The organism is Streptomyces sp. NBC_01551 (assembly GCF_026339935.1).
Lineage (GTDB): Bacteria > Actinomycetota > Actinomycetes > Streptomycetales > Streptomycetaceae > Streptomyces.
Window position 1 is genome coordinate 1 of sequence record NZ_JAPEPX010000003.1, and the last position, 56813, is coordinate 56813.

The window sequence follows — 56813 nt, forward strand, 5'->3', positions numbered from 1 at the left end:
TGAAGCGGACCCGCCGAGGTGCAACAACCCGACAGGACTAGCCGGCACATGGCAGGCGTGACAGCCTCACGCCTCTGACCGACCGGTCTCGACATCGCCCGAAGCCGAGTCCCTGGACACGTCGTCCAGGGGCTCGGCTTTCGACGTCAGGATGCGTACCGCACAGCACTCACGGGTCCGGCCGGGACGGCGTGCGGGCGTCTGGGCCAAATTCCTTGCCGACGTACGCCTTGTTGGCTTCGTCGATGAAATTCCGGGTACCGTCCGGGCTCAGCCCCTGAGCCTGCAGGTGCGCATACATATCGCCGTAGAGCCTGACGTCGGATCGTTTCTCCAGATAGAGATCGCTGGTGAACCTTTCCAAATACACCAAGCTCGCGTCGGCGGCGTCGGCGAACTCGAGCAGCGCGAACTGCCCCGAGACGCCAGGGTGCGCCCCCACATCGTGGGGGAGAACCTGCACGGTGATGTGCGGCTGGGATCCGATGTGGATCAGATGGTCCAACTGCTCGCGCATGACCTCGCGGCTGCCTACGACGCGCCGCAGCGACGATTCGTCCAGTACGGCCCATAAGACCGTGTCCTATGTGGTGAGGCGGCGGAGGCGTTTGTAGCAGCAGAGGGCTGCGGCGAGTCCGAGGAAGGCCAGGTAGTTGCGCGGGTTGCGTTCGTAGCGGTGGTTGAGTCGGCGGTAGCCGGTCAGCCAGGACATGGTCCGTTCGATCACCCACCGCCGACGCCCTACTGAGGATTTCGGGTTGTCATCGGGTAGTGACGGTTCATGATCCCTGCGGTATGCCGTTGGTATGCGTTATCCGGAGGGTGGGGGCCTGACCGCTGAGCGTCGGGCTTTTCGTGAGGGGATCCGGCTTCAGGCCGGCGAGCGGTTCGCGGCGGGCGAGAAGACCGCGGTCATCGCGAAAGAGCTGCGGGTGAGTGTCAGGTCGGTGGAACGCTGGCGTCGTGCCTGGCGCGAGGGCGGCATGGAGGGCTTGCGCTCGGCGGGCCCGGCGAACTCGCCGACTATCACCGATGCCCAGTTCGCCGTGCTCGAGGCGGAACTCGGCAAGGGACCGTCGGCGCACGGCTTCGAGGACGAACACTGGACCCTGGCCCGGGTCCAGACGCTGATCCGCCGGCATCTTCGGGTGAGCCTGTCGGTGGCGACGGTCTGGCGGCTGCTGAAACGGCACGGCTGGTCCTGGCAGGCACCCGCCCGCAGAGCACTCGAGCGTGACGAGCACGCGGTGGAGCTGTGGAAGAAGGAGGTGTGGCCGCGGGTAAAAGCCTCGCGGCGGCGTCCGGGGCATGGCTCGTCTTCGAGGACGAAGCCGGCTTCTCGATGACGCCGCCGGTCGCCCGCACCTGGGGACGGCGCGGGCAGACCCCCGTCATCCGCGTCCGTGGCAGGTCCCGCCGCCGGACCTCGGTCGCCGCGCTGTGCTGCTACAAACCCGGCGAGAAGAGCCGCCTCATCCACCGCCCCCGCACCCATCTCCTCCTCAAGGGCGCACGCAAGAGCTTCTCCTGGAAGGACTACCGCGACCTGCTGGTCCGCGCTCACATCCAGCTCGACGGACCGATCGTGGTGGTCTGGGACAATCTCAACACCCACCTGGCCGCCGGCCTGAAACAGTACGAGGCCGAACACGACTGGCTCACCACCGTCCGCCTCCCCGCGTATGCGCCAGACCTGAACCCTGTTGAAGCGGTCTGGTCACTCCTGCGCAGGGCCACGGCCAACACTGCCTTCGACACCCCCGACGACCTCGACCGCAAGCTCCGCCGCGAGTTACGCAGAATCCAACTCCGGCCCCACGTGATCGACGGCTGCCTCACCGCCACCGGCCTGACCATCAACCCACCGACCCCACCCTGAAAACCTCAGTAATCGTTCGCTCGACTCGATGCCCTTGCGGGCGATGCGGACGCCGATCCGTTTGCCGCGGAGCCATTTCCGCAGTTCAGGTATGCCGTAAGCCTTGTCAGCGTGCAGGCGCTGGGGCTTGAAGTGGCGGCCGCGATGGGGGTCGTGTCTCGTTTGGTGACCGAGCACCATGGGCTTCAGGGCCTGGCTGTCGTGGGTGTTGGCGGCCGAGAGGCCGACGAGGAGGGGCAGTCCGGCCGCGTCCGACAGGACGTGCATCTTGGAACCCGGCTTCCCCCGGTCCACGGGGCTCGGACCTGTGAGTTCGCCCCCTTTTTGGCCCGCACGTGGGCGGAGTCGAGGACGGCGCGGGAGAGATCGAGGAGCCCGGCGTCGTGGAGCCGGTGCAGGATCTCCTCGTGCAGCCGGCCCCACACTCCAGCTCTCGACCAGATCAGGAACCGGCGGTGAGCCGTCGACTTCGATACGCCGAAGCAGGGTGGCAGGGCTCGCCAGGCACACCCGCTGACCAGCACGTAAATGATCGCCGCGAACAGCGTCTCATCAGGCGTGTCCTGCGTTCCGCCACCCTGCGGCCGCACCTTCGACGGCGGGATCAGTGGCTTGGCTATCTCCCACAGCCCCTCCGGAACAATCCAACTCCACGTACCCCGCCCCATGGACTACCCAACGACCGCCTCACCACATAGGACACGGTCTTACAGCCCCTAACGAAATGATCTTCGGGCTGGTTGGATGGCCCTGAAGAGCCTTGATCTGGGGGTGCAGGATGGCTCGGCGGAAGCCGTGGGAAGTAGACGATGAGCTTTGGGTGGTGATCGAGCCGCTCCTGCCGAGGGTGGAGCGTCGGGCTCGTCATCCTGGTCGGAAGCGGCATCCGGACCGGCTGGTGTGCCAGGGCATCCTGTTCGTCCTGCACACCGGGATCGCATGGGAACACCTCCCGCAGGAACTGGGCTTCGGGTCGGGCATGACGTGCTGGCGACGCCTGGCCGAGTGGACCGAGGCTGGCGTCTGGCCACGACTACACGAAACCCTTCTGGCCCGGCTTCGTGGAGCGGATGCCCTGGACTCCTCACGGGCCGTGGTCGACGGCTCCCACATACGCGCGTTAAAGGGGGCCCCAAGACAGGGCGAAGCCCCGTTGACCGGGGCAGGAATGGCAGCAAGCACCACCTGATCACCGACGCCACCGGCATTCCGCTTGCTGCCACCCTGACCGGCGGCAACCGCAACGACGTCACCCAGTTCATCCCCCTTCTCCAAGCCGTCCCACCGGTCCGCGGCAAGCGCGGCCGACCGCGTCAGCGGCCCGACACCGTGCTCGGGGACCGCGGCTACGACCACGACAAGTACCGGCGTCTGGCCTGGGCCCTGGGCGTGAAACCCGTCATCGCCCGACGCGGCGTCCCACACGGATCCGGCCTCGGCACCGACCGCTGGGTCGTCGAGCGGACCTTCGCCCACCTGCACTGGTTCCGCCGGCTACGGATCCGCTGGGAAGTACGCGACGACATCCACGAGGCATTCCTCAGCCTCGCTTGCTCACTCATCTGCTGGCGGCGCCTGAAGTCATTCCGATAGCAGTTCTTAGCCCCTGTTTCCGGCGGCTTGTTTGGGAGGAGCGTGTCTGAAAGATCGTGTAAGTCCGTGATGTGGAAGCCTGGCCCGGGGCTCGGCCTCGGGCCTGTGGGTCGGGCGGATCGGACGAGTGATGGCAGACAAAGAAGAAGCGGCCACGTCCGTGGCCGGCGACGCGATGGTCGACGAGGTGGTCGAGCGGCTGCTCGACAAAGCGGACGCCTCAGGGGCGGCTCTGCTCGGTGAGGGCGGGCTGTTGACGGAGATCACCCGGGCCGTTCTGGAGCGGGCCCTGGAAGCCGAGATGAGCGAGCACCTCGGCTATGAGCGTGGAGATCTGGCAGGTCATGGGTCGGGGAACTCCCGCAACGGGACCTCGCCCAAGACGGTTCTGACCGATGCCGGAGCGGTCACGCTTGCGGTGCCGCGGGATCGCAACGGCGACTTCGAACCGCGTCTGGTCCCGAAGAACGCCCGCCGGCTCGCCGGCTTCAACGACCGGATCCTCTCCCTCTACGCCCGCGGGATGAGCGTGCGCGACATCCGCTCCCACCTCGCGCAGATCTATGGGGTCGAGGTCAGCCCCGACCTGATCAGCAAGGTCACCGACGCGGTGATTGACGAGCTCGTGACCTGGCAGAACCGGCCCCTCGACCCGGTCTGGCTGATCATCTACATCGACGCATTGTGGGTGAAGATCCGCTCCGGTTCGGTGACCTCGAAGCCGGTCTATCTGGCCGTCGGCGTCGACATGGACGGCCGCAAAGACGTCCTCGGTCTGTGGGTCGGCTCCGAGGGCGAAGGCGCCACCACGTGGATGGCAGTGCTGTCCGAGCTGCGGAACCGGGGCATCGAGGACGTTTGCATCGTGGTCTGCGACGGCTTGAAGGGCCTGCCTGACGCGGTCACCGTGACCTGGCCCAAGGCCACCGTCCAGACCTGCGTGATCCACCTGACCAGAGCCTCGCTCAGGCTGTCGTCGGTGCGTGACCACCCGAAGCTGGTGCCGGCCCTCAAGGCCATCTACACGGCCCTGACCGAGCAGGCGGCAGAACAGGCCCTCGACCTGTTCGCGGCCTCTGAGCTGGGTGAACGCTACCCGGCGATCGTGCGGACCTGGCGGTCGGCCTGGCCGGAGTTCACGCCCTACCTGGCGTTCCCGCCGGCCATAAGGACGGTGGTCTACTCCACGAACATGGTCGAATCGATGAACGCCCGCCTCCGCAAGGCCACCCGGAATCGCGGTCACTTCCCCTCGGAACAGGCCGCGTTGAAGGTCCTCTACCTCGCAGTCCGCGAACAGATCAACCCCAAAGCGCGCGACGCAAACCACGTCGCCCCACACTGGAAAGAGGCACTGAACCAGTTCTCACTGTTCTTCGAGGACCGGCTCAGCATCCAATGACACCACCCGACTTACACAAGATCGCTGACACGCCCTTCGCCCACGCCCATCCAGGCACGTCCGGGGCAGGTGGAGGTGGGGGCTTCAGGAGGTGCTGTCGGTGTCACCAGCGCAGGAGCATCACCGCGCCGCTGGCGCCGCTGGCGAGTCCGAAGAGCGCGACCGTGTCGCCCGGCGCCAGTCGGCGGTGGCCGACGGCGTGGGCTAGTTGGAGGGGCAGGGTCGCGGCGGCGGCGTTCCCGGTGTGCGGGAAAGTAGGGATGATCTGCGCGGTGTCGATGCCCATGCGGGTGCGGAAGGCGTCCACGAAGGGCACGGACGGCTGGTGGACGCAGACGAGATCGAGATCGCGGACATCGACGTGCTGTTCCTTGAGCCACTGGGCCCCCTGGACATCAAGGTCGACGAAGGAGCCCAGCAGGGCCTCGGAGTCGACGTGAAGGCCCTGAGGGTGGTCGGGAGCGTGGTGGGGGTCGTAGAGGGTGGCGGCGGGCCATCCCCCGGAGTTGGCGAGGAACACCGAGCCGGTGATGCCGGGCACGGGTGAGGACTCCACCAGAAGGGCGGCACCCAAGTCGGCGCCGGTCAGGGAGGTCAGTCCGGTGCGCAGTTGATCGCGGGTGAGGTTCCATCGGGAGAGGCGGGTGAGGGTTTCCCCGCAGGTGATCAGGACGCGGCGGTGCTGGCCGGTGCGGATGAGGGCGTCGGCGACCTGGAGGGCGTTGATGACTCCGTTGCAGGCGTTGCCGATGTCGAAGGCCGGGCAGGTCATGCCCGTCTTCGCCGCGACGATGTGGGCATTGGCCGGTTCGCGGACGTCGGCGCTGACGGCGGCGAAGAGCAGCAGGTCGATGTCGGCCGGTGAGAGGCGGGCGGTGTGTAAGAGGCGGTTGGCGGCCCGGGCTGCGAGGTCGGAGGGCAGGTCGCCGGGATCGGCGACTGTGCGCTGGTTCAGGCCGAAGGTGCGCTGCAGGAGGCCTGCGGGGAGTTTGAGGGCGGGGCTGTGGCGGTGCAGGCGTTGTTCGATCTCGGTCACGTGCTGGCGTCGGGCGGGCAGATGGATTGCAGTGTGGGTGATGCGGCTGTGGGTGCTCACGCGGTCTCCTTCACGGGGCCGGACCTTTCGCCGGCGGGTCGCTGGCCTGGCGGCCGGGCTGCCGCAGCGGGGGTGCGGGGCAGGCCGGTGACCGCGTGCTTGATGCGGTCGGTCAGGCTCAGCGGCAGCATCGTGTGGAGGGGGACGAGGAAGCGGGCTTCCCGGCCGACGACGTAGCGGGGACGCGGCCGGCGGGCCGTCAGGCATGTCTCGACGGTGCGTGCCACCGGTTCGGGGCCGGGCACCCGGCGGTCCACGGCAGTGAACAGGCGTGTGGTGCTCTCGTATCCTGGGTTCGCCGGATCGCGGAGGGTGTCGAGGTCGGTCAGGGCACGGCCGAGCATGGGGGTGGCGAACGCGCCGGGTTCCACCAGGCTGACGCGGACGCCCAGGTGGGCGGCCTCTACGCGCAGGCAGTGGGTGAGGGCCGAGAGGGCGTGCTTGCCGGCGCTGTACCAGGCGCCCATCGGCCAGGGGACCCGGCCCAGGCCCGAGGAGATGTTGACGATCCGGCCGCCGCCGCAGGCGGCCATCGCCGGCAGGACGAGCCGGCACAGCCGGGCCGGACCCAGCAGGTTCACCTCCAGCAGGCGACGGGCGTGCTCGTCGTCCACGTCGGCGACCGCGCCTGCCTGCGGGATGCCGGCATTGTTGACCAGCGCCCACGGGCCGCCGCCTCCGGTCATCTCGACGCACTCCTGCAGCGCCTGGCGGCAGGATGCCTCGCACGCCACGTCCAGCTGAACGGTGCGCAGGGCAAGGCCCCGCTCGGCGGCATCCGCCACGAGGTCCCGCGCCTTGTCCCGGTCACGTGCTCCGGCGATCACGTCCCAGCCCGCGGTGGCGAGACGGAACACAATCACCCGGCCGAAACCTCCCGTCGCCCCCGTCACCAGCACACTCCGGCCGCCCGACGGCATCACCAATGCCCCCACGCCCTTCCCAGCCCGACAGCGATGCCGCGGCCGGCCGGCCGCGCCCCTCACGGGGACAACGACGAGACCCCGGCAAGGTAGTGGCCCTCGCGGCCGGGCCCGTCCGCGGCCGCCAGCAGTCCTCCCGGTCCGGCAGCTCGGCCACCCCGACAGCTACCACCGCTCCCTGCGACAGCTCCCCTGGCTGCCCTCCCTCGTCGTCGAAGGGCACGCTCAGCCCGCTCATGAGACGGCCAGCCGACCAACTGCGCGCCATCGCTGACCGGGAGCTCGGATCGCCATGAGCGGTCCCTTTGGAGGACCGCTCATGGCCGTGCATGAATTACAGGTTGCCGAAGAGCCAGTTTCCGGGGGCCGTGGGGTCTTCGCTGGTGTAGTACTCCTCGGTGGCGCGGCGGATCTCTTCCCGTCCCAGGGTGCCGTCGCCGTCGGTGTCGAGCTTGGCGAAGGCGACCTTCAGGTCGGCGGGCGAGGCGCCCAGCGACTTGATGTACATGGTCTGGAACTCGTCCTCGTCGATGAGGCCGTTGCCGTCGGTGTCACAGATGTCCATCCACGCGTCCACCATGACGCTCAGGCGCTGCAGGAGCCCTTCGCGGTCGTTGGCGGCGGCCTTGCGCATGCCGGAGATGAACTCGGAGCGGTCCAGCTGCCCGTCGCGGTCGGCGTCCATGGTGGACAGGTCGTGGGCCCACAGCCGGGTGAAGGACTCCCGCAGGCGCGTGATCTTCGTGGCGTCACCGCTCATGCCGAACGCGGCCGCGAGGCGGTTGCTGAGCGCGAGGAGGTCCTCCTCGCGCAGGTTGCCGTCCCCGTCCGCGTCCAGCATGGCGAAGGCACGGGCGAGCTTCTTGTCCAGAACGCCGGTAGCAGCTTCCATCGGTCTTCTCCTCTATATCCGCCCAGCAGGCACAAAGATCACCCGATGGTGATCACACCGGAGGAAACGATCGCCCATCTGCTTTGATACGGCTCTCCCGCGAATTTGACGGCCCGTCGGCAAGAGGTCTCCACGCGTCATGACAGTCAGCCCCACGGTCGCCCCGTGTCTTCCCGCCCTGTTCCGTGCAGGGCTTGAGCGTCACGCCCGGCGGGTCCGCGAAGACTGGGACGGCCGCCACCCCCTGCACGGAATGAAACCGCCCCCGGGCGCAGTCATGGTCAACAGCAACGACTACCTCGCTCTGGCCCGCCACCCGCGCATCGTCAAAGCCATGGCCGAGACGCTCACCGCGGACGGCAACGACACCCTGATGTCCGGCGTCTTCCTCAGCGGTGACCACCCGCAGCTGCGCCTGGAAGCGGACCTGGCCAGGCACATGGGTGCGCCGGCCGGAATCTTGTGCCAGTCGGGGTGGGCAGCCAACACCGGCCTTCTTCAAGCCCTGGCCGAGCCGGGTACGCCGGTGTACATCGACATGCTGGCGCACATGTCGCTGTGGGAAGGCGCCCGGATCTCCGGCGCCGCCCTGCACCGGTTCCGCCACAACGACACTGCCCACCTGCGCCGGCGTATCGCCGACCACGGGCCCGGCATCATCCTCGTCGACTCGATCTACAGCACCGACGGAAGCCTCTGCCCCCTCGCCCGGGTGGCGGACCTCGCAGACGAGTACGCGTGCGTGCTGGTAGTCGATGAATCGCACTCCCTGGGCACCCACGGCGACCTGGGTGAGGGCATGACCGGCGCCGCCGGGCTCAACGGCCGAGTGCATTTCCAAACGGCTTCCCTCTCCAAGGCCTTCGCCGGCCGCGCCGGATTCATCGCCGTCTGTGAGGAAGCGTTCACCGGCTACTTCAAGATGCGCTCCCACCCCGCCGTCTTCAGTTCCACGCTCCTGCCCCATGACATCGCCGGCCTCACCGAAACCCTCGCCGTCGTCCGGGCCGACACTTGGCGCCGTGCCCGACTGGCCGAGATCGCCACCCGTGTACGGCACGAACTCACCGACGCCGGCGTCGATCTTCACAGCTCCGGCAGTCACATCCTCTCCCTGGTAGGCGGGGACGAACGCCACACCATGACCCTGCGCGACGGACTCGAACAGGCCGGCGTCTTCGGATCGGTGTTCTGCCCGCCCGCCACCCCACGGACCCGGTCCCTGGTCCGCTTCTCCCTCCACGCCGACCTGAGCGACACCCAGGTCGACCACCTCATCAGCTCCAGCCTGGCCTGCTACCGGCCCTGACAAAACGCGGAGCCGTATCCCAGCGGCGGGCGTTCTCGCGCCCGGGCATCGGATTTCACCACCCGAGCGCAGCAGTGTGGGATGTCACCCGACGAAGGGCGACGGCCCGCACACGACGTTGCCTCCGGTCGCCATCACCCCACCACGCCCGGTCGCCGGGCTCCGGCTGTCAGTCCGGCTGGCGGCACGGAGCGTGGATCTGATGGTGCTGGCGGGCGGTCAGAGTGCCCCCATCTCGGTCCGCCCAACTCTGCCTCACCACCGTTTCAAACCAGCCGCTGACAGGGGCAGGAACGAGGAGCGGTGGCGGGGTCTGCGTGGGAGAGCCGGCTATCGGCTGAGCCACCGGGTGCTGGGGTATGCCGCTGCGCGCGCCCTGGACTACTCGAGCCGGTCGGTGGGGGGCGGTGGGGCGCCATCGGCGGAGCTGTCGCTCGCTGCTGCGGGAGCACTTCGGGATGGACCCGGGCTTCGACTTGGCGTGTGAGGCGTTCTCGGCGATGGTGACGCTCATGCTGCTGCCCCCGGGCAAAGATGGCACGGGCAGGGAGCTGGCGGCGCGGCTGGCCTGCCAGACCGGGGCAGGCCGATGGCGGCAGCGGTACCGGATCTTCCCTCGCGGCAACGGCTTTCCCGCGGAGACCGACTGCACCGGCATTGCGGCCGGGGCCCTGCACGGGCACGGGCTGCTCCCGGCCCCAGACCTCGAGGCCTGCGTGCGTGACCTGCTGCGGGGCGCCGCACCGGCCGGTATGGTCCCCGGCCCGTACCGTCGCGGTGACGACACCGCCCTCCGCCAGAGACAGCCCAGATCAGCGTCTGACAACGTCAAGTGAGACGACTAGGCATCGGCATCTCACCCGACTTTGCATCTCCGCAGGTCAGGTCGCCGCTGGGCGGCAAGATCGAATGAGACGGGACAGGCAGTCGCCCGTCGTCGCGGTGACCTTGGCGGATGAAGATCGTTGGCGTGTCATGAGCATCAAGCGTGTACTCACTGTCCTGGCTTCGGGTGCTGTCGCACTCGCCGGCACCCTGGCCTCCCCCGCTAACCCGGCCGTTGCAGCCAGCTGCCGCCCCGTCACGGGGCACATCGTCTTCGACTGCGGCAGCCCGACGGACGTTTTCCGGATTCGCACGGTCAGCATCAACCCCGATACGCCGAGGAAGGGACACAAAGCCACGCTTACTGCGCAGGGCGATCTCCGCGAAGACATCCCAGCCGGAACCAACATGCACGTCACAGCCAGGCTGGGCATCCTCACCGTCGTGGACAAGGACTACGACTTCCTTTCCAACGTCACGATCGACCAGCAGGACAAGCAAGCCACCATCACCAAGGAAACGAGCATCCCCGGGACTCTTCCCAGCGGCAACTACCTCGTCGACGTAGTCATCACCACCCCCGCCCGCAAGCAGGTGGCCCGTCTGCAAATCAAACTCAAGCTCTAGCGATCTCCCGCGGGTTGCGCCCGTCGTTTCGGACTCTGCCCTTACGACGGTCGGCCGGGGGCGAGCGCGTCGCCCCGTGTCCGGTGCGGGGGCGTGCTCATGGGCAGGTAGAGGGTTTTGTCGGGGGTGAGGATGACGATGGCATCGGTCAGGCCGTTCCAGGTGTGGCCGCGGCCGTTGTAGCGGGGGGTGAGGTAGGACCATTCGAGGTTTCCGGCGATCATCGCCTCCAGCGCGTCCAGGTAGGCGCGCAGGCCGCTGTCCCGGCCTGCCACGCCAGCTCGCAGCATGGCCGTGAGCCCATCGAATTCGATTTCGACTCGGTGGACGGTCGCGGCGATGCGGTCCACGGCTGCCTGGAGGTCGCCGCCGTTCTCGGCGAGCGCGAGCTGGATCTCGTTCATGGTGTCGCCGCTGTAGAGCTCCTTGCGGTAGGAGAAGACGTCATTGACGCCGATCCAGTGGCGTGCCACCAGCATGTTGAGGCGCCTCAGTTCGGGCAGCTTCTCCAGGCGGTCGCTCAGGTCGATGCCGAGGCCGAATTCGAGGAGGGGGAAGCAGCATTCCCCGATCGAGCTGTTGCGATACTTCTCGTAGGTGGGCAGGTCCAGTGATGCGAGGTCCCGCGTGAGGTCACGTTCGGCGTGGCAGGCCTCCAAGAACTCATGCAGGGTTCGCGCGTAGCGCTGCCACACCCGGTGGGGTGCGAGGGGAAAGGTCTGGTCCCGCAGCTGCTCGAAGGCCCGGGTGAAGGCGGTCTCCACGACGGGCGGTCTGCCGTCGAGGACGGCAGGCAGCTCGAGGATGCCCAGCTGCCGGATCCGGGACGGCGGTGCCTGGGCGAAGACGTCGTCGATGCTGAACAGGACGTCGATCCAGGCGCAGACCAGGTCGATGCGGTCCTCGCGTGCGTCGGCATAGGTGAGCAGGTTCCACAGGCTGGTGCGGTGTTCCAAGAACGTCTCCAGCTCCTCCTGGCTGTCGTAGGCGTCGCGCAGGAGCGCGGCGAGGCGGGCTGCGCAGCGCTGTTCCAATGCAGCGAGTCCGGGGCGGCGCCGGGCGGGCGTGAACCGGGGGAAGAGCGGCATCCGAAACCGGGGGTGTCCTTCAGGCGACCTGACTATGCCGCCTGCGGGGGCGGCGCCTTCTGCAGGGACTGAGGTTCTCTTCACGGCCGGCCTCCGCCGGTCCGGCTCCCGTCGGCCGCAGCCGTGCGGCGGGTCGCGATCAGAGGGCCGGCCTTGGGGGTGAGAAGGAAACGCGGCAGCGGCCGCAAGGGGGTGGCACCGGTCTTGCGCAGCTGCCAGCGGCTGCTGATCGTGGCGAGGGCGAGGACGGTCTCCGTGATGCCATAGTGCTCGCCCAGGCACTTGCGGCGCCCGCCGCCGAAGGCCGTGAACGCCTGGCGCTGGGCGGGGGTGACGCGGTCGGGCAGCCACCGGTCCGGGTCCAGGCGCTCCGGGTCGGGGAAGACGGCGGGGTCGCGTTGCAGGGCGTAGGGGGAGACGATCACCTCCGCGCCCGCGGGAACGGTGAAGTCGGCGAGCACGGTCTCCTGCAGGGTGATGCGGCTGAGCATCCAGGTCGGGGGCCACAGCCGCAGCACCTCGATGAGGACCTGCCGGGTGTAGGGCAGGCGCTCGATGTCGGCGAGGGTGGGAGTGTTTCCGGCGAGCTCGCGGTCCAGCTCGGCCCACAGCCGGCTCTCCACGTCCGGGTGGTCGGCCAGGGCGTGGAGGGTCCAGGCGAGCAGGGATGCGGTGGTCTCTATGCCCGCGGCCAGCACCGACAGGATCTGATCACGCACCTGAGTGTCGTCGAGCGGGCGGCCGTCGTCGGCGGCGGCGGCCATCACCAGGGACAGCAAGTCATGCCCTGGTGCCCCGCCGGCCCGGTACTGTGCGATCACCTCACGAGCGGCCCGCTCCAGACGGGCCTGTGCCTGACGGAAACGGCGGTTGGCCGGCAGCGGAAGACGGTGGAGCAGCGGCCAGGGAACCAGCATCTGGCGGAACATGCCCTCCAGCAGCACCGGCAGGGCCGCGGCCATGGTGTCCGCTGCCTTACGGCCCGCCGGGGCTGCGATCAGGGTGCGCGCCACCACCTGGGCCGCCAGTGCGTACATCCGGGGCTTCACATCGATCCGCTCCCCCTCCCGCCACCCGTCGATCGCCTGCGCGATGCAGTGGCTCATCACCGGGGCATACCGGGCCACCTGGTCCCGGTGGAACGCAGGCCGCATCACCGGCTGCTGACGCTGGTGATCGGCGTTGCTGCAGGTGATCACACCATTGCCGACCAGGACCCGCGCCGAGTCCATGAACAGGCCGCCCTTGTCGAACACCGACGACACCAGCACCTGGTGCGCCGCCTCCACCGTGTTGACCACATACACCGAACGTCTGGCGAGCTGCATCCTCACCACCGCCGGCCCTCCCCGCAGAGAACTGAGAAAAGCGAGGGGATCACCCACCAGCCTGACCACGTGACCCCACCACGACACACCACCCCCGACCCGCTGAACCCCCACCACGCCCCCTCCCTCCGATGCCTGTCCGGCAGCACACCGACCGACAACCACCCGCCCACCCCGCGCGAGACGCAGAATCGTTTTCTCTTCCCTCACGGGCCCCAGCCGTATCGCCAGCCGCCTCCTGTGAGGATGTGCCCACCAGCCATCCGCTCATCCGGGTACGCGGGGGCGCACGACAGCACACGCGCGGCGCACGTTCGCCCCACACCCACATCGGCGCGAGCACCGAGCCAGGCGTCCCTTGCGCGAGGTCAGCTCCTCGGGAGTGCCAGTCGCTACGCCTCGTCAAGCAGGGCTGCCCCCAAGTCGAACCTTGATCGTGCGCCACCCAACTTTGAGCGGCACACGTCACTGTCACGCTGCACGCGGAGCCCATGGCTCCAACGGCCACTGGGGAATCAGCCATGGGCCCAGATCGTGATCGCGGGGCGGGACCGCGCGGTCGGCCCTGCACGCTCCCACCCCGTGTCTCACTCGGTCGTGGTCCAGGTGACGATGACAGCTCCGTTGTGGCCGGCCGTACCGGAGCCTCCGGACTGGCTGCGGTGGCCGTAGCCGCCCTCGTCGCCGGGCATGCAGCTCAGGCCGCCGCCGAAGCTCGGCTTGTAGCAGCCGCCGTGGCCGCCGTAGGCGCCCGAGCCACCCGCGCCGCCCGCCCCGCCGTCCCCGCCGGCACCGTAGGACTTGCCGCCGAAGATGACGGCGGCGCCGCCCTTGCCTGGCTGCCCACCTGTCCCGGGGCGGCCGCCGTCGCCGCCGCTCACTGTGCCGTTCTGAATGCCTTTACCGCTCTTGCCGGCACTTCCCGCGCTGCCGGCCGTGCCAGCGGTGCCGTTGGTGCCCGTGCCGCCCGGGGTCGCCGTGTGGGGCAGCTCGAAGAAGCCCTGCTTGCAGGTGCCGCCGGAGCCGGTCTTCCCGCCGTCGCCCTGGGCACCCGGTTCGCTCGCGCCGGCTCCTCCCGTACCTGGGGCACCCCCGCCGAACGTTCCGTCGTAGCCTCCACCGCCGCCGGAACCTGCGCCGCCGGCCTGCCCCGCTGCACCGCCGCCTCCACCGGCGGCACTGGCATACGTCTGGTCGAAGGGATCGACGGGCCCAAGGCGGACCCCAAGGACGGTCGTGTCGCCCTTGGAGGCGCTGCCGCTGCGACCGGCGTGGCCGGTCCATCCCCTTGCGCCGTCGGAGCCCCCGAAGGTAGTGCCGCCCCCACCTCCCGGATCGGTGTCGCCCCTGCCCGATCCACCCGAGCCCCCGGGGCCGCCTTCACCGACCTTGATCATCAGCCCGTCGGCCACCCAGAAGGTACAGGTGACGAACTGTCCGGCACCGCCGCCTCCTCCTGCGCCGCCACCTGCCCCACCCCCACCACCGCCACCACCGCCACCGGCGTTCGCGGCCAGGCCCCCGCCAGAGCCGCCACCACCACCGGTGCCGCCGGTGGCGCCCCCGCCACCACCACCCGCGCCCCAGAGCCAGACCGTGACCTCCCCCGATCCGCGCCACGACCATTCGCCAGGCTTGTCGAACACCTTCTCGTGCACCTTCTCGTGTACGACCTCGGCCGCGTGGGCCGGGCCGGCCACGCCAAGCGGCACCAGTGAGCCGGTGACGGCCATGGCCACGGCGACGGCCCGAGCCGTCCGGCACCCGGGACGTTCAGCGTTGAAACCGGCCGAGGTGAACGGCTTCACGGCCGCGGCCAGCACAGTGGCCGGCATGGAAAGGATCTTCATGCCGGACTAACGGCCTGCGCAGGAACCAGGGCACGCCGTCGCGAAGGTCAGTTCACCGTCCCGGCAGACGGCCTTGCGGTCCTGCCACTGCGTCCGATTGCTTCCCCTCCGGCCGACGCCCAGGCGCACCGCGGCCTGGTCCGGGCCGAGGGGGACGTGCCGGTCGAGCAGGGCCAGCAGGTCCCGGCGGCGGCCCAGGGCGGCCACCTGGTCCGGATGGACGTCGGGGAACTGCACCTCCCCGCCGAGCGGACCAGGAGACCGGCCTTCACGAGGTGGCCGACCGCCGCAGCGGTCACCCTCGGCCGGAGAATCGGCAACGGCTCCCCGAGGGCCTGCGTCAGCCGGTCCGCCGCCACCCCGGCACCGATCGGGCCCCGCAGCGCCGCGCGTACCTGCTCCGGGTCGGCGGCCTCCACCACCGCCCGCGACCACAACCCCGGACCGGCATCCGCCAGCGGGACCAGACCCGAACCCGCCGCCCACCGCCCCGCCACCGGCACCGGCACCGGCACCCGCAGCCGGCCCGCCGCCTGGTTCTCGTCGTACTGCTCCCGCACCGAACGCGCCACGAACCGCACTCCGATCACCCATCGGCGGCCCGACCACCGGGTCGCGCCGGAAACATGCCGAAAAATCCCGTTTGCTGCCAATAGCCATGATTCTTGGGCGAGTTGTGAGCACACCGCATAAGCCGCCTACGCGTACGCGAGGGAAAAATTCACCCCTGCGGAGGACTGCGAACCGGTGCCACGCAGACAGAAAGCGGTGGCCGCCGCGACCACCGCCACTCCCCCGACTGCCGGCACGGGTCGGAGCGAGCACCGCGTCAACTGACGGCCCATGGAGGACCCCCCGTCCTGGTGAAAACCCGCGCGGCGGGGCCGGGCACGCGGCGGCGCGGGCCGCTGGTGGCAGCGGCCCGCGCTGGGTCCGTCATCTGCTGCGCCGCAGATCTTGTGCCGGAGGGCGGGGGCGCTGTGTGCGGCGCCCCCGTCGGGGTGTGGCAGGGCCGTCAACGCCGGCGGAGGTAGACCTCGATCAGGACGGCGACCAGCGGGGCGGCCACGGTCGCGGCGGCGATGACCGGGTTCGCCAGCCTCGGGTGAACGGCGACCACGTACACGGTGGCGCCCAGAATCCCGGCGACGACGAAAGCCGCCAGGAGCATGAGCACGGCCGGATCGGCGCCCGGGTTCCCCGCAGGCGGCCGCTGGGCTCGAGTCTCGGGCTGGGGCTGGGGCTGGGGCTGCGGCTGGGGCTGGGCCGGGGGCTGCGGCTGCGGCTGCGGCTGCGGCTGCGGCTGCGGCTGCGGGGCATCGAAGGACATCGGAGTTCCCTCCCGTCAGGGCCCGCGGGCGGTCCGCGGGCTACGGCGCGCAGCTGGTTCGGCGCGCCGGTTTTCAGCCTCGGGGAGCCGGTGATCTTGCGGGAGAGGGAACGGATGTTACCCGGTAATTGTCAATGCTCCGGACGTCGTTGGGCGGTGTTCCGGGGGGTGTCAACGCCTGCGTGAGAATCGGAAACGGCGCTGGTGGGGCGCGTTTTCCGGATGAGGGGGCGAGGCGATGGAACGACCTGTGGGACCGGCCGCGGCCGCGTACGCGGGCAAGCTGCGCTGGGCCGTGAAGCGCCACACCGCCACCGGCGGCACCCAGAGCAAGATGGCAGAAAGCATTCACATAGCCGCGTCCACCCTCTCGCGGTACATGAGCGGGAATCGGCTCGCCCCGCACGAGTCGCTGCACGCCATCAGGGCCTACATCGAGGCGCAATCCCCGCTCCTCTCCTTCCCCGAGGGGTTCTGGGAGGAGCTGGACGTGCTGTGCGACGCGGCACACCGCGCCAGCGAAGCCCCCACCGTCAAGAAGGTGGCCTATCTGACGGAAGAGCTGAGGCGGGCCGAGGAGCGGCTGCGTGATCTGGAACGTCAGGCGGGCGACCTCGCCGGAGAGCGGGACCAGGCTCTGGCCCGGGCGCAGGGTGCGCAGGGTGCGGAGAGGGCGCGCTTGTTCCTGCAGAGCCGTGTCACCGAGCAGGACCAGAGCTTGCGCACGGCCCGGGACTACATCCGCCGCATCGAGGCCGAACTCGCCGAGTACAGGGAACGGGCCGACCTGCTCCAGCAGGAAGTCGATGTCCTGCGCGAACAAAACCGTCGGCTCATCGAGGCCGAACCCGCCGTTCCCGCCCCGTCAACGCAGGTCAGCCAGCCGGGCCACGTCTACGCGCCCGAGCACGCCCACCCGGCTCCCCAGCCCGGCTCCGCGCCGGTGCCGGGCGGGGCGGAAGGCGCCGAAGAGGGTCCTGCCCAGTGGCAGGCTCCCCCACCGGTACCGCCCAGCCCCTGGGTGGTGGAAGAGGGATACGGGCAAGGGAGCCGTGACGACTTCACGTATGGCGAAGCGTTTCGGTACTCCGAGGCGGCCGCCCAGATCGCGCAGATCGCCCGGCTCGGGCTCGCCCAGCCCGGCTACCAAGACACCGTCCCAAACCCCTGCGTGGACGCATGGGCTGCTGACACCCCACACAACGCATGCGGCTACGGCGAGGGCAAGATGGCCGGCCCTCTCCACGCTCCGGCTGCCAAGGAACCGCCCCCGACCACCACGCCCGCACCCCCCGCACCCCAGAAGGAGGAGGACGAGGAGGACGAGGAAGTACTGCAGCGCACCTCGTGTATCCGGCGTAGCTACGCGGCTCCTCTACATCGGACGGGGCTGATGCTGCCAGACGCCGCGTTCCTCCTCCTCACCCTCCTCGTCACCGCGCTCATGTGCGCTGCGGCGGCCGCCGTTACCAAGCTCGCGGGCGCGAGGTGGGGCCGGGGACCTGTGGCGGATCCTCTCGCGGCCACGTCGGCACGTCGTCGTCCGGGCGCGGGACCGATGCCGACGGACCGGTGAGCGGATCCGCCAGGACGGCCGGGCCGGGTCTGCCCTGGGCCGACTACATGGCGGATCAGAATCGATTGGTCAGGCGGTGGCGTTCCGGCCGGTCCCAGGCCGCGGGACCGGCCGCGCCGCCTTGGATACGCACACCCGCACGACTACGGCCCGGTAGCCGGTGCCGGTTCCTCATCGGCCGGACCGGTATCGGTGGCACCGAAGGCCTGGAACAGTGCGGGAAGATCGCGTGCGGCGGCCTTGGCGTCTTGCCTGACGGGATAGAACTACTCCTGTGGCATGGGGGGATAGGCAATCCATCGACGATCAGCGGCCGACCACACGACCACGGTGCCGGGCGGCTGGGAGTCGAGGTCGAACTCCGCCATCAAGGTGTACGCCAGCCGCTGGTCCTCGAGCGGTGGCGAGTCCTCGGTGATCAGGAAGCCCTTGCCCAGCGCTGCCCCCTCCGGCCACTCCATGACGGCCCGATGTCCCTCGCTGTTCGCCGGCAGATCGTTGACGACCTCGCCCACGCGATCGGCGGCTTCGGTGCCGTGACGGGCGCGCATCGCGCCCCAGAACGCGGCCGCGCTGCGGACGACCGCGACCGCAGCGGCAAGCATCTGCGCGTACGGTTCGAGGTCCTCCACGCCCATGTCCGGTGAGTACTCGCGGACGTCACAGCCCGAGTCGTACAGGATCTGGGTGACCTTGTCGATCTGTTCCTCGTCCAGACCGGTGAGCTTGAGTTCGATGATTGGTTTGTGATCCATTGGCTTCCTTCCTGGGAGTGTCCCTGCGCGGTCTGTCTGGGAGCAAGGCAGCACCGTGGCCCCGGCCAGTACTCGTCACAGGCCTGTGTACGCGAATGCCGCCCAGTGCTCGGGTGACGCGAAAGGCTTTTGGTCGGGGGGGCCGCCGATGGCGGGCGCGCACCGGTAGTAGGCGTTTCCGTACCGGGTGTTCAGCTCCCGTGCGGTCGCGTTGCGCAGCGATCTCTGTGCACCGGCCAGGGCCGTCGGACCGCAATGCCCGGCGCGGATGTTGTCGTAGAACATCCTCAGGACGAGGGCTGCGGCCTGCTCCCGTACCCTCCACTGCGCGGCCACGACAGCGGCTGCGCCTGACTGGACGAGTGTGCCCGGCAGGCCCAGGACCTCGTCGGGAAGCCGCCGGTCAACTGTGTGGCCCTCGCAGGCCATCAGCACGACGAGGCGGGCACGGACACCGCCGTGGGCAAGGACCTCGCGTACGGACACCGCGCGATCGCGTCCGAAGAGGGCGCTGTCCAGGGCGTCGAGGCAGTCGGCGCGCCCGTGACAGTGCAGGTGGACGATGCCGCTCTGGTGAAGCGTCGCAGCCAGTTGGTCTCCGGAGGCGGATTCGTCGTCGGGGCTCGGGCCTGCCCCGTAGGTCGCTGCGAGGGTCCGCCCGCGAACCAGGTCCGGGAAGCCTGGTGCGGTGCGGACCAGTGCGAAGCTCATCGGCAGTACTGCCAGATCGCCCGGCCTGCGCGATGCGGCGTGTCGCAGCAGCCGGGCGTTGGGGGCGTACCGCACCCCTTGCAAAGCGGGAAGTTCAAGGAGTAGCGCGGCGTGCAGGGGAAGGAAGGACAGCGTGCCCACGGCCACGAGAGTCAGCAGCGGGCATGCCGCGAGACCTGCCGCGAGTGGCCCGCGGCGAAACTCCTCCACCAGCGGCTGGAGCGCCTGCCGGAGCTCGTGGAGTTCGCTTTCGGCGTTCGAGTTCGGTTCGCCGGTGTCCGGGGTCTGAGTCATCCGTTCGGCCTGGAGGTCGGGCAGAAGCACGGTCCGGGTCCTTCCGCTGACAGGAACCACGACCGCGTACCCGGTGTGCGCGGCCGAGGCCAGATACACCATCGCGCCATGAGAGGCCGCATCCCGAATGGTGCCCAGCGTTGAGGAGTGGTTGTCGGGGTCTGTCCTCAGGAGACGGACTGCGCTCTGCTCGGCCCGCCACAGGCCGCCCCGGGCCCGAAGCAGCTGAGGAAACTCGTGCGCCGCTGTCGATTCCCCCGCGCCGTGGTTGCCGGTGCCGGTCCTTGTGAGGTGGAGACGTACCTGCTCCGCCACGTTCCGCTGGGCTGCCAGCAGATCGTGCACGGCCTGACGCCCCCGTTCCCCAAGCCGCACCAACTCGTTCAGCCGGCCCGTGTCGGTTCCCGAGACCATGCTGCTGAGGAGGATCGCGCGGCTGTGTTCGAGGACGCACACGGCGGTGTCCGGCGCCCGACGACGCGAACGCAGGGTCCAGTAGCCGGCTTCGGCGGCCGCGGTTTGAGCGGCCGCCAGCAAAGCCATGCGGCCGTCCACGCGGGTCAGTGGTTCCTCGGCCAGTACAGCCGCCTGATGGCGGAGAGCCGCTGCGGCGTCGCGGGCCCGGCCGGTGCTCACTGCCGCCTCGACCCACGCGCTCGCGGCGCTGACACGACCGATCTGGTTGGTGGCCGCGATGGACTCAGCGGCATGCTTGAGGGCCTCCACCTCGGTGGTGGGCCTGCGTGTCCAAGGCCTCACCAGCGGCCCCGGCGCGATTGCTCCCAGGCGAGGATGCAGGCCATGTTGTAGTTGGCAGCCCGAGCGAAGGGCGCGCCCTGGGCCAGCATGCGGCGGTGGAGCAGCCGTTTCGCCTTTCGCATGTCCCTCTTCGGGCTCTGGTAGGGGGTCCCGGGGCGGATGGAGGCCGGGTCTGACGCCAGCTCGGCGCGCCGGATCAGGCAGGTGACCAGGCAGAGTGCCACGAAGTCACGCAGGGCCGGCTCGGCAGGGCTGTCGCGCAGGGCGGACTCCAGTGTGCGCACCGCCGTGTCGATCGCTTTGGCGATCTCAGCGGAATTGGGGAAGTCCGGGTTGGGGTACTCGGCAGCCGTATAACCCCACTCCACGCGACTGAGCTCACGCTTGGCCACGCGTTGGGTGCGGTGGCCACCGGGCGGGCTCGCGTCGGCGGCCTGCCCGTACCGGGTGACCATTTGCCCCAGCAGCTTGCCCCTCAGCGTGCCGGCTTCGATCTTGCCGCGAACCGTGCTCCCGTCGTCGAGGGTCCGCGGCCGGGGGTCGTCTGCCTCGATGTACTCCGCGAGCTGGTAGACCGTGAGCGCGAGTCGGTCGCCATCGGCCTCATACCAGGCAGCCCACAGTCGGGGGTCGCGGCGGGCAGCCTCGGCAAGGATGTCGAGCGCGTTCGGCAGGTTCCTGCCGTCCCCGGTCTGCTGGGCCAGCGCGTTCTCGACATCGTTGCGAAGGTTTGCCAAGGCACCCTGACGGTAGGGGTCACCGGCCATTGCCAGTTCATCCCGGACCAGGCGCCATGCCTCCTCGCTGGCCTGCTGGGAACGGTCGACGAGGCTGCTCATGGTCAGGGCGCGTATGAGATTGTCCGTGACTCGGTGGTGTGTGGGGCCACGGTCGGAGGCGTTCAAGGCCTGCTTGGCCATCTTGACCACGTACGGGGCTGCGGAGGGCGAGCCTGGATCGACGTCGCTCACCCGCATCTGCCACAGGTCCAGCGTCGGACCCAGCCCGAGTGCGTAACCGAGCCCCAGGACGCAGAGGACGGCGACGCCGACCGCTACGGCGACGCCCGGCGTCGTCTGGAACACCCACATCGACCACGCCGACGCGAGGAACGCAGGGAGCACCGACCAGGAAGCCGCGACGACCCGCCCCCGCCAGCGACCGTGCATCGTCGTGCGGTGGTGGTGCTTCCAGGACATGCCGGCCACGATGCTCAGGAAGGTGGCGATGACAATGGGCACCGAGGCCTGCCGCCATCCCGACAGTCCGCTGACGACGGCCATCAGCCAGGCCACGCCGGATATCGCCACGATTCGGAAGGCAACCTGGCGCTTCCAGGAACCCCTGTTCAACACCACTGATCGCCCCCCGATCGATGCACGGATGCCGTCATCCCCCCCGGACACGGCTCGATTGCGTCGACTAGCCCCACAACGAGGATAACGAATCGTAATCCTTCCAACACCGCCCGTGAATAGTGCATCCTCGTTGCCGCTCGTCCGAGGCGACCGACCGGCTCACCGTGGCCGCCGAGCACCGCGAGGGCTACAAGAGGGACCTGTACAAGCACGGGAACCACGGGCTGAACGCCACAGATGGCTGCGACCCGCAACAAGGCCACCGGGATAGTGCAGCGGATTCCCCGGCGGCGCAGGTAGGCTCGGTTTCTGCGGGAGGCGTACGCCTTGTCGGCCCGCACCCGATTGGGACGGACGCGTGGCCAGCCTGGCCCGATGCGGGGCGCGGTGGCCTCAGCTGCGGCCTCACCCAGGGACCCGCCGGCGACCAGGCCGTCTGCGCCCGGAGCGACGCCACCACGCACTGACACCCCGCCGAACAGCGGATTGCCCGGGCGGCTGTTTGTCGGAGCCCTCTGGCAGGCTGTGTCCGTGGACGAGGTCATAGGAACGCAGAAGCCGGTGCGCAGGATCCTCGACCCGGGTGAGGCGATCGCCGTGCTGGAAGCCGCTGTGCCCGGGCTGGCGGTACTTCGCCGGGAGGAGCGGGGCGTTTTCGACTGGCGGGCGGTCGAGGAGGGAATCGGACGGGCTCTGCCGTCCGACTTCAAGACCCTCGCCGAGTGGTATCCAGCCTTCCACCTGGACGACTTCCTGACCGTCAATTGACGGTCGTGACGGCTCTTGCTGGCGGCGACGGCCGCCCTGATCCGCAAGCCGGGTGCCTTCCCCGGCGCTACCGCGCTCGAACAGGCCCGTTCCGCAGGCAAGTTCACCCCAGTCCATGACGCCTGGTGGGCCGCGGCGGTCAAGGCCCACGGAGACACCGCCGGCACGAGGGCACTGATCGAGGTGCTGCTGCTGGGCCGCCACGTCTCCCACGAACATCTCGTCGCCGGGCTGGCCACTGCCCTGCGGGCCGGAGCTCTGACAGCAGACGCGGTCGCTCTGGAGGCCCGCAAGGCCGCCCAGGCGGAGGACGAGCCGGCTGGACTCGCGTCGTCGGCCGGACCGGCCGGTGAGGCGACGGTGACGTTTCTGCACGAGTGGCGGCTCGCGCACCTTCCCCCGGACACCAGGCCGCTGCCCTCGGTGACCCACTACGACCAACTGCTCCGACGCCGTCGCACCAGCGGCGGTGACCACCGCGAGGGAGAAGCACAGTGACCCTGCCCCGCCAGCGAGGACTGACCGAGCAGGCCGCCACCACGGCCATCGACACCGCCTGCCGCCTGCTGCGGCTTCCGTCGATCAGGAACGAGTTCTCCGACATCGCCGACCGGGCGATGAAGGACCAGATGACCTACCGCGGCTTCCTCGCCGAGCTGCTGATGGCCGAGTGCGACGACCGGGCCCGTCGCCGGTCGGAACGACGAATCAAGGCAGCCGGCTTTCCCCGGGACAAGTCCCTGCGAACCTTCGACTTCGACGCGAACCCCAACATCGACGCAGCCGCCATCCACACCCTCGCCAGCTGCGAGTGGATCAAGAAGAGCCAGCCGCTCTGCCTCATCGGCGACTCCGGCACCGGCAAGTCCCACATGCTGATCGCCCTGGGAACCGAGGCCGCGATGGCCGGCTACCGGGTCAAGTACGTGCTGGCGACGAAGCTGGTCAACGAACTCGTCGAGGCCGCCGACGAGAAGCAGCTGACCAAGACGATCGCCCGTTACGGCCGCGTCGATCTTTTGTGCATCGATGAGCTCGGCTACATGGAACTCGACCGCCGCGGCGCTGAACTCCTCTTCCAGGTTCTGACGGAACGGGAGGAGAAGAACAGCGTGGCCATCGCCTCGAACGAGTCGTTCGGCGGCTGGACCAAGACGTTCACCGACCCCCGCCTCTGCGCGGCCATCGTCGACCGCCTCACCTTCAACGGAACCATCATCGAGACCGGCACCGACTCCTACCGACTCGCCAGCACCCGAGCCCGCGCCGAGCACGCTAACGCCAGCTGACCGGAGCCCCCTGTTGGTCCGCTACCCAAGGGGCAGCGGACCAGCCAAGCCTCATGACCTGCTTCATTCTCCGAGTGCGAACGACGCCCGTTCTTGCCACTTCACGCCGTCGTGCACCAGGAGTTCAACCGACGAGACGTGAGACGTGAACGGGAGCCGGCCGGCGAGGTCGGCCTCGATCTCCTCCAGGACGGCACCTTCCTGCCCTTGAGCGATGGTCAGGTGCGGCACGATCTCGGCGAACCGGCCGCCATACGGCGGAGCCTCAGGCCAACGGTCAGAGATCGCCTCCGTGAGCTGCCGCAACTGCGTGTCAGGCTCGGGAACGAGATACAGCACTTCCGGAAGCCGTCCACATCTCTCGAACCGAAGGTCAAAGGCCTGGTGGCTGCCCAACACCTCCGCGAGAGCGGAGTAGACGAGCGCGTCTATTCGGCTCTCGTCGAGGAACGGGAAGAGCACGGTGATGTGGGCTGGAACCCCGGCCTGGGCTGAGGGGTCGAGCCGTTCACGCCACCCGCGGACGGCTGGCTCTGCCTCCGAAATCCGGACGATGAGCCCCGTCTGGCCCGCCTGAAACGTACTGGTGCTGTCATCTGCCATGACACCGCATGGTGTCACCTCTACCGCAGACAGCACGGCTCCTTTTCCGCCGAACGATCATGACCGATCTCCGAAGCCGGTCGACGAGCGGGACGACCAAGGTGCTGCCGCTGCCGCTAATTCCCGTGAACATCCAGAGTGCCGATGATCACTGAACGCCGCCGAAACCCACGAACAAACGCTGTCGGTTGAAGTGAACGAAGCCACGACAGCACTGCCATCACCGTGGTCGCGCCCTCGCCTTCGGAACCCGCCCACACGCCGAGGACGTCTTTGCGACCGTCCATGTCGACGCCGACGGCCAGGTAGACCGGCTTCGAAGTCACCGAGCCCGAGCGGATCTTCACCCACAACGCGTCGATGTAGATGATGGGCCAGATCGCATCCAGGGGCCGGGTTCTGCCAGCTCACCAGCTCATCAATCACCGCGTCGGTGACCTTGCTGATCAGTACTCGCAGCGCCTGCGGTCATGCCCCAAGCCCAAGGTGCTGCCCAGTAGTCAGCCGTGCGGGCCGCCACCCGGGGAAGGGTGGCGGCCCGCACTTGCTGCACCGGTCGGCACTTTCCTGCCGGACCCGGCTGCCCGGCGGCCGCCCGCCGTCAGGCGGCCGCCGGAAGCCCACCCCGCGGGTCAGTGGTGGCGCCGGCCCCAGAACTCGGTGTCGATGGTGCGGCCGCGGTCATCGCGCAGCGTGGCGGTGTCGGAGTGGTTGTCCCAGATATAGTCGCGGCGGTCCTGGTACAGGTCGGTGCGGGTGTCGCGGCCGTTGCCGGTGTGGATGCGGAGGGTGGCGCGGCCGGCGATGCGGACGTTGTCGAAGCGGTAGCGGTTGCCGTCGCTGTCGCGCAGGGTCCAGCCGCGGAGGTTGATGGCGTTGCGGGTGGTGTTGGTGATCTCGACCCATTCCGTGTTCAGGGAGCGGTTGGAGCGGTCGTCGCGTCCGGGGCTGTCGGCCTGGACCCTGCTGATCTCCACCCGCGGACGCTGCTGGCGGTGACCGTCTTGGGCGGCGGCCGGCAGCGCGGCCGCGCCGACCACGGCTCCGGCCGCCAGGACGGTCGCGGCGATACGACGGGCGGAGAAGGAAACAGACGTCATGGGTGACGCTCCCTCAAGAACCGTGTCCCACCGGTCGAAACAGGCAGGAGAGGCGGTGCGGAATCCCGGCCCGGAATGAGCCGAGGGCCACACTCTCGACCCGGCACGCGCCCCACCGCAGCCGTCGCAGGGGCCGGTTACCGGACACGGACATTCCCGCCACACTCGCCTGCACACCACACACACCCCTGACAGGCGTGACCCTGACAATCACTGACCGCTACACCCACCCGCCCCACCAGCAGCACCCCGGGCTCGTGCACTCCGGCGCACCACCCAGCGCACTCCTCCCCAGCCTCACCCGTCCGGAGCAGTTGACCGGGTAACAGCTGTTCTGCGGAGTTCTTCGTACTCGCGTCTAAATACGCACAATCCTTCGCTTCCTGCAGCAAGCGGTTCCGGCCCGTGAGCGGATAGTCGAGGTTGACCGACAGCGTGTCCCATACGTCTTCGAGTCCCACCGGGTCCTTGCCCCACACCGGGGAATCAAGGAGCTGACTCAGCCGTAGCAAACTGCCCCGCAAAGTCGCCGGATCGGTGCGGATCTCAACGTCGGCGAAGGGCTGGTACCGGACCCCTCTCCCAACTACGACAAGCGCCGAGCGGCTGGTTCACCCGCCCAGGGCGCCATATTCACCGAAGAAGCGCCACCGCACTCGCGCGTCAGGACTGGTGGAGGCGTAGCCAGGCTGTCAGTGCTGCCTGAAGCTCGGCGGCTTCCCGGGGGCCGAGAGTCTTGCTCATGGTGCCGGCGTGCAGGCGTACGCCTGCTGCGGTGACGGTCCAGCCGGGGCCTGGTCGGGGGCCGGAGGTCAGGGCTTGCCCGTCGGTCAGGGTGCGTAGTGCTTCCCGGACGCGCGGAGGCACCGCGGCGGTGCCGGGCGGGAAGGGGGTGCGGGGCCGCGGTGTGATCCCGATCGCCGTGTAGAAAGCGTCCAGCGCGTCTTCGAGGGATCCTGGCCGCGCGGGGGCGGCGCCTGTGAAGTCCGCGATGAGTTCCGGGTGCGGGCGCGGGGCGTGCGGCCCGTACGGGTGTGTGTGCAGGGGATGCTCGTCGGTGTCCAGGCGCAGGCAGGCGGGTGGGATGAGTTCGCGGGTGTAGCCGCGGCTGGTCAGGGCCGCGTAGGCCTTGCGCAGTTGGGCGGCTTGGCGCGGGACAGGGTGGGGGTCGGGGGCGATCGGCGCGTGGGGTTTCGCGGGCCGTGGCGCCATGCCGAGCAGGCCCGTGCTCTGGTGGAGCACGCCGGCCTCGGTCAGTACCAGCGTCGCCTGCCGGCCCTTCGCGTCCGAGCCGAGCCTGAAGCCGACCACCATGGTGCCCATCAGCATTGCCCTCCCCACGGCCGCCGACCACCGCGGCCCGTTACATCACGCTAGCGAGACGGCATCCGCCGAGGATGAGGTTGGCGATGTTCGACCCCGGCGACGGCCCGGGATGGTAGACACCCCGGGTCGGTGGGCTTCCGGAGCGGCAGAACGCGCCCGTGTCCCGATGACAGGGCGGCAAGAGGCCAAAGCGCGCCAGAGCCGGTCGAAAGCCGGCCCACACGGGCCCCGCCACAGTGCCGGTACCCCGGCTCGGCTTCATCTCGCGACCGGTCCACCGCCCCTAGGGCCTGTGTGCTGTCGTGATCAACTGCTGAGTTCTGGCCTGTTCGCGGGTTGGAATCCGGTAGGACTGGGGTTGTGACGCGTAGGCAACTCACCCATGCGCAGTGGAAGTTCATCGAGCCGTATCTGCCGATCGGTAGGTACGGCCCGTATCCGGAGCGGTTGCGGGAGCAGTTCGAGGGTGTGATCTGGCGGTTCCGCTCCAGTGGGCAGTGGCGGGAGATGCCTGCCGAGTTCGGCCCCTGGGCCACCGTCTACGGCCGGTTCCGCGTGTGGCGGGACGCCGGTGTGTTCACGGCACTGCTGGAAGGCCTGATCGCCGAGGGCGCCCGGGTGGGCAGGACGGACCTGTCGCTGGTCAGCGTGGACTCCACCACGGTCCGTGCCCACCACGACGCCGCCGGGATGCGGGTCAGCAAGCACCTGATGAAGGCCCTGGAAGAAGCCGTGCAGGAGCAGGAGACAGCCCGGCAAAAGGGGGCCGCGCGGAGGAACAGAACGGACAGGACGAACGCCGGAGCATCCGGCGCAGACACAGGATCCGGCTGAAGGAAGCCCTGCTCGGCAGGTCCCGGGGCGGACTCACGAGCAAGATTCATCTCGCCGCGGACCGTCGGTGTCGTCCGCTCGCGCTGGTCCTGACTGCCGGGCAGGCCGGGGACAGCCCGCAGTTCATCCCGGTACTCGCGAAGGTGAGGATCCGCCTGCCGGTCGGCCGTCCCCGCACGACGCCCGGCGCGGTCGCCGCGGATAAGGCGTACTCGTCCCGCGGCAATCGCGCCTACCTGCGCAAACGCGGAATCAAGGCCGTCATCCCGGAGAAACGGGACCAGGCCGCCAACCGCAGGAAGAAGGGCGCACGAGGTGGCCGGCCCGTCGTCCACGATGCCGACCTCTACAAGGAACGGAACACTGTCGAGCGCCTGATCAACAAGCTGAAAGCCTGGCGTGGGATCGCCACCCGCTACGACAAGTCCCCGGACAGCTACCTCGCCGGCCTCCACCTCCGCGCCGCCATGATCTGGATCGACGACCTCCTCAAAGCCGCCGACTGATCACGACATCACACAAGCCCTAGTGCGCCGCCTGGGCGAGGAGGAGTTCTCGGGCGCAGGCGGCCGGCTGCTGCTGGCCGGCAACGCCCTGCACGCCGATCTGGCCCCGGAAGCCGTCGGCAGCGGCGGGTTCGGCTGGATGATGTCGATGCTCGGCCAGAGCCACGGCTTCCCGGTCCCCGTCGGAGGGGCCGGCGCCCTGACCGCGGCACTCGTCCGACGCCTCCGGCGCCGCGGGGGCGTGCTGCGCTGCGGGGAGCGGGTCACGTCCGTCGTCGTACGCGGTGACAGGGCCGTGGCGGTCAGGACCGCCGGCGGAGAGACGGTGGGCGCACGTCGGGCCGTGCTCGCCGATACGTCGGCGACCGCGTTGTACCGGGACCTCGTAGGGCGGGATCGCCTCCCGTCCCGACTGCTGCGGGACCTGGAACGCTTCCAGTGGGACTTCGCGACTTTCAAGGTCGACTGGGCCCTGGCCGGACCGGTGCCGTGGACGGCACCGCAGGCCGCCGGGGCCGGCACCGTCCACATCGCCGACAGCATCGACGGCCTGACCCGATTCGCCTCACAGATCGCCATGGGACGTCGAGACCGTCTGGCCCCGCACCACCGTCCAGACCTGCGTGGTCCACCTCCTGCGGAACTCCTTCCGCTATGCCGCCCGCCAGGACTGGGACAAGATCGCAAAGCTCCTCAAGCCCATCTACACCGCTCCCACCGAGGACGCGGCCCTCGAGCGCTTCGCTGAGTTCGCCGACGCCTGGGGCCGCAAGTATCCGGCGATCGTCAGGCTCTGGGAGAACGCCTGGGAGGAGTTCACCCTGTTTCTGCGGTTCGACACCGAGATCTGCCGCATCGTCTGCACCACGAACGCCATCGAGTCCGTGAACGCCAGGATCCGGCGGGCGGTCAAGGCCCGCGGGCACTTCCCCAACGAGCAGGCCGCCCTGAAATGCGTCTACATGGCGATCATGTCGCTCGACCCCACCGGCAAGGGGCAGGCCCGCTGGACCATGCGCTGGAAGACCGCACTGAACGCCTTCGACATCACCTTCGACGGCCGGCTCTCCGCAGAACGTCAGTAACCCCAACCACCCTCGATACACCGTTCGATTGACAGACCCGCTGCCCGCCCGGCTCCCGTACGGCGGCTACCACCTGTGGCTCCGGCTGCCGGACGGCCGGGACGAGGCCGCGCTCACCGCCGACGCCCTCCGGGCCGCAGTGGCCGTCACCCCGGGCCGGACGTACTTCACCGCCGAGGCCCCCGCCCCGCACGTGCGGCTCAGCTATGCCTGCGCGGACAGTCCGGAGCGGCTGGCCGAGGGCGCACAGCGGCGGCACCGTACGGCCAGGACGGCTGAGCACCGATCCGGCTGCGGTCTGCCAGGCGCACGAGAGCGTCGTTCCCGAGCTACCGCGTCGGCGGTTGCGGCCCGCGCAGCTTCAGCTCGGCCTCGGCGGCCGCCGACAGCGCGCCGGCCCGGTACTCCTCCCATCCGGGCCCGAAGGAGGCGAAGCGGTCCGCGACGCGCAGGTGGAAAGCGAGCACCTTCTCCCGGGCCTCGCGGACGGCGGCCGTCTTACGGGGCTCGTACGGCGTGTCCTCCATCCAGTCGATCTCGCATGTGCCGTCCATGACCTCGAAGCGGGTGACGTCCATACCGGCCAGCCGCTCGGCCTCGGCCGCGAGGAACTCGCCGAGCGGCTGCCAGGTGTTCGCCAGCTCGCCTCGGAGCTCCTCCCCCTGCTCGCCCCGGCCCTCGGCCTCGGCGAGGGCCTCCTCCAGGAGCGACTGTGCCTTGGCCAGCATTGATGCGGCGTGCCCCGGGCGACCGCCCGCCGCCTCGGACTGCCGGGCCCGGGAGCGAAGCAGGCCCGCCCGTTCCACCGCCGAACCGTTTTCCCACGCCTCCTGGTACGCGGCCTCTGGTCCGGTCTCAGGCGCCTCGGCCGTCTCCCGCAGCCCCGCCGCGTAGTAGGGCCCGCAGACATAGGCCTGGCCGAGCCGTTCGGCTCCCTCCACCAGCTGCTGTGCCGCGGTCGGGTGCTCCCCGAGCCCGCGCAGCGACCGGCCGAGGACCTCCCTCGCGCGCAACAGGTGGTCGCCGCCGTGCCAGTTGCGAGCATCCGGAAGCAGCGCCCGGACCACCTCGGCGGCCTCCTCGTACCGGCCCGTCCCGCAGTAGGCCTCGGCGAGGGCAAGGTACGCGAGGGCGGTCTGCCGCGAGGCCTGCTCCGGCGCGCAGGCCTCGTACCAGAGGCCCGCTCGGAGCGCGTGCCGCGTGGTGTCCTCGTACGCCGCGGACTCCAGCGCGAGGCGGGCGAGCAGCAGGTACACGTTGCCGACCGACTCCGGATCGACCGGGCCGGCGCCGTGTCCCATCGCCTCGTACGCGGCGGCCGCGGCGGCCTCGGCGGCGGGACGCTCGCGAAGGCCGGCGAGCTCCCGCGCCAGCTCCAGGAACGGCTCGACGGCGTCCCACGGGCGCCCGGCCAGCAGGTGGTTGTCCGAGCAGGCCCGCAGGAGCACGACCCTGCGGTCGCTGTTCCGGAACACGCAGTCGGCGGCGGCGCGCTGGGCCTGAGCCGCGAGCGACCGGAGCTCAGGACTCTCCTCGTCCGTCCTGGCCGCGGCCTCGGCGTAGGCGGCGGCATAGGTGAAGAACCGCTCCACCTCGCCCAGGGAGTGCACGTCACCGACGGAGCGGACCACGTCCGCGGTCCGGCCGCGGGCCAGCAGCACGGCCGTGACCTGGCGAGGTGTGGCGGAGCCAGCCTCGGCCAGGGCTCGCACCGCCCGCTCCGCCTCGTCGGCCAGCGCGAGCGCCTCCTCGCCGCGTTCGTGTCCGTAGGCCAGCGTCAGCGCGGCGTGGGCGCGGTTGACGGCGGCCTCGGCCGGTGCACCGCTCGCCCGGAACGCCTCGGCTGCCTCCTCGAACGCGTCCATGGCAGCCGCCAGGTCCTCGTCGGAGGGCCAGATTCCGACCTGCACGATCTCTTCGGCGAGCCGCAGCCCGCGCTGGGCTGCGAGCTCGGCGCGCAGGCAGCCGTCGACCAGCCGCCCGGCCGCCTCCTGGTCCAGAACCGACCAGGCCGCCCGGCTGTCCGGGTGGCCGCTGTCGCGCAGCCGTCGCGCCTCGGCGAGCAACTGGTCGAAGTCCCGGACCGGACCCGGCTGCCACTCCCCGCCCGGGACGGTGGCTCGGGCGAGGGCAGGCAGGCCGCCGCGGATGCCGAGCGGGAGACGTTCCAGCAGTGGCTGCTGCTCCGACCTGGCACGGCTGCGGTCCGAGACGGCCGTGTTGCCGTTGCGCCGGTCGAACCGCACGCTCAGGGTGCCGCGTTCGCGGTCGCAGTGGAGCAGGAGGGCGTCCACCGTCCAGGCCGGGCCCGGCGGTCCGGTGACCGGTTCGGCGCCGAGGCCCAGCGCGGCGAGGCGGCGCAGCAGCAGGACGGCGGATTCCAGCAGGGACAGTCGCTTCGCCGGGTTGCTGCCGCCGTCCAGGTGCACCGCGTGCCGGCCGAGGATGTCCAGGCCGCGGGTCTCGTTGCCGGTCAGGGCGCAGAACTCGATGTGGTGCCCGATCTCCTCGAGCACCTGTCCCTTGCCCCGAACCAGCCGATAGCCGCGCAGGTGGTGGGCGCGAGCCTGGTCCAACCGGCCCAGCCGTACCAGCGGCAGCAGGGAATGGGCGAGCACCCGCCCCGGCTCCCCGGCGCAGTCGTCGCCGCCTGCGAGTACGGCCTCCCAGATCCGCAGGGCCTCGGCGTCGCGGCCCTGCCGGACGTGCCAGGCGCCGAGGGCGGTGTCCGGCCGTCCCGGGTCGACGGCCGGCCACTGCCGGAGCAGTTCCTCGGCGCGGACGTGGTCCCCGAGATGGGTGGCGAGGAGGAACTCCTGCGCCCGGACGGTGCGGTGCGGGAGTCCGGCCAGAGCGCGGCGCCGCTCCATTCCCCCGGCCCACCGCTCGATCGAGGCGAGCGGAACCTCCGGGTGGTCCAGGCCGCTGATCCACTCGAACTCACCGACCAGCCGGTTCGAGGCGCGGCCGCCGAAGAGCGACGGATCCTCGTCCCACAGCCGCAGCGCCTGGTCGAAGACCTCGAACATCCGGCCGCGCTCGTCGCCTCGGTCGTAGGCGGACATCAGCGTGGCCATCGCGTTCAGCAGCAGCGGCGCGTCCGCCGTCGCCCGGGCGCGGTCGACCAGCGCCTCGGCGCGGCTGCTCCGCGCTCGGCCTGCCGGGACGGTGACGACCTGCGCCAACTCCTGGCGGATCTCCTTGACGAGCGCGCTCATCGGCCGGTCTCGCATGCTTGGGTCAGCAGTCATCATCTTCGGGTGCGCAGACGTCTGCCGCAGGACCGGGGCAGCTGCGCGGGTAAAGCGACCGTCGTGGGGTCGCGCGAGTCAAAACACCAGGGTACGGCGGCGAACTGACATTCGGACAGGCGCCGCCCCACCGCTCCGTCAGCCGTGGCCTTCACCTCTGACAACCGCGCCGCTTTCGGCGTCAAGCGGATGTTGGCTTTGTACGCGACGAAGAGCAGCGTTTTGACAGCAGTTCGGGAGGCACCCTGGCCGTCGACGCCGAGCCGTTGCTCATGACGTCCGAAGGCACCGCCCGGCACCGGGATGTAGTGCCAGCGGTCTGGACGTCCTCGGGAGCCGGGTCGCTCGGGGCAAAAGCGCTGGCTACGGAGCCAGGTGACCGGTGGCGCGGCTCCGACGCCGTCTCGCGGCACGCTGCGGTGTACTGCCTCCGGTTCTCGGGTTCTGGCACAACTTCCGTGCTGAGTGACGCTCCGTTACGTCTGAACATCGAAGAGAGCGATGGAAGGGGGTGGCGGCGCAAGCACTGCGCGAAGGCGCGTGAGTATGGCTCGCCACTGCTTCCAGTCCTCCGGGTCGACCCAGTTTGAGGCCAGCCCATCCTCGTCGCCGACGATGCGGGCGAGGGCTTCGTCGGCGAGTGCGCGCAAGTCGGAGGGGAACAGGGGCATAGGTGTTTCCGGGCCGTAGGGCGTGTCGACAGCGTCGCCTTCCGGACATTGCGCCGCGATCAAGGCGGCAGCGGCCACCGCCTCTTCCGCTTCCGTGAGATAGCCGGTTGCGTCGATCGTTCGGACGAGGACCCCTCGGATCAGGGCTTCGCGTGCCTCGGGCTCGGCATCGTCGAGTGCGTTGGCGAAGTCTGCGGCTGTGTCGTTGTCGAAAGGGCCGGTATCCCAGGTGCCCATGCTGCTCTCCTTGCGTATGGTCGCCCGGATCCTCGCATCACGCACTGACAACACGATTACGGGGCCAGAAGGACCCGTTTGCGAAGAAGGTGGAAGCCTGCGCGGCCGAACATCTGGCGCTTGAGCACCTTGATCCGGTTGACGTGGCCTTCGACGACTCCGGAGTTCCAGGGCAGGGTGAGCCCGGCGATGACGGCATCACGGTCTCGGTCGATGCCAGCGGCGAGGGTGTGGAGGCTGGGAAGGTCGTCCTGCCGGACGGCGTCGAGCCAGTCCGGAAGTCGTTCGCCTTGGCGCTCGGTGAGCTGGTCGCGAAGGACCGGACGTGGCGGGTCAAAGCGTCGAGTTCGGGGCAGTGTGTCCGGACGGACTTGAGTTGGATCTGCTCGGACTCGGTGAGGGTGTCCGGGCGGCGAAGGATCCATCCGGCGACCCTTCGGGACGAGGGCGGCCGTGCGGTCACCGGCCTTGGTGAGGTGCGCTTGTCGTGCAGGTAGGCGCGGACGCGCTGGTAGCTGCCTTTGTAGCCGAGAGGCAGGATCTCCTCCCAGAGTTTCCAGGCGTTGGTGCAGCCCTCGTTCCAGCGGTCGTCCAGGTAGGGCTTGTAGTCGTCGAGAACGGAGGGCCGGTTCTGCCATTGGCCGGTGAACAGGTCCTCCGGCTTCGCGACATCGGCGAACTGTTTGACAGTCCGCCAGGTCATCCCGAGTTGTCGCTGGATCGAGCGTTGGCTGTGCCCTGCCTTCAGCAGGGCGTGCACGGCTGCGTGCCGGGACCGGGTCCGGTCGGCGAACCGGTGTCCGCGTGGCCATGGCGACGCGGTCTGGCCCGCGGCCGGGACTGTCACAGGCTGGGGCTCAGGTGACGCGGGTATCAGAACGTGCAAGCAGCGGCGATGCTGGGCAACACTCCGCTCGGCGGCTTCGCTCAGGTTGTGCCAGAGGTGCCACCAGTCCGCGACCTGGACCGCCTGCGGCGCTCCGGCGGCGACGCCCTCGGCAAAGAACGGTGCCCGGTCCCGGCAGACCACCTCGACGCCTGGCCGCTGGGCGAGCCACGCCGCCAGACTGGATGCCTCCCGGTCTGGGAGAAGATCGATTGGACGGCGGGTTTCGACGTCCACGAGGACGGTGCCGTAATGGCGGCCCTTGCGGGTGGCGTACTCGTCGACGCCGACCACCCGCGGCGCCGGTACTTCCGGCTCGGGCAGGGCGTTGACCAGGCGCAGGACAGTGCTCCGGTTCACGGACACGCCGAGGACGTCGGCCAGCCGGGCGCCGGCCCGGCCAGCCAGGGCGAGACCGAGTTCCGCGAGGGTCGAGCGCAGTCGTTCCGTGCGCTGACCGTGCCTGCGGGTCAGGCCGGGGATATCTTCTCCACGAAGGTCCGGCGCCGACACAAGGCCGTCCGGCACCGGAACCGCCGGACGCGAAGCTGGAGCACGACCCTTCGCCCGGCGGTGGGCACGTCGGCAGGAAACCGCAGGTAGGAACTGTGAACGTGGGTCGACCAGGCCCCGCATTCCGGGCAGGCGGCGCCAGTCGTGGTGCACTTCGCGTCAACGCGCACTATCGCGATGTTCACGTCCACCGACAGCACTGTGACGTTCGCGATCGACGGGAACAGCAGCTCCTTCAGTCGGAGCACGACCTCTTCCACAGCCCCGTACTGTCGGCCCAACTGCCCTGACCACGGCTCATTTTCGGGCGACTTCGAGCACTGCCCCTCGACGCTCAGCTGTCACTCAGAGTTACTACTGCACGGAAGCTGAGCCAGAACCCTAGAAATGACGTCACCTGACGGTGGTGAGGATCCGGATCTGTGTGAATTGTTGATCTTGCGGTTGCTGGAGTCCGGTGGGGCATCCTGGTGCGATGAATGATGTCGAGGCGATGTGGCAGTCGTGGTTGTCCGGACTCACACCGTCGAAGCGAGCCGCGGCGGAGTTGCTTCGGACGCAGTTCGAAGCTCTTGGTGCGGCTGACGCACCGGGTTGGGCACGGTCTGAGATTGATGAGAACCAGCCGCAGCTGGCACGGTTCGTGCTGCTCCGCTCCTTGTGGCGGGGTGCGATCGACGGGTGGGCCGACCCGGGAGCTTTGGAACAGGTGCCGGCAGCCCGGCGCTTGTTGGATGCGGGGGCAGACCGGGACGACCTAGTGGTGCTGGCTCGGGCTATCGCCTACGAATCGGTATTCGCCGTGGTGGACGAGCTTGACTGCGGCGGGGACGTGAACGTCTCAGGGGCCGATGTCGGCTGGGCGGTCATGGAGTCTGGCGAGGACGGATGTTCCACCGGCCGTCCCCTCTCGGGTCTTCACGAAGACCTCTTGACGATGGACCCGAGTGGGCGCGACGGTGCGGATATGTGGCGTAACTGACCTTTCCGTTGAGTTGTCGTGTTGAGCGAGAGGCCGGTTTCGGCGAGGCACCCCTCGATGAGGTGGGGCCGTCGTTGGATGCGGCGCAGGCCGCTGCGGACTGCTTGGATGAGGTGGTCGCGGTCGGTGAAGACGACGTTGGCGGTAGTGCTTCGTCGGAGCAACGACCAGATGCCTTCGACCGGATTGAGGTCAGGCGCATAGCTGGGCAGCTGGACGATAGTGAGCCAGTCATGCTCCGCCGCGTACTCACGTAATCGACTGCAGCGGTGAACATTCAGATTGTCCCAGATCACCACGACGGGACCGCCGAGCTGAAGGTGAGCTCGCACGAGAAGATCACGGTAGTCCTGCCAGGTGAAGCCTCGGTGGGCACCTCGGTGATGGCCCTGGATGCGAGGACGGTAGATCAGGCGGCTGCGTTCGCCGGCCTTGAAGCACACCAGCGCGGCCAGCGAGATGCGGCCGCGAGAAGCGCCGTTGAACCGCACCACGGGCGTGTCTCCTCTGGGCGCCCAGGTGCGTGAGCGGTGCGACGTCATCGAGACGGCGGCCTCGTCCTCGAAGACCAGCCATGCCCCGAGCGTCGCCGCGGTGGCTTGCCTGTGGCCAGGTCTCCTTCACCCAGCCGGCCACCGCCGCGTCGACCCGGGCCGCCCGGCCCAGGCCTGGCCCAGCGGGCAGTCCACGCCGTCCGGGCTCCCCTCCATCCCCGCCGTCCCGCCGAACGCGTCCGTCGTCTGCAACTTCACGGCTTCGGAAGCCCCGATGGAGATCGACCTCGTGGCCGTGTCCGAGGGCGAGGTGGCGGTGAACCTGGCGCTGCCGCAGATCGCCGCCCTCGGCAACCTCAGCGCTGACGAGGTGATGACGTTCTCCAAGGACGAGCCCGGGATCGGCCAGACCAGGGTCACCCCGGGCCGGGGCACGGCCGCCGTCGCACGGGTGGCGGTGGCGGGCAAGGGCGACTTGGCGCTCGTGGTCTCCCAGGGATCGACCGTCACCAAGGCGGACCCGGCCCTGGCCGGCGAGTCGCTCATGAAGGTCGCCGAGGCACTCGCGGCCCAGCTGCGGCCGTAGGCGGCGCCGGCAGGCGGCCCGACCGGAGCGAGCCGGTGCGGTACCCGGGAGGGCCGAACCGGAGGTCGCCAGGGCCCGCGGCCCGGGCCGCCTCGGAGCACCGGGTGGCTCCGAACGAGTACCGCGACTCGACCTGCTCAACCGTCAGCTCATCGGCACACAGATACACCAACGAGCCCCACACCACATCCGTCATGCAGATGCGGTTGCAGTACTAAGCGTCATCCGTGTCCCCGTCTATGGAGCCGGCGTGAACTCCACGTCCGTACCTCCGCAGCCGGCCGCGATGTCCAGCAGCCGGTCCTGTTCCAGTTCGTCGACCGCCAGGCCCCAGCGGAGCTTGGTCGCGGTCCACTCTGCGCCGTAGCGGCACAGCGCCTCCGGCGACGACGGCAGCCACTGCGCGGGGTCCTGGTCGGACTTCTGCCGGTTGGAGAGGGCTGTGACCGCCACCAGGGAGGACAGCTGGCCCTGGTCGTTCGCGTACGCCTCACGCCGCTGCGCGGTCCACGAACTGGCGCCAGCTGGCGGGGAGCGTCATTCGAACCGTGCGGTTTTCCCTGTGGGCCGGTAGTGGAGTGCCTACGTTGGGCCTGCTGTACCCGGTGGATCGCCTCTCCTCGCACAGGTGTTGCCCACTGCGGGGTTGGTCCGCGACTCCGTAAGCCACCCGCGGGTCACTGGCGGGCCATGTGCATGCGCATCTCGCTCTCGACGTCGACGATGAGGTCGCCGGACAGGTCGACGGTGACGCTGTGAAGAGTGCCGGTGAAGCGGAACGGCGCCTGGTAGTCGGGGGTGACGGCAGATCCGGGATTGGCGCCGCAAGCCATGCCGCCCGGATTGAACGTGATCGGCGTGGTGACCGGCATCTCGGTCTCGCCGACGAGGCGGCCGTCGATGTAGAGCTGGGCGCGGCCGGGTGCGCCCTTGCCGTGGGCGATGTCGGGGGCGCCGGTGGGCTCGAACTCGAAGCGCAGCGCGTGCCGCCCCTCGGGCACGGTTTCGCTGGAGGCGACGTGGTGCAGGGCCCGTTGGACGTAGTTGTGGGCGTAGTGCAGGTGGCCGTCCTTGACGTAGAGGGACCAGCCGCCGGCGTTGGTGCCCTGGCAGAGCAGGACGCCTTGCGCGCCGCCGGGCGGGATCTCGACGTCGGCGGTGACGCTGTGGGGGCGGTTGAGGACCCGTGGGGCGACTGCGGCGGGCACGGCCTGGGTGCCGGAACGGAAGGTGTAGCTGGTGCGGTTCTGGGTGATCTGCGGCCGTTCGGTCATGATGCGCTGCAGGACGCTGCCGTCGATCGGCATCACGTTGTACTTGCCTGCCTCTACGTACCACAGCGCGATCATCTCGATGAGTTTGCTGCGGTGCTCCTGGGCGAGGTTCCGGGTTTCGGCGATGTCCTGGTCGACGTGGTAGAGCTCCCAGTGGTGGGCGTCGAGGTCGTCGAGGTCCGCCATCGTGATCGGAGTGCCGAAGGGCCGCTCGGCCTCGGCGAAGGAGGGGCCGGGCCAGGGACAGACCGCCCGCCATCCGTCGTGGTCGATCGCCCGGTGCCCGAGCATCTCGTAGTACTGGGTGCGGTGGCGGCTCGCCGCGGCGGCGTCGTCGAAGGTGTGCGCGAAGCTGACTCCGTGCAGGGGTGATTGGGTGACACCCCGGATGGTGGCGGGGGCCTCGATGCCGAGCACGTCCAGGACGGTGGGGACCATGTCGATGATGTGGGCGAACTGGTCGCGGATCGCGCCGCGGGCCTTGATGCCGTCGGGCCAGTGGACGAGGAACGGGTCGCTGGTGCCGCCGCGGTAGGTCTCCCGCTTCCACCGCCGGAACGGCGTGTTGCCCGCCCAGGTCCATCCCCACGGGTAGTGGTTGAACGTGGTGGGGCCGCCGAGTCCGTCGATCTGCTTCAGGCTTTCCTCCAGCGTTTCGGGCGCGTTGTTGAAGAACTGCACTTCGTTGGTGGTGCCGGTCGCCCCGCCCTCGGCGCTCGCCCCGTTGTCGGAGACGACCATGATCAGCGTGTTGTCGAACTCGCCGGTCTCCTTCAGGAAGTCCACCAGCCTGCCGAGGTGGTGGTCGGTGTGGGAGAGGAACCCGGCGTAGACCTCCATCATCCGCGCGGCGAGTCTCCTTGCCTCCGGGGACAGCGACTCCCACGTGGGCACGTCCGGATCGCGCGGGGACAGGCGGGCATCGGCGGGCACCACGCCGAGCTGCTTCTGCCGGGCGAAGGTCTGCTCGCGGTAGGCGTCCCAGCCGTCGTCGAACCGCCCCCGGTAGCGGTCGGCCCACTCCTTGGGCACATGGTGCGGGGCATGCGTCGCACCGGGGCACAGGTTCAGGAAGAACGGCTTGTCCGGGGCGACCTGCTTGGCGTCGGCGATGAACGACATCGCCCGCTCGACCAGGTCCTCCGTCAGGTGGTAGCCGTCCTCCGGCGTGGCCGGCGGCTCGACCTGGTGGTTGTCGTACACCAGGTCCGGATACCACTGGCTCGTGTCCCCGCCCAGGAACCCGTAGAACCGCTCGAAACCCCGCCCCAGCGGCCACCGGTCGTACGGCCCGGCCGCCGACTCCTGCTCCGAGGGCATCAGGTGCCACTTGCCGACCATGTACGTGTTGTAGCCGTGCTGCAGCAGCATCTCCGACAGGAAGCCGTTCTCGAACGGGATCTGCCCGTTGTAGCCCGGGTAGCCGGTGGCCAGCTCCGTGATCGCCGCCATGCCGTTGGCGTGGTGGTTGCGGCCCGTGATGATGCAGGAACGCGACGGCGAGCACAGCGCGGTGGTGTGCATGTTGTTGTACAACAGCCCGCCCGCGGCCAGCGCGTCCAGATTCGGCGTATCGATCGGACTCCCGTAGCAGCCGAACTGCCCGAACCCCGTGTCGTCGAACACGATGAACAGCACGTTCGGCGCACCCGCCACCGCCCGCACCGGCTGCGGCCACGCCGGACTCGACTCCTCGGTCGTCCGCCCGACCACCCCCGGGAACCGCTGCCCCGGCCGGTACTCACTCCACGACGACTGCGCCATCTGTCTCCTCCCGACCACAGAGCCCTGCCGCGACGCGGGATCCGTACCGGACGGCCGGGCAGGAGGCCCCGGCCGGGGCCACTATCCCGGGCTACTCCACGCTAGGACGCCGCCACCACCACGGCGAGCGGGCTGCGCCGTCTGGCCCTCCATGCGAGAAAGCGCTACGGGGCGGGGGCGTAGGCGACGGTGTCCACGCGGCAGCCGGCCGCGATGTCGAACAGCCGGTCCTGCTCGTCATGGTCGACGGTGAGAGCCGGCAGGCGCGAGCGAAGAACGCGAAGCCCCGGACCGGAGGGCGGATTCCAGTGATCGTCGCAACGTGACCACTGGAATCTACTGCGGCGGCGTCGGGCCCCTTCTGGCTGCGTTTACGCGTCCCGGCTGGTGGTTACGCGTCCTTGAGCCTGGTCACGATCCACTCTCCGAGTTCTCGGGTCATGACGGTGTGGCCTTCGTTGGTGGTGGCGCAGCGGAAGTCGTGGAGGTCGCTGCGCTCGGCGTCGATCTTGCCGTAGAGGGTGTCATTGTTGTCGATGTCGGCCGACGCGACGGCGCTGATGGTGGGGACGAAGGTGGAGGTGTTGTGCGCGAGTTCCGCCTTGTCGGGGTTGTTGATGAGGTTGGCCAGCAACGCGGCCACGCCGAAGTTGGAGGCGCCGCCGAGGAGCTCGGGGAAGAGACCGCCGGGAGCGCCGTCGATTTCGGGGAAGCCGGTGGTGTTGATCGAGACCTTGTCCTGGCCCGGCTCCTGCATCTCGGCGACGGTCTTGCGTCCCTGCCCCTGGGTACGCAGCTGCGCGGCCACCTTCGGTCCGGGGGCGGCCATCGCGGGACTGTCGGCGGGGATGTTGTTTCCGGCGCCGGTGCCCGTTCCGTTGGCGACGCCGAGCAGGCGGGGGATCTGGGGCCACTCACCCATCCGCTCCAGCGCGTCCAGGAACTCGGTCCGTGCCTTGTCCTGGCCGGCGGCGACGTCGAGGGTGGTGTTGGTTCCGGTTGCGAGGTGCCAGCGCAGCATCTGGCGTGCGGCAGGGCTGTTGATCAGGTCGGAGTAGAGGTTGAAGAGCTGCTTGCCTTCGCCTCCCCAGCGGGCCTTCACGAAGTGGGCGAACGCCTGGACTCCCAGGGGCAGCCACGCCCCGCGGTGCGGGGTGTCGTAGGAGAGGTAGGTGGAGACCTCGTGCTGCATCCGCTGGCGCTCCATCTTGGCCAGGGCATAGCGGGTGACCAGCCCTCCCATGCTGAAGCCGCCCACCGTCAGCTGGGCGTTGCCCTCGCGCTCGGCGATCGTCTGCATGATGCACTGGATCGCGACCTCGGCATTGTCGAGGATGGACGCGGTGCGGTCGGCGAAGCCCAGCAGAATGACGTCGAACCCGGCCTGGCGCAGCGTGGAGATGAACGGGTACTCCCCGTTCTCCAAGCCGTCGTACAGGTTGTCGACGTTGGTTCCCTCCGGAGCGAAGCCGTCGGCGAGGATCACCGGTCGCCGGAGGACCTTCTCGCCGGGTGACCTGTAGAAGACCCAGGCGGTTCCGCTGGTGGCCGCGGTGCGCAGATCCCACTTGGTGCCCCAAGGGGCGGCCTTCACGGCGGCGAGCTCAGACCCCGGAGGGGTACCCCAGATACTGACGACAGGCTTGGACATACTTCGACGTCTCCTTGGTGTCGCGGCGATCATGCTGATACAGCCATCGTCCCGACACGAGCACCCGCGCCCTAACCGAATCAGGTGAGATCACTCTCCCGGGCATGAAACGGCTCAATTCAGTCCCTCCCGGGCGCCTCTCGTACGCGGGCGCGCCACAACCAGAACGCCGTCCTGACGAGGCAGAGGCGTCGACGTGACGGGGGTGCCGTCACGCGACCGCGCAAGATCACCCGACCGCATAGGCAGCGTCGTGTCGGCTCCCTTAAGCCTGAGGCCCGAAGCTCCGAGAATCGGCGGCCAGTCCCCGCGTTAGGACTGTTCGACTTCCGTCATGAGGAGGCGGAGGGTCAGGGAGTGCTTTTCCGGCGGGAGGGCGTCCAGCGCGGCGCGGGCGTGGACGGTGCCGGCGGCGGTATCGCCGGACCGAGCGAGCATCAGACCGCGGTGCATCTCCAGGTGGGTGGCGAAACGGGGCAGGGTCGCGGGGAGCTCCGCCCGGGCCGCGTCCTGGGCGGCGACGGCTGTGGTCTCGTCGCCGAGGCGGGCAGCGAGCAGGGAGGTGAAGACGTTGACCCGCCACCAGGGGACGGCGTAGTCGGAGGTCTGCTCGTGGGAGCCGGCCCGGTCGAAGATGCGCCGGCCCTGGGCGAGGAGCTGTCTCGCGGTGGTGTGGTCGCCGCGGAGGGCAGCAGCGTGGGCCTTGCCGAAGACGGCGTTCAGCAGGCCCAGGGACGGGCGGTCGCTGATGGTGATGGCCTGGTCGGCGAACACGTCCGCGATCGGGAGGGCGGCGCCTTCGTAGCCGAGGGCGATCGCGGCGCGGCCGCGGACCCAGACGCGGGTGTCGACGTCTTCGGAGGCGTCGGCGGCCTTCGCGGCCATGCGGTACCAGTGCACCGCCTTCGCGCCGTCCGAGCCGGGGAACGTCTTCGCGTAGAGGGTCATCAGGCGGGCGGCGACGGACCACAGGCGGGGGTCGTCGAGCTGCTGCTGGACGGTGACGAGCTCGGCGCTCACGCGGCGCTGAATGTCCGCGGCACCCAGGCTCATGTACTCGGTGCCGTACGTGGCCAGCTTGGCCTCCCATGCCTCCACGGTGGGGCCGCCGGTCAGGCGGGCGGCGAACCCCGCGCTGAGGAGGTCGGAGGCCACCACAGGAGCTATCGCGGCGCCGGCCGCGTCGGTGAGGAACTCACATCGGTCCACTTGACCCTCCAGAACGGCCAGCGGCACGTCCAGCACCACGGACAGGCACCGCAAGTAGTAGGCGCCCGGCGTCACCACGCCGCGCTCCCACCGGGACACGTACTCGCGGGTCAGGGCTGTCCCGTACCGGGCGTTGATCTGATCGGACAGCCTGCCCTGCGACCATCCTCGCGCGGTACGCAGGTCTCTGATCAAGTCCCCGAGGTCCATATCCTCATCTTGCCCCTACCGATGCCCCTGGTGAGGGGACATCAGATCACCGACGGTATGCCTGCGGGGGCACGTCGAAGGGCGCCGGCGGGCGGTCGAGGAGCGGTGAGCGGCATGACGTACGACATCAGGCCCGGAGCACCAGGCGGAGGCCAGGGCGAAGCGGTGCACGTGACGCTCCCCCGGCGCGATCCCGAACCCGCGCCGGGCTGCGGAGTGCGCGGGCGCCGCGGGACGCCGTTCTGCGTGCCGGCGGGCCGGGGATATGTCCGGGGTGTCCGACTGCAACGTGGTCGTCCGCCGCCACCCCCACGCCTGACCGGGGGTGCGAGGTGATCGACCGGACGGACATCGGGGAGCGCGTCCAGGACGTGTACGGCAGGATCGGGATCCTGCGGGACATCGACCCCGCATGGGAGGACCCCTCCGACCCGCCCGGCGGCCGCCGTCGGCAGGTGGTGGCGTTCATCCCCCCGGAGCGCGGCGGGCGTGAGTGGCACGCCGACCCGACGACCGTGCAACGGGCGTGAAGAGCCGGCTTTCCCTGTCGCGTTCCGCCGGCCTTCGTGGGGCGGAGTCGGGACACGAACCGCTCAACGGCTGGTGAGGTTTGGGCGGCCCGGTGGTACTGCTGCCCCCAGAGCGCTCTGGGCACCGGGCCTCACCCACGCACGCCATATCGGCGCAGGCTGACCACGACCCTAACCGGCGCCCCCACCGGTCGAGGCACGGCCCGGAAAACTGGTCCTGGCACCTGACGGCTGCCACCACCGCTCGCGGTGACATCGTTCCCCCGACGACAGCAGCAGGGGACGGAAGGCGTCAGGCACCAGGACCGGGGTTCCGCCCCGGGCAGGCCGAGGAGAACGGCAGGGCGTGCCCGGGACGGCATGCACCCGGCCCTTCAACGACCGGGCACACCACGGGTTCCGCGCCCTGGCCACCGGGGTGCGAACCTCGCGGTTCTACGCATCCGGCCGGCCTGCGAACCGGCCCCCGAGGTGTGGGCGCGCCCACGCGGACATGCGGGGGGCAAACAGCGCACTGAGCGTCTTTCAGAGGCATCCCTGGCGGGGTGCGCGGTCAGGCCCAGAACGCGTCGGTGACGGTGATCTGGGGGTCGGCGTGGCGGCGGATGAAGGTGAAGATGAGCCAGCCGCGGCCACCGGCGAGGTCTGCGATGTGCGGGCCTCCCGGACTGGTCGAGGCCAGGGGCCGGACGGTGATCCAGTGCGGCAGCGACGCATCCGCGTCGATGCCCCGGTAGTAGGGATCCGGGGTGGTGATCAGCTCGGCGCGGGCTGACAGGACCAGCTGCTTGCCGTCCTCGGGCATGCTCTCGAATTCCTGGAGCGCCTCTGCCGTCCAGTCCATCTTCCAGGGCGGGAGTGGGAGCTCATCGGTCACCGACCGGGCTCCACAACAGCCGCTTGGCGGCGCAGCCGGCTGTACTCGGCCAGGAGCCGGGCGGACTCCTCGGGGTCCTCGGACTTCGCGGCGGCGGCTTCGAGGTCGCGCAGGTGGGCTTCCAGTCCGGGGTCGCGGGCGATGGCGTACTGGGTCCACCACAGGCGCATGAAGGCCGGTACCGGGGTGAGGTTGAAGGCGTCGCCGATCGCGCGGCGCCAGTGGGCCTCGAAGTCCGGCAGCAGATGCGGGGCGTGTTCCTGGATGGCCAGGCGCAGGGCCTGTGGGGTGCGTTCGGGCATCGGCGGCACCTGGCGGGGCTTCTCGCCGCCGGGGCCGTCGAAGTGGATGGGCTGCGCTGTCATGAGAAGGGACTCCTGGTCTGGCTGCGGTCCGGCCCTTTCAGGCGGCGTTCTGGTCGGCGCCGGGGGCCGACGGACGCTGTGCCATGTACTGCTCGAACCACTCAGCCGGCACGAGGTAGGCCAGGGTCTTGCCCTTGCGGGTGATCGCGGCGGGTTCCCCCGCGATCCGGGTGCGGTCGAGGATCTCGCCCATCTGCTTGCGGAGGTCGATCGTCGTGTACGTCTTCGGCTCCATCCCCCCAACCTACCCCAACTATCATAGTTGCGATAGTTACGCCCTCGCTCATGCACCCCAGAGGGACGTATCGCCGGGCGGTACTCGGCGCTCCCGGAGTGAGGCAGTCAGGTCGGTGGACGGGAGTGGCGTAGGGAGTAGGGGCGGGATGGTCTGGCTGGACGTCCATGACGATCCAGCGGAGGGCCGGGGCGGCGGGGCCTACACGACAGCCCGCCCGCCACCGAGTAGTGGCGGCCGCGCTGGGGTCTCCGAGGCGGTCGTGAGGCGGATCGGATGCCGATGTCGTGGCTTTCTACTGCTGATGTCCGGATGACCGTTGCGGCCGGCTTGTCAGTGGTGGGTGAGCGCGGCGAGTCCCGCACGGGAGGAGACCAGCAGGCGGCCTCGCGGCGTCACGGTCCGGGCTTCGGAGAACCACGGACCGTCCACCACCTGTCCGGCCGGCTCCCGGCCGGTCAGGTCCCACACCCGCAGGACCTGGCTCGAAATGTCGTAGCGCGGCCCGTCGGCATAGACAGACGGGGCACGGGTGACCGCCACCGGACGGCCCTCCACCAGTCCGGCCGAAACCGAGAACGGCTCAGTGGTGGGGCGGCTGTAGAGCTGTTCGCAGGTGACCAGGTCCCACACCCGCATCGTGTCGTCCGCACCCCCAGTGACGGCGATCGCACGGCCGTCCAGCACCGTCGTCGCCACATCCTGTACCAGCCCGTCATGACCGGTCAGCTCCCCGAGCGGCCGGCCCGTGGCCAGGTCGATGACCTGCAGGGGACCCTCGGCCTCGCTGGTGACGGCGATCGGGCGGTCGCCGTGCATCGCCGTGGCCGCCGCCCACACATCACCGCAGGAGCGGACCAGATGGTCGCCGATCTGTTCACAGGTGGCCAGGTCCCACAGCCGCGCCGTCCCATCATCGCCCGCGGTGACGACCACCGGACGGCCGTTCAAGACCGTTGCCGCAACCGCGTTCACCGGGCCCCGGTAGAGCTCGAGCATCTGCCCGACCTGCTCGCGGGCACCCAAGTCCCAGACACGCGCCGTACCGTCCTCGCTGCCGGTGACAGCGACCGGACGGCCGTCCAGCACCGCCGTCGCCAGACACCGTACGGAGTCTTCGTGGCCGGTGAGAGGTTCGCCGACCAGCAGGCCCGTGGCCATGTCCAGCATCCGCACCGTCGCGTCCTCGGTCCCGACGACGGCGACCTCACGGCCATCCAGGACGGTGCCCGCCACCGCATTGACCCAGCAACTGCCCGAGACAGCCTCGATCCTGCTGTCCCAGTCCGTCCGCCACTGCACGCCGGAACTCTCACCCGCCTGCCCGCCAGGCATGCCCCCGGAACCCGCAGGGAACACCATTCCCTCCCCGGCCGGGGCTATTGCGGCCGGAACACCGTCACTCTGCTCAATGTGGGACATGCACGCCACCCTAAGACCGGCCACTGACAGCCGTGAGACGGGCATCTCTCCCGCATGGGCGGAGTGTTCAGCACTGAGCCGATGCCGGAGGAGCTGTTCACCAGGCAGCGGATACAGCAGTTTGAGCGACCGCTGAAGGCGGTGCATGAGCCGGGCGGAGCCAGCTCAGCACAGGAGGGCCTGCCCTACAGTCACAGTAAGTAAATGGGGACAGAGCCCGGCCGTGGCCGCCCACATCGAAGCCCGACCAGGACGACCGCGCTCGCGTTCCCAGCCGCGGACCTCCCCGCCGAGTATCCGGCCCTACAAGGCGGCGGCGGCCGGACCCGTCGCCTCCCGGGTTTCCGGTCCGCCGGCAACGATGATCCGGCGCAGGACTTCGTGGTAACCCGGCCAGTCGTCGCTGCGTCCGAACCAATCCATCTCGACCACGTGATGCAGATGAAGCTGCATCTCCCGCAGCGCCGTCGCCTTCGCCGCAGCTACAAGCCTGCGGTTCTCCTCGCTGTCGGTGGCACCGTCAAGGACGCCACGCAGAGCCCTCTCCCAGCCCATGACCCACATCCTTGCCCCGTCGTGGTGGCTCATGTGGTAGCCCACCTCCAACAGCGATGACTGCTGGCGCGTCAGCTCTCCCCCGAGTACCCAGGAAACAGCGACCGCGGCCGCCTCCTGAACCAACTTCACATCATCAGGGCCATGGCTATAGGTGTTTATCTCATCCATGATCACGATCGTATTCGGGCCAGGGCGGGTGGCGCGCTGCCCATACCCGCGGACACTGCGTCCCCGGGTCCATGGAGACGCCAAAGCCCCAGGCCCTGGATGTGAGCGCCGGTGGTCCCCGCGCAGTCAGGCAGGGCCTCAGTAACTGCTCATGCCCAGCGCCATGATGCCGCCCGGCTGTGGGACGCTCGCAGCAAGGATGCTCAGGTCGACGGCGGTGTCTGCGTTCACGGCCTCCGGAGCCCGGAGAACGGCCTCGATGACCTGGCCGAGCGGGAAGTCACGACGGTACAGACAGACATCCGCCCGCCCGAGGGACGGCAGCCGGGCCGGAAAGTGACCGAGCTCCTCCACGGCGGCGAGCCTGGACTCCACATCGGCCACCGCACGAGGAGAAGCCCGGTGATGTCCCGCCAGCTGAAGCAAACGCGACATCGGGACGATGCACAGACCCGGTACATAGCCGAACAGCTTGGACCTGCCGGTGCGATGCCCCGCCTCCACCAGCGCGAGGAACTCCTCACCGATGTCCCCAGGCACTGCTGCCGATTCGTTCATACCGCGATAGTTCCACCCACGCCCCGGCCCTCCCGCAGCGGGGCTATCACCAGCGTCGACCGCCACCCCGACCCCGCCGGTCACGGTCGCCTCCATCGAAACCTGACCAGGACCACCGCACTCGCGTTCCCGGGCGCGGACGTCCCCGCCGAGTGCCCGGCACTACAACACGGCGTCAGCCTGGGCAGGAGTACACGAAGCTACGGAAACGCTGGTCTCGAACGCTCAGGGTGGTCGCCTTGGCCAGCGGCCTGCACGAGAGGACCCTGGGGTTGTGGCCAGGAAGATCATTCGACGGTGTTCTCAGTGCGGCAACCAGCTTCCGCCGGAGTCGAGAAAATCACGCCGGTACTGCTCGGCGTCCTGCCGCACGAGGGCCTGGCGGCAGTGGCGGGCCCGCCGTGCGGCACTCGACGCCGGCGGCGAGGCCCTACAAGCCCTGGCGGAGGGACGCCGCCATCCCTGGCCCCAGTCCGCGTGCCCGGAGTGCCGTTCCACCTGGTACCCCAGCGCGGCACCGTTCGGCCGACGGAAACGCTCGGACAGCCAGTACTGCTCGCCCCGGTGCAGGACACGAGCCTGGCGCCGACGCCAATCCCGTACAGGAGACGTCACACCGTGACGCCACTACCGCAACCAGAGGACAAAGGGGATGGGTCGGCCCGGCGGTACTGCCCCCAACGGGTGGGCACCGGGCCTGACCCGCGCAGGCCATATCGGCACGGGCTGCAGCGACACTAACCGGACCCTGCCCGGTGCCCCACCCCGCCTGTGTGACACCAGGCAGAGCAGCCCGGGTCGGTATCCGTGTGTCGGTCCCGCCACCCCGTCCGGTGGCGGGACCGACGTCAGTGCCGCGGCAGCGGCGGGCACAAGCGCTCGCGCAGGTACAGCAAGGCCGCCATGTCCGCCACGGCCGCAAAGTCGGCCAGCAGCGTGCGGATGCGGGCCTCGTCGCCGTCACGGACCGCCCGCACGATGTGCTCAACCGTCTCCCGGGCCCGGGGATCGATGCCTGCCGGACCGGCCGTGGCCCAACCAAGACCGGCCGACCCTGCAGACTCTCCCCGCCCGGCAGCCGCCGAGGCGCCTGACACCCCCGTCGTGCCCTCCCCAACGGACCGCGCTGCCGCAAGGTCACTGCCCCCGCGCACGCCTCGGGGCCCAGCGGGTACAGCCGCCGGCGCTCAACCCATGGCTGCCGCTAGACCAGGCGGCCCAGGAGCAGGGCAGCGCAACCGATCCCGCCTCCCCCCGAGCACCACCAGCGGCGCGGACCCGGCGACGGTCAGCCGCTTCACACTCACCTCCACCGGCCCGTCCCCCAGTTCGGCCAGCGCATCGGCGTCGTCCTCCTTGGCCCAGCCGGACAGGCGGTCCGTCCCCTGCGCGTCGTCCGCGAGGTGCAGCACGGCGACGGCGTGCGTACGGCCGCCGGGGCCAGATACGGCCGGCGTGGCCGCGTCGCCGACCTGCTGGTCACCGAGAGCGCCTATACCGACCAGTTCTCCTGGCTCGGCGCCGGGAGCCGATGAGCGTGTCGGCGGAGATCCAGTGGGGCCTGTTGCCGCCGCTGACGATGACCGTGCCGCAGGTCGCGGTGGCCGGAATGCTGGAGCCCGCCTACCGCGTCGCCGGTGACAGCTTCGACTACGCCCTCAACGACAACATCCTGCACGTGGCTGTGATCGACGCGATGGGCCACGGCCTGAACGCCGCCGTGATGGCGACGGTGGCGATCGGCGCCTACCGGAATGCCCGGCGCGTCTTCGTTAGCCTGGCCGAGAAGTACACGTACATGGACGACGCCATCTCCCGGCAGTTCGGTCCCGACCACTTCGTCACCGCCCAGCTGATGCACCTGAACATCACCACCGGCGAGCTGGAGCTGGTCAACGCGGGCCACCCCGCGCCGCTCCTGATCCGCGACGGCAGGGTCCTGCGGCAGCTGGACAGCGCAACAACCCTGCCCGTCGGCTTCGGCGGCGAGGAACCCCGCATCAGAGAGCACACACTCCAGCCCGGCGACCGCGTGCTCTGCTACACCGACGGCATCATCGAAGAACACGTCACCGGCGGGGAACTGTTCGGCGAGGAACGCCTCATCCGCTGCGTCAACCGCCTCGGGGAAAACCCGTCGGAGGGGATGCGGGCAGACCTGCGCAGGCTCTCCCACACGCTGAAGAGCGAACGAGGCGGACACACCAGCGACGACGCCACCCTCTTCATGATCGAATGGCGCGGAGGCGCCGCCGACCACCTCGCGGTTCTCGACTGAACGCCCCGACGTCAACCCTCTCTCGTGCGTGCTTACTGGCTGTGGTCGGGGACGTGACGTCCGTCGGCCAGGCGTATGGAGTGCCCGGCCGGTCTGGCCATTCACTCTTCAGTGAACTCCCAGGTCAACGACCTGCTCCTATTCAGGTTCGGGTGTGGTGGCGATGACGAGCTGGGCGGCCTCGGTGATGTTGTCGGCGCGGACGGCGCGGGCCATCGCTTCGCGGGCGGCGTCGGCGGTGGTGTCGGGGGGAACCACCAGCAGGACGAAGTGGTCGTTGTGGCCGCGGGTGATGAGGACGGTGTCGTCGCCGACCGGGTCGGAGTCGAGGTGCACGACCTGGTCGTCGATGACCAGACGGGTCGGGAGGCCGTTCCAGGCGGAAGCGTCCACGCCCACGCGGGTGATCGGCCCGAGATGCCCGGTCAACACGCTGATCAGCGCAGGCAGTTCGGTCTCGATGTTGCGGGTGCGGGGCCACCACGCGCCGTCCAGGAGCCCCTCCCGGGACTGCGTGGTCTCCAGCCGAAGCAGCGCCGTGCCAGGTTTGACCGCCTGGTGGATCGCATCCGGCAGGAGCAGTGATGGCCTGTGAGGAATGTCGGAGTCAGCCATGTGGATCCGCCTGTCAACGGGGTGCGGCCGGGCCTCGTCGCAGGTCGGGTGCCCGACCTGCGACGTACGCTAGCCTGCCGTCGTTTCACGGTACTCCCGCCGTCCGCACCGCCGCTCTCCACAGCGCCTCTGCCGGAAAATACCTGGTCAGACCCGTCAGAGTCCTGCGAACAGGCGTACAGTGAAAGCACCGGAAGTACTTCGCGCACCGGCTTTCACGCGGGTGTCGTTTCCGGCGATCGCCTAAAAACCGGGCTGCCGACGGGCAGTCCGGGGGCAGGTCCGCATCATGACCACCATCTTCGACCGGACCGCGCCCCGCGACCTCGCCGCAGAGCTCCCGGCCCGCTTGTCCCTCACCCCGAAGACCAACCTTGCCGGCCTGCTGGACGGTGCCTGGTGGCCCCGCTCCCGTGACCTCGCATCCGAGCTCCCGGCCTTGGCCGCCGCACTCGACGAGCCCTGGGGGCGCATCACGCGCGTCAGCGTGAACCCCAGCCGCTGGCCTGCCGTACCGCACACGGTTCCCATGGCCGGACGCATGCTGCACGTGGGCTGGTTCACCGAACAGGACCCCGACAAGCTGATCCTGCTCTCCTACACCGTCGGCCGATGGGACCTCCTGGTGATCCCGCCCGAGACCGAGCCCGCGGCAGCGGCCCGGCTGATGGCCGCCGCCGCGATCCCGGGCAGCGTCCTGGCCGCAGGCGTTCTGATGGCCAACGAGACCGTCATCGGGCGCAGCATCGGCGACGCCCGCCGCCGGGAAGACATCTGGGAGGGCGAAGGCGGGGCCTGCATGTCCCCCTTCGGGGAGCCGATGGGCCGGTCCGCCCTGCCGCTGCCCGGAAACGGCTGGAGGTGAGCTCCGTGGAGACCATCGTCCTCATCGCAGTGATCATCCTCATGATCGGCATCGGAATGCGCTGGATCCACCTGCTGAACGCCCAGCACGACGCACGGATCGAGGCCTACCGCTTCAGCGACCCCCGGCCGAGGCCCCCCGGCCTGCCGGACGACACCGGTCGTCGAGCCCACCACCCGGGTGCCGACCAGTGAGGAACAGACCTTCCTCCGACCGGGGGCAGCGGGCGGGACGCCTCGGCGCCCCGCTCCGCAGGCCTCCTCACCCGCCCACGACGGCAACACCCACCTCCGCGTAGGACCCCGGCCGGTACCGACGAGATCTGAGAAGCCCCGACCGGCCCCGGAGCCCACCCCGCCCCACACACGAAAGACGCGGTCACGGCCACACTGCGCGAACGCAAGACCTACCGCGACAAGGTGCTCCGGGTCCTGTACGAAGCCGTCGAAGGCAACCGCCTCCTCGATATCACCGGAGCACAGCTGCGGCGCGACCTCCACGTACCAGAACAGGACCTCGCCGCCGCCTGCACCTACCTGGCGGGCGAAGGACTGATCACCGTCGACTGGGAACCCGGCAACACTCCCGCGATGGTCACCCTCACCCACGAGGGAATCCTGCACTTGGAGTCCGAGGAGGAAGAGCACGGCTGAATCCCCTCACGCACGTGAGGCCTGGGGGCCTTCCCCCGTGAAGGCGGGCACGCGGGTATTGATCACGCGGCGAGCGTGAGTTTAGCGTTGTGGTGTCGGCGTTCGTATTCGTTGGGGCTGAGGTGGCCGTTGGCGGAGTACCGGCGGCGGGTGTTGTAGCGGGTCAGCCAGGCGAAGACGGTCCTGCGACAGGTGCCGGCGTCGCCGTAGTCGCGGGCTCCCTGGAGGGTCTCGCGTTTCAGGGACGCGTGGAAGCTTTCGCTGGCCGCGTTGTCGGCGCTGGTGCCGACCGCGCCCATCGACCGGGTGACCCCGGCTTGATCGCAGAGGCCGGCGAAGACCCGGGATCCGTATTGCGCCCCGTGGTCGGAGTGGAACACGGCGCCGTCCAGGCGGCCGCGGGTCGCGGCTGCCATCCGTAGTGCGTCGGCGACCAGACTGGTGCGCATGTGGTCGGCAATGGACCAGCCGACGACTTTGCGGCTGAAGCAGTCCAGTACGGTCGCGAGATAGAGGAACTCCCCACCTGCAAGAGGGAGATACGTGATGTCGCCCATGTACTTCCGCCCGGGCTCAGTGGCGGTGAAGTCCCGCTGGAACAGGTCCGGAACCGGTGAGGCGGCCGGATCGGGGACGGTGGTGCGGACGCGTCTGCGCAGGCGGATACCGGTGATGCGGAACGTTCGCATCACCCGGGCAACCCGCATCTCGTTGACCCGCCACCCCTTCTCACGGAGCTCGGCGGCCACTCGCGGGGAGCCGTAGGCGCCGCCGGACTCGCCATGGACCTCGCGGATCTCCTCGGCCAGGATCCGGTCCTCCCGCTGCCGGGCAGCCCGGGCATCCGCGCTGTTCAGCCACTTGTAGTAGCTGGACCGGTTCACGTCCAGGACTTGGCAGAGCCGCTTCACCTCGTAGGTGTTCCGGTGGTCGTCAACGAACTGAAAGCGGCTCCTCACCAGTTCGTCTCTCCGGCGAAATACTTCGCCGCCTTGCGGAGTATGTCCCGCTCGGTGGCGAGCTTGCGCTCACTCGCCTCAAGCTCGGCCACCCGAGCCTCCAGCCGCCGGATCCGCTCGTCCGGCCCGACGGACGATGCCGCCTGTCCGGCCCGGGCCGCCGGCGTCCCACCCGCAGACGGGGCAACAGCGACGCCACGGCGTTCGCGGTCCCGCAGTACCCACTCACGCAGGGTCGCCCGGTTGACACCCAGGTCAGCGGCGATGCCCTTGTAGGTCGCCCCCGGGTGTGGACTCGTACAAGGCCACGGCATCGGCCTTGAACTCGTCCGAATAGTCCTTCATCGCCATCGGCGGTCTTCTCGCTTCCTCCGGATCAAGCAGATCCAGTATCAGCGTGTCCACCACTCAGGGGGAGGCCCCTGGGACGCGGGTAGCCGATCAGTGCTCTCAGCCGGGTTTCCGAGTCCCCAAGATCGAGGACGCAAGCGCAGTGCCCTGCTGCCCTGCCGGAGTGGCTCGATGCTTCGGGCTGGGTTCGCTGGGCCTGCCCTGCGGAGGTACCGATGCGGATCCCGCCGCTCGGCCGCCACACCCCTGTGCGCCGTGCTGCGTGTCGCCACAGGCGAGGCAGGAAGGCGTAGAAGCGGTCGGGAAGGAACACGGCGTCCGCGATGATCATCGCCCCGGAGAAGAGAGGCAGTCCCAGGAGCACTGCGATGCCGATGTGCATGCCCAGCAGTACCGTCAGGACGGGGTACTTGAGCCTGCCGAAGAGCACGAACGGGAAGGCGACCTGCAGGAGCACCGTCAGGTAGCTGGCGATCGCGATCACCATCGGGTACTCGTCCACGAGGTGGGAGAGCGCGGGCCAGGGCTGGAAGAGTTCGAGGTTCAGGGCGCAGTGGAGAGCGGTGCCGCCTCCGTCCATGATCTTCCGAGGCAACGCCTTCCGCGGCCGGCCGCGCTTGGCCGACATGGACCTGCACGCCGATGGCTGGAATGCCAAGGTGAAGCGACGGAGCCTGGCCGTGAGCCCGCACGGCCGCGCCCTGCGGATCGAGGTTGCCGGACGGTCGTACCGGTACCTGTCCGTGGGCGGGCGGCTGAGGCACGAGCTTCGACGTGACGGCGCCGCCGTGACGGTGACCCGCTCGCAGTGGCACGTCCCGCGCCGGATCACGGGCACCTGGCAGGGTCAGGCGGACGGCATGGACATCGGCCTTGCGATCCTGCTGGAGGCCGCCTGCAGCAGGAACCTGACGTTCTGTGGCGCGCTCTACTCGTGGCCGGGCCGGTTCCTGAGTCGGCTCTTCCAGCTCCCGGACCTCTAGCGCGGTGGCAGGCCACCGGCGTGGTCACCGTCAGCGCCCTCATCGAGGCCTTCACCCTCCTGGCACGCGACCGCTGGCCGAGCATCGTGCGGCCGGTACCCCGACCCCGGTCACACCGCTAGGGCCGGTCCATCAGGGCCGCGAGCCCGCCGAAGACGACGAGGACGACGGTGGTGAGCGTCGCGCAGGTGAGGAGCACGAGCCAGCCGCTGACGATGCCCAGCAGCGCCATGCCCCGGCCGTCCCGTCGCCGACGCAGGCGACCGACGTGGCCGGCGACCACGGCGAACAGCGCGCACACCACCGCCCCGGTCAAGGTGAGCTGCGGAAACACCCAGCCGTAGAGGGTCAGGAAGCTCATCAGGAGTGCGACGCCGCCCAGGGCGAAGTATGTGCTGAGCCGTGCCCGTCGGTTGACGGGCGGTCTGGTCTCCTCCTTCCCAGCGTTGTCATTCACGCCGTCACCCGCGAGAGCCTGCTGCGGCGGGCCGCGAACAGTCCCGCGCACACCAGCAGCGCCAGGGCGAACAGCGCCCCGGCTGTGACGAACGTCCAGCCAGGCCACCCGGGAGCGGTGTAGTCCGCCTCGTACGGGGACGCCGCGCAGCTCGTGGTCGAGTCACACACGATGTGCTTGCCCGCCCTCGCAGCCAGGCCCCACAGGACACCGTAGAGAGACAACAGCAGCGCACCGAACGTCATGACGGCCGGTACGGCGTACCACCCGCCGTACGGGCGACGCCGCCGGGGCGCCGGCGGACCGTACGGATACGCGGGCACCACACGAGCCAGGTGCGTCGAACGCATCGAAGGCCTCCGGTGAATCGAGGTCAGGGACCCGCACATCCTTGCCCGTCTACCACCCGACGGCATGAGTGCGGATACTCATACGCCCCAGCCGAATCCGGGACGATATCGGGCGCCGAACCGTCGCACAGGTCCTATAAGAGGCAGAAAACGCTCACCCTCGAATTGCTCACGGCCCACCTGGGGCGGGCGACCGTCGACAACACCGTCTCCAACGCCGTCGCGAAGATCAACCGGTGCGACCTCATCGTCATCGACGACATCGGCATGCTGCCGTCCGGGCAGGCCGCCGCCGAGGCGTTCTACCGCGTCATCGACGCCGCCTACGAACGCCGGTCCGTGATCGTCACCTCGAACCTGCACCCCTCAGGCTTCGACTCGATCATGCCCAAGACACTGGTCACGGCCGCCGTCGACCGGCTCCTGCACCCCGCACACATCGTCCTCACCGAAGGCTCCAGCCTGCGGCTGACCCAGGCCACCACCGGCCAGGGCGTCGTCCCGCTGGCGCCGTCGTGAGGGATCGACCGCCAGCCGTGAGGAAGCTCCCTCAAGCCTGCATCTGAACCGGAAAGGCGCAGGAGGCTCCCGACTGGGCACGTCAAGGTCCCGTCACGGCAATCGAGTTCCCGCGTTGTCTCCCGGTCTGCACCTGGCCAGCGTTGCTGAGCCACGGCACCATTTAGGTCATGTGGATCTTCCTGGTGCCTCTCATATTGATTCTCGCGCTCGCCTCCTGGATCGACTGGAGAGCACGACGACGCAGGAGTCGCATCCGCGATGGAACAGCCATGTGGCGCGATGTACGGGATGCTCGCCGCGATGCGCGGGCTTGGGAGGCGGGATCTCTCGGGCACACCGGCGAGGACACGTCATGGATGAAGAAGCGGGCACCGTGACAACCTGCTTCTCAACCTCCTGCCAGGCGTCGTCCGCCCGATACCCCCACGCCAGCTACCCAAACGTTGAGCCGCACGCGCGGTGAATTGTCATACCGGACAGGGAGATCAACTGTCCGCCAGCAAAGGACCTGAGCTGTCCGCTCACCCGAATGTCCCACTGTCCGTGGACAGGCCCCACCGCACTCACGGCACTCGAACCGCGGCCAAGGGCGGGGACTGCTATCGAGCGGGGCGCCGTGCGCCTGGGCCCCGCGGACGATGCGACCGCCATCACGGCCGCCCAACTACGCGACGTCGTCGAGCGTTGACGCAGGCCGGGCACTGGCAGCCGGGCGACCCCGAGATCCTGATCATGATGGATGCCGGCTACGACGTCGCCTACCTCGCCCGCGCGCTGACGGACCTGCCCGTCGTGCTGGTCGGACGCCTGCGCTCGGACCGCGTCATGCTCCGCGACGCAGGCCCCCACGTTGCGGCCCGAAGGGCGGCCGTCCCCGCCGGCACGGCGGCGTCCTCACCTTCGCCAAGCCCGACAGTTGACACAACCCGACGTCACCACCGCTACGGACACCACCCGCTACGGCAAGGCGGAGGCGATGGCCTGGGACCGGATGCACCCCAGACTCACCCACCGCGGACCCTGACTGGAACACGCCGAAGAGGAACTGCCCGTTCTGCACGGCACGTTGGTGCGACTGAAGGTCGAGCGCCTGCCGGGCGACCGCGACCCGCAGCCAGTCTGGCTGTGGTGCTCGGCGACCGCCGCCATGCCGACGGACGTGGACCGCTGGTGGCAGTCGTTCCTTCGCAGGTTCGATCTCGAGCACACCTTTCGGCTGATGAAGCAGACACT

At 69.5% G+C, this 56813-nt stretch carries 48 protein-coding genes and 16 pseudogenes (1 of these 64 running past the window's edge); 23 read left to right on the forward strand and 41 right to left on the reverse strand.

The window, feature by feature from the left end; genetic code table 11:
• Positions 1–169: 169 nt before the first annotated feature.
• Together OG982_RS30145 and OG982_RS30150 are read right to left on the reverse strand one after the other, a co-directional pair.
• A pseudogene (locus OG982_RS30145) lies at positions 170–574 on the reverse strand (DUF5753 domain-containing protein); the annotation flags it as partial.
• A gap of 9 nt (positions 575–583) precedes the next feature.
• Positions 584–745: pseudogene (locus tag OG982_RS30150) on the reverse strand (transposase); the annotation flags it as partial.
• A 61-nt stretch (positions 746–806) separates the two neighbouring features.
• On the opposite strand from OG982_RS30150, the gene OG982_RS30155 reads away from it, so the two are divergent.
• Both OG982_RS30155 and OG982_RS30160 read left to right on the forward strand, forming a co-directional pair.
• Complete coding sequence (locus tag OG982_RS30155) at positions 807–1346, forward strand: winged helix-turn-helix domain-containing protein (protein WP_266793625.1); 540 nt, start codon at positions 807–809, stop codon at positions 1344–1346.
• Positions 1343–1774, forward strand: a pseudogene (locus OG982_RS30160) (transposase); the annotation flags it as partial. The gene OG982_RS30155 and the pseudogene OG982_RS30160, both read left to right, overlap by 4 nt.
• A 114-nt stretch (positions 1775–1888) precedes the next feature.
• Here the strand turns inward: OG982_RS30160 and OG982_RS30165 are convergent.
• A pseudogene (locus OG982_RS30165) lies at positions 1889–2547 on the reverse strand (IS5 family transposase); the annotation flags it as partial.
• 110 nt (positions 2548–2657) lie between these two features.
• Here OG982_RS30165 and OG982_RS30170 point away from each other — a divergent pair.
• A protein-coding gene (locus OG982_RS30170; RefSeq protein ID WP_266950158.1) for an IS5 family transposase occupies positions 2658–3472 on the forward strand; the annotation gives its coding sequence in 2 pieces (ribosomal slippage) (positions 2658–3000 and positions 3000–3472; 816 coding nt in all).
• 130 nt (positions 3473–3602) lie between these two features.
• Positions 3603–4874 carry an IS256 family transposase gene (locus tag OG982_RS30175; protein WP_266950159.1) on the forward strand — a complete coding sequence of 424 codons (1272 nt, stop codon included), beginning with the start codon at positions 3603–3605 and terminating at the stop codon, positions 4872–4874.
• Positions 4875–4977: 103 nt separating this feature from the next.
• On the opposite strand, the gene OG982_RS30180 is transcribed toward OG982_RS30175, so the two are convergent.
• The 3 genes from OG982_RS30180 to OG982_RS30190 form a co-directional block, all read right to left on the reverse strand.
• Positions 4978–5970: a 3-oxoacyl-ACP synthase III family protein gene (locus OG982_RS30180; RefSeq protein ID WP_266794147.1), complete on the reverse strand. Its 993-nt coding sequence runs from the start codon at positions 5968–5970 to the stop codon at positions 4978–4980.
• The gene (locus OG982_RS30185) at positions 5967–6890 is read right to left on the reverse strand and encodes an SDR family oxidoreductase (protein ID WP_266794436.1); all 924 of its coding nucleotides are present in this window, start codon (positions 6888–6890) and stop codon (positions 5967–5969) included. The genes OG982_RS30180 and OG982_RS30185 overlap by 4 nt, the downstream gene beginning before the upstream one ends.
• Before the next feature lie 337 nt (positions 6891–7227).
• Entirely contained in the window at positions 7228–7785 is a 558-nt protein-coding gene (locus tag OG982_RS30190; protein WP_266794148.1) for an EF-hand domain-containing protein, read from the reverse strand.
• A gap of 139 nt (positions 7786–7924) precedes the next feature.
• On the opposite strand from OG982_RS30190, the gene cqsA reads away from it, so the two are divergent.
• Complete coding sequence (cqsA, locus tag OG982_RS30195) at positions 7925–9094, forward strand: alpha-hydroxyketone-type quorum-sensing autoinducer synthase (RefSeq protein ID WP_266794149.1); 1170 nt, start codon at positions 7925–7927, stop codon at positions 9092–9094.
• A 975-nt stretch (positions 9095–10069) separates the two neighbouring features.
• The gene (locus OG982_RS30200) at positions 10070–10546 is read left to right on the forward strand and encodes an ML domain-containing protein (protein WP_266794151.1); all 477 of its coding nucleotides are present in this window, start codon (positions 10070–10072) and stop codon (positions 10544–10546) included.
• Positions 10547–10587: 41 nt separating this feature from the next.
• Here OG982_RS30200 and OG982_RS30205 read toward each other — a convergent pair whose 3' ends face one another.
• The 5 genes from OG982_RS30205 to OG982_RS30225 all read right to left on the reverse strand — a co-directional run bounded on the left by OG982_RS30205 (position 10588) and on the right by OG982_RS30225 (position 16142).
• The gene (locus OG982_RS30205; protein ID WP_266794152.1) at positions 10588–11634 is read right to left on the reverse strand and encodes a hypothetical protein; all 1047 of its coding nucleotides are present in this window, start codon (positions 11632–11634) and stop codon (positions 10588–10590) included.
• 80 nt (positions 11635–11714) lie between these two features.
• Positions 11715–13172, reverse strand: coding sequence for a cytochrome P450 (locus tag OG982_RS30210; protein WP_323139305.1), 1458 nt, complete (start codon positions 13170–13172; stop codon positions 11715–11717).
• 377 nt (positions 13173–13549) lie between these two features.
• Positions 13550–14785, reverse strand: a complete 1236-nt coding sequence (locus tag OG982_RS30215; RefSeq protein ID WP_266950160.1) for a hypothetical protein — start codon at positions 14783–14785, stop codon at positions 13550–13552.
• Positions 14786–14818: 33 nt separating this feature from the next.
• Positions 14819–15049: a hypothetical protein gene (locus OG982_RS30220; protein ID WP_266950162.1), complete on the reverse strand. Its 231-nt coding sequence runs from the start codon at positions 15047–15049 to the stop codon at positions 14819–14821.
• A gap of 778 nt (positions 15050–15827) precedes the next feature.
• Positions 15828–16142, reverse strand: coding sequence for a hypothetical protein (locus OG982_RS30225; protein ID WP_266950164.1), 315 nt, complete (start codon positions 16140–16142; stop codon positions 15828–15830).
• Between the two features lie 238 nt (positions 16143–16380).
• On the opposite strand from OG982_RS30225, the gene OG982_RS30230 reads away from it, so the two are divergent.
• Entirely contained in the window at positions 16381–17718 is a 1338-nt protein-coding gene (locus tag OG982_RS30230; protein WP_266950166.1) for a hypothetical protein, read from the forward strand.
• Between the two features lie 266 nt (positions 17719–17984).
• Here OG982_RS30230 and OG982_RS30235 read toward each other — a convergent pair whose 3' ends face one another.
• The 4 genes and pseudogenes from OG982_RS30235 to OG982_RS30250 form a co-directional block, all read right to left on the reverse strand.
• The gene (locus OG982_RS30235) at positions 17985–18473 is read right to left on the reverse strand and encodes a hypothetical protein (RefSeq protein WP_266793891.1); all 489 of its coding nucleotides are present in this window, start codon (positions 18471–18473) and stop codon (positions 17985–17987) included.
• Between the two features lie 75 nt (positions 18474–18548).
• A complete protein-coding gene (locus OG982_RS30240) occupies positions 18549–20204 on the reverse strand; it encodes a CHAT domain-containing protein (RefSeq protein WP_266950168.1) in 1656 nt (551 codons plus the stop codon).
• 29 nt (positions 20205–20233) lie between these two features.
• The gene (locus OG982_RS30245; protein WP_266950170.1) at positions 20234–21547 is read right to left on the reverse strand and encodes a hypothetical protein; all 1314 of its coding nucleotides are present in this window, start codon (positions 21545–21547) and stop codon (positions 20234–20236) included.
• 311 nt (positions 21548–21858) lie between these two features.
• Positions 21859–21963 (reverse strand): annotated as a pseudogene (locus OG982_RS30250) (IS5/IS1182 family transposase); the annotation flags it as partial.
• Between the two features lie 163 nt (positions 21964–22126).
• On the opposite strand from OG982_RS30250, the gene OG982_RS30255 reads away from it, so the two are divergent.
• The 3 genes from OG982_RS30255 to istB are packed head-to-tail and all read left to right on the forward strand — an operon-like array spanning position 22127 to position 23652.
• Positions 22127–22363 (forward strand): hypothetical protein, encoded by a 237-nt coding sequence (locus OG982_RS30255; protein WP_266950172.1) that lies wholly within the window; start codon positions 22127–22129, stop codon positions 22361–22363.
• Between the two features lie 15 nt (positions 22364–22378).
• A complete protein-coding gene (locus OG982_RS30260; protein WP_266950174.1) occupies positions 22379–22861 on the forward strand; it encodes a hypothetical protein in 483 nt (160 codons plus the stop codon).
• Positions 22858–23652, forward strand: coding sequence for an IS21-like element helper ATPase IstB (gene istB, locus OG982_RS30265; protein ID WP_266950176.1), 795 nt, complete (start codon positions 22858–22860; stop codon positions 23650–23652). The genes OG982_RS30260 and istB overlap by 4 nt, the downstream gene beginning before the upstream one ends.
• Before the next feature lie 63 nt (positions 23653–23715).
• Here the strand turns inward: istB and OG982_RS30270 are convergent, their stop codons facing one another.
• The 4 genes from OG982_RS30270 to OG982_RS30285 all read right to left on the reverse strand — a co-directional run bounded on the left by OG982_RS30270 (position 23716) and on the right by OG982_RS30285 (position 26678).
• On the reverse strand, positions 23716–24255 hold the full coding sequence (locus OG982_RS30270) for a 2'-5' RNA ligase family protein (protein WP_266950178.1): 540 nt from the start codon (positions 24253–24255) through the stop codon (positions 23716–23718).
• 116 nt (positions 24256–24371) lie between these two features.
• On the reverse strand, positions 24372–24602 hold the full coding sequence (locus OG982_RS30275; protein ID WP_266950180.1) for a transposase: 231 nt from the start codon (positions 24600–24602) through the stop codon (positions 24372–24374).
• Positions 24603–24887: 285 nt separating this feature from the next.
• Positions 24888–25355, reverse strand: coding sequence for a lamin tail domain-containing protein (locus tag OG982_RS30280; protein WP_266793886.1), 468 nt, complete (start codon positions 25353–25355; stop codon positions 24888–24890).
• 663 nt (positions 25356–26018) lie between these two features.
• Positions 26019–26678 (reverse strand): hypothetical protein, encoded by a 660-nt coding sequence (locus tag OG982_RS30285; RefSeq protein WP_266950181.1) that lies wholly within the window; start codon positions 26676–26678, stop codon positions 26019–26021.
• A 363-nt stretch (positions 26679–27041) separates the two neighbouring features.
• On the opposite strand from OG982_RS30285, the pseudogene OG982_RS30290 reads away from it, so the two are divergent.
• The 4 pseudogenes from OG982_RS30290 to OG982_RS30305 form a co-directional block, all read left to right on the forward strand.
• Positions 27042–28021, forward strand: a pseudogene (locus tag OG982_RS30290) (IS5 family transposase).
• A 22-nt stretch (positions 28022–28043) separates the two neighbouring features.
• A pseudogene (locus tag OG982_RS30295) lies at positions 28044–28607 on the forward strand (phytoene desaturase family protein); the annotation flags it as partial.
• A 7-nt stretch (positions 28608–28614) separates the two neighbouring features.
• A pseudogene (locus OG982_RS30300) lies at positions 28615–29106 on the forward strand (transposase); the annotation flags it as partial.
• 40 nt (positions 29107–29146) lie between these two features.
• Positions 29147–29359: pseudogene (locus OG982_RS30305) on the forward strand (PLP-dependent aminotransferase family protein); the annotation flags it as partial.
• Positions 29360–29435: 76 nt separating this feature from the next.
• On the opposite strand, the gene OG982_RS30310 reads toward OG982_RS30305, so the two are convergent.
• The 5 genes and pseudogenes from OG982_RS30310 to OG982_RS30330 form a co-directional block, all read right to left on the reverse strand.
• The gene (locus tag OG982_RS30310; RefSeq protein WP_266794118.1) at positions 29436–32324 is read right to left on the reverse strand and encodes a tetratricopeptide repeat protein; all 2889 of its coding nucleotides are present in this window, start codon (positions 32322–32324) and stop codon (positions 29436–29438) included.
• A gap of 509 nt (positions 32325–32833) precedes the next feature.
• The gene (locus OG982_RS30315) at positions 32834–33265 is read right to left on the reverse strand and encodes a DUF4259 domain-containing protein (RefSeq protein WP_266794119.1); all 432 of its coding nucleotides are present in this window, start codon (positions 33263–33265) and stop codon (positions 32834–32836) included.
• Between the two features lie 62 nt (positions 33266–33327).
• Positions 33328–34679: pseudogene (locus OG982_RS30320) on the reverse strand (transposase); the annotation flags it as partial.
• Positions 34622–34924, reverse strand: coding sequence for a transposase family protein (locus OG982_RS30325; RefSeq protein ID WP_266794120.1), 303 nt, complete (start codon positions 34922–34924; stop codon positions 34622–34624). The gene OG982_RS30325 and the pseudogene OG982_RS30320, both read right to left, overlap by 58 nt.
• 658 nt (positions 34925–35582) lie before the next feature.
• Positions 35583–36188 (reverse strand): transposase, encoded by a 606-nt coding sequence (locus tag OG982_RS30330; RefSeq protein WP_266794122.1) that lies wholly within the window; start codon positions 36186–36188, stop codon positions 35583–35585.
• Here OG982_RS30330 and OG982_RS30335 point away from each other — a divergent pair.
• Entirely contained in the window at positions 36127–36726 is a 600-nt protein-coding gene (locus tag OG982_RS30335; RefSeq protein ID WP_266794456.1) for a hypothetical protein, read from the forward strand. The two genes, OG982_RS30330 and OG982_RS30335, sit on opposite strands and share 62 nt — an antisense overlap.
• 237 nt (positions 36727–36963) lie before the next feature.
• Here OG982_RS30335 and OG982_RS30340 read toward each other — a convergent pair.
• From OG982_RS30340 to OG982_RS30355, 4 genes and pseudogenes are all read right to left on the reverse strand, one after another.
• Positions 36964–37248, reverse strand: a pseudogene (locus OG982_RS30340) (HNH endonuclease); the annotation flags it as partial.
• 155 nt (positions 37249–37403) lie between these two features.
• Entirely contained in the window at positions 37404–39764 is a 2361-nt protein-coding gene (locus tag OG982_RS30345; protein WP_266794123.1) for an arylsulfatase, read from the reverse strand.
• A 391-nt stretch (positions 39765–40155) separates the two neighbouring features.
• The gene (locus OG982_RS30350) at positions 40156–41415 is read right to left on the reverse strand and encodes a triacylglycerol lipase (RefSeq protein WP_266794124.1); all 1260 of its coding nucleotides are present in this window, start codon (positions 41413–41415) and stop codon (positions 40156–40158) included.
• Positions 41416–41727: 312 nt separating this feature from the next.
• Positions 41728–42834, reverse strand: a complete 1107-nt coding sequence (locus OG982_RS30355) for a helix-turn-helix domain-containing protein (RefSeq protein ID WP_266794125.1) — start codon at positions 42832–42834, stop codon at positions 41728–41730.
• Between the two features lie 332 nt (positions 42835–43166).
• Here OG982_RS30355 and OG982_RS30360 point away from each other — a divergent pair, with 332 nt between their 5' ends.
• Positions 43167–43364 (forward strand): hypothetical protein, encoded by a 198-nt coding sequence (locus tag OG982_RS30360; RefSeq protein ID WP_266794126.1) that lies wholly within the window; start codon positions 43167–43169, stop codon positions 43362–43364.
• Between the two features lie 553 nt (positions 43365–43917).
• Here OG982_RS30360 and OG982_RS30365 read toward each other — a convergent pair.
• The 8 genes from OG982_RS30365 to OG982_RS30400 all read right to left on the reverse strand — a co-directional run bounded on the left by OG982_RS30365 (position 43918) and on the right by OG982_RS30400 (position 48959).
• Positions 43918–44241, reverse strand: coding sequence for a hypothetical protein (locus tag OG982_RS30365; protein WP_266794127.1), 324 nt, complete (start codon positions 44239–44241; stop codon positions 43918–43920).
• On the reverse strand, positions 44238–44606 hold the full coding sequence (locus OG982_RS30370; RefSeq protein WP_266794128.1) for a DUF6247 family protein: 369 nt from the start codon (positions 44604–44606) through the stop codon (positions 44238–44240). The genes OG982_RS30365 and OG982_RS30370 overlap by 4 nt, the downstream gene beginning before the upstream one ends.
• Before the next feature lie 37 nt (positions 44607–44643).
• Positions 44644–44841: a type II toxin-antitoxin system Phd/YefM family antitoxin gene (locus tag OG982_RS30375; RefSeq protein ID WP_266794129.1), complete on the reverse strand. Its 198-nt coding sequence runs from the start codon at positions 44839–44841 to the stop codon at positions 44644–44646.
• 333 nt (positions 44842–45174) lie between these two features.
• Positions 45175–46410 carry a hypothetical protein gene (locus OG982_RS30380; RefSeq protein ID WP_266794130.1) on the reverse strand — a complete coding sequence of 412 codons (1236 nt, stop codon included), beginning with the start codon at positions 46408–46410 and terminating at the stop codon, positions 45175–45177.
• Positions 46411–46566: 156 nt separating this feature from the next.
• On the reverse strand, positions 46567–46989 hold the full coding sequence (locus tag OG982_RS30385; protein WP_266794131.1) for a hypothetical protein: 423 nt from the start codon (positions 46987–46989) through the stop codon (positions 46567–46569).
• 138 nt (positions 46990–47127) lie between these two features.
• Entirely contained in the window at positions 47128–47547 is a 420-nt protein-coding gene (locus OG982_RS30390) for a hypothetical protein (protein ID WP_266950183.1), read from the reverse strand.
• Between the two features lie 848 nt (positions 47548–48395).
• On the reverse strand, positions 48396–48524 hold the full coding sequence (locus OG982_RS30395) for a hypothetical protein (RefSeq protein WP_266794133.1): 129 nt from the start codon (positions 48522–48524) through the stop codon (positions 48396–48398).
• A 210-nt stretch (positions 48525–48734) separates the two neighbouring features.
• Positions 48735–48959 (reverse strand): hypothetical protein, encoded by a 225-nt coding sequence (locus tag OG982_RS30400; protein WP_266950189.1) that lies wholly within the window; start codon positions 48957–48959, stop codon positions 48735–48737.
• Positions 48960–48998: 39 nt separating this feature from the next.
• On the opposite strand from OG982_RS30400, the pseudogene OG982_RS30405 reads away from it, so the two are divergent.
• Positions 48999–49825: pseudogene (locus tag OG982_RS30405) on the forward strand (PP2C family protein-serine/threonine phosphatase); the annotation flags it as partial.
• Positions 49826–49963: 138 nt separating this feature from the next.
• On the opposite strand, the gene OG982_RS30410 reads toward OG982_RS30405, so the two are convergent.
• Positions 49964–50440 (reverse strand): DUF5994 family protein, encoded by a 477-nt coding sequence (locus tag OG982_RS30410; protein WP_266794134.1) that lies wholly within the window; start codon positions 50438–50440, stop codon positions 49964–49966.
• Positions 50441–50729: 289 nt separating this feature from the next.
• Between OG982_RS30410 and OG982_RS30415 the strand changes: the two genes are divergently transcribed.
• From OG982_RS30415 to OG982_RS30425, 3 genes are all read left to right on the forward strand, one after another.
• Positions 50730–51305, forward strand: coding sequence for a DUF5994 family protein (locus OG982_RS30415; RefSeq protein ID WP_266794135.1), 576 nt, complete (start codon positions 50730–50732; stop codon positions 51303–51305).
• Between the two features lie 5 nt (positions 51306–51310).
• Positions 51311–51499: a hypothetical protein gene (locus OG982_RS30420; RefSeq protein ID WP_266794136.1), complete on the forward strand. Its 189-nt coding sequence runs from the start codon at positions 51311–51313 to the stop codon at positions 51497–51499.
• Positions 51500–51724: 225 nt separating this feature from the next.
• Complete coding sequence (locus OG982_RS30425; protein ID WP_266950184.1) at positions 51725–51958, forward strand: hypothetical protein; 234 nt, start codon at positions 51725–51727, stop codon at positions 51956–51958.
• Positions 51959–52020: 62 nt separating this feature from the next.
• Here the strand turns inward: OG982_RS30425 and OG982_RS30430 are convergent.
• Positions 52021–53268 (reverse strand): annotated as a pseudogene (locus OG982_RS30430) (IS3 family transposase).
• A 99-nt stretch (positions 53269–53367) separates the two neighbouring features.
• Positions 53368–53842 (reverse strand): annotated as a pseudogene (locus tag OG982_RS30435) (HTTM domain-containing protein); the annotation flags it as partial.
• Between the two features lie 4 nt (positions 53843–53846).
• Between OG982_RS30435 and OG982_RS30440 the strand changes: the two are divergent.
• On the forward strand, positions 53847–54251 hold the full coding sequence (locus tag OG982_RS30440; RefSeq protein ID WP_266794138.1) for a hypothetical protein: 405 nt from the start codon (positions 53847–53849) through the stop codon (positions 54249–54251).
• A 118-nt stretch (positions 54252–54369) separates the two neighbouring features.
• On the opposite strand, the gene OG982_RS30445 is transcribed toward OG982_RS30440, so the two are convergent.
• Together OG982_RS30445 and OG982_RS30450 are read right to left on the reverse strand one after the other, a co-directional pair.
• Positions 54370–54612, reverse strand: coding sequence for a hypothetical protein (locus OG982_RS30445; RefSeq protein WP_266950186.1), 243 nt, complete (start codon positions 54610–54612; stop codon positions 54370–54372).
• Positions 54613–54704: 92 nt separating this feature from the next.
• Positions 54705–55058 (reverse strand): hypothetical protein, encoded by a 354-nt coding sequence (locus OG982_RS30450; protein WP_266794140.1) that lies wholly within the window; start codon positions 55056–55058, stop codon positions 54705–54707.
• 156 nt (positions 55059–55214) lie between these two features.
• On the opposite strand from OG982_RS30450, the pseudogene OG982_RS30455 reads away from it, so the two are divergent.
• Both OG982_RS30455 and OG982_RS30460 read left to right on the forward strand, forming a co-directional pair.
• A pseudogene (locus tag OG982_RS30455) lies at positions 55215–55577 on the forward strand (ATP-binding protein); the annotation flags it as partial.
• A gap of 619 nt (positions 55578–56196) precedes the next feature.
• Positions 56197–56813: pseudogene (locus tag OG982_RS30460) on the forward strand (transposase); its annotated part runs 303 nt beyond the window's last position; the annotation flags it as partial.

Bases quoted from the DNA above. Each gene is read 5' to 3' on its own strand.
- OG982_RS30155 (WP_266793625.1), top strand. From the start codon at position 807: ATGCGTTATCCGGAGGGTGGGGGCCTGACCGCTGAGCGTCGGGCTTTT.
- OG982_RS30175 (WP_266950159.1), top strand. From the start codon at position 3,603: ATGGCAGACAAAGAAGAAGCGGCCACGTCCGTGGCCGGCGACGCGATG.
- OG982_RS30185 (WP_266794436.1), bottom strand. From the start codon at position 6,890: ATGCCGTCGGGCGGCCGGAGTGTGCTGGTGACGGGGGCGACGGGAGGT.
- OG982_RS30190 (WP_266794148.1), bottom strand. From the start codon at position 7,785: ATGGAAGCTGCTACCGGCGTTCTGGACAAGAAGCTCGCCCGTGCCTTC.
- cqsA (WP_266794149.1), top strand. From the start codon at position 7,925: ATGACAGTCAGCCCCACGGTCGCCCCGTGTCTTCCCGCCCTGTTCCGT.
- OG982_RS30200 (WP_266794151.1), top strand. From the start codon at position 10,070: ATGAGCATCAAGCGTGTACTCACTGTCCTGGCTTCGGGTGCTGTCGCA.
- OG982_RS30205 (WP_266794152.1), bottom strand. From the start codon at position 11,634: ATGCCGCTCTTCCCCCGGTTCACGCCCGCCCGGCGCCGCCCCGGACTC.
- OG982_RS30225 (WP_266950164.1), bottom strand. From the start codon at position 16,142: ATGTCCTTCGATGCCCCGCAGCCGCAGCCGCAGCCGCAGCCGCAGCCG.
- OG982_RS30230 (WP_266950166.1), top strand. From the start codon at position 16,381: ATGGAACGACCTGTGGGACCGGCCGCGGCCGCGTACGCGGGCAAGCTG.
- OG982_RS30235 (WP_266793891.1), bottom strand. From the start codon at position 18,473: ATGGATCACAAACCAATCATCGAACTCAAGCTCACCGGTCTGGACGAG.
- OG982_RS30270 (WP_266950178.1), bottom strand. From the start codon at position 24,255: ATGGCAGATGACAGCACCAGTACGTTTCAGGCGGGCCAGACGGGGCTC.
- OG982_RS30280 (WP_266793886.1), bottom strand. From the start codon at position 25,355: ATGACGTCTGTTTCCTTCTCCGCCCGTCGTATCGCCGCGACCGTCCTG.
- OG982_RS30285 (WP_266950181.1), bottom strand. From the start codon at position 26,678: ATGGGCACCATGGTGGTCGGCTTCAGGCTCGGCTCGGACGCGAAGGGC.
- OG982_RS30310 (WP_266794118.1), bottom strand. From the start codon at position 32,324: ATGAGCGCGCTCGTCAAGGAGATCCGCCAGGAGTTGGCGCAGGTCGTC.
- OG982_RS30315 (WP_266794119.1), bottom strand. From the start codon at position 33,265: ATGGGCACCTGGGATACCGGCCCTTTCGACAACGACACAGCCGCAGAC.
- OG982_RS30330 (WP_266794122.1), bottom strand. From the start codon at position 36,188: ATGACGTCGCACCGCTCACGCACCTGGGCGCCCAGAGGAGACACGCCC.
- OG982_RS30345 (WP_266794123.1), bottom strand. From the start codon at position 39,764: ATGGCGCAGTCGTCGTGGAGTGAGTACCGGCCGGGGCAGCGGTTCCCG.
- OG982_RS30350 (WP_266794124.1), bottom strand. From the start codon at position 41,415: ATGTCCAAGCCTGTCGTCAGTATCTGGGGTACCCCTCCGGGGTCTGAG.
- OG982_RS30355 (WP_266794125.1), bottom strand. From the start codon at position 42,834: ATGGACCTCGGGGACTTGATCAGAGACCTGCGTACCGCGCGAGGATGG.
- OG982_RS30370 (WP_266794128.1), bottom strand. From the start codon at position 44,606: ATGACAGCGCAGCCCATCCACTTCGACGGCCCCGGCGGCGAGAAGCCC.
- OG982_RS30375 (WP_266794129.1), bottom strand. From the start codon at position 44,841: ATGGAGCCGAAGACGTACACGACGATCGACCTCCGCAAGCAGATGGGC.
- OG982_RS30380 (WP_266794130.1), bottom strand. From the start codon at position 46,410: ATGCACCGCCTTCAGCGGTCGCTCAAACTGCTGTATCCGCTGCCTGGT.
- OG982_RS30385 (WP_266794131.1), bottom strand. From the start codon at position 46,989: ATGGATGAGATAAACACCTATAGCCATGGCCCTGATGATGTGAAGTTG.
- OG982_RS30390 (WP_266950183.1), bottom strand. From the start codon at position 47,547: ATGAACGAATCGGCAGCAGTGCCTGGGGACATCGGTGAGGAGTTCCTC.
- OG982_RS30410 (WP_266794134.1), bottom strand. From the start codon at position 50,440: ATGGCTGACTCCGACATTCCTCACAGGCCATCACTGCTCCTGCCGGAT.
- OG982_RS30415 (WP_266794135.1), top strand. From the start codon at position 50,730: ATGACCACCATCTTCGACCGGACCGCGCCCCGCGACCTCGCCGCAGAG.
- OG982_RS30440 (WP_266794138.1), top strand. From the start codon at position 53,847: ATGATCTTCCGAGGCAACGCCTTCCGCGGCCGGCCGCGCTTGGCCGAC.
- OG982_RS30445 (WP_266950186.1), bottom strand. From the start codon at position 54,612: ATGAGCTTCCTGACCCTCTACGGCTGGGTGTTTCCGCAGCTCACCTTG.
- OG982_RS30450 (WP_266794140.1), bottom strand. From the start codon at position 55,058: ATGCGTTCGACGCACCTGGCTCGTGTGGTGCCCGCGTATCCGTACGGT.